This window comes from Micromonospora sp. NPDC049529 (genome assembly GCF_055586685.1).
The window spans coordinates 1-42316 of the sequence record NZ_JBVJHT010000035.1 but is presented as its reverse complement, the minus strand read 5'-3'; the positions used below and the strand labels follow the sequence as shown (position 1 = coordinate 42316).

38 protein-coding genes and 2 riboswitches are annotated in these 42316 nt (G+C 71.3%); of the genes, 14 read left to right on the top strand and 24 right to left on the bottom strand.

The features are described from left to right. Positions 1-151 precede the first annotated feature (151 nt). From ACZ6QQ_RS36200 to ACZ6QQ_RS36185, 4 genes are all read right to left on the bottom strand, one after another. Positions 152-940, bottom strand: coding sequence for an SDR family NAD(P)-dependent oxidoreductase (locus ACZ6QQ_RS36200; RefSeq protein ID WP_465882512.1), 789 nt, complete (start codon positions 938-940; stop codon positions 152-154). Between the two features lie 63 nt (positions 941-1003). After that, on the bottom strand, positions 1004-2008 hold the full coding sequence (locus tag ACZ6QQ_RS36195) for an alpha/beta fold hydrolase (protein ID WP_465882510.1): 1005 nt from the start codon (positions 2006-2008) through the stop codon (positions 1004-1006). After that, entirely contained in the window at positions 2005-2796 is a 792-nt protein-coding gene (locus tag ACZ6QQ_RS36190; protein ID WP_465882509.1) for an alpha/beta hydrolase, read from the bottom strand. The genes ACZ6QQ_RS36195 and ACZ6QQ_RS36190 overlap by 4 nt, the downstream gene beginning before the upstream one ends. A 4-nt stretch (positions 2797-2800) precedes the next feature. After that, positions 2801-2932 (bottom strand): hypothetical protein, encoded by a 132-nt coding sequence (locus ACZ6QQ_RS36185; RefSeq protein WP_465882506.1) that lies wholly within the window; start codon positions 2930-2932, stop codon positions 2801-2803. Positions 2933-3143: 211 nt separating this feature from the next. Between ACZ6QQ_RS36185 and ACZ6QQ_RS36180 the strand changes: the two genes are divergently transcribed. Together ACZ6QQ_RS36180 and ACZ6QQ_RS36175 are read left to right on the top strand one after the other, a co-directional pair. Further along, the gene (locus ACZ6QQ_RS36180; protein WP_465882505.1) at positions 3144-6023 is read left to right on the top strand and encodes an AfsR/SARP family transcriptional regulator; all 2880 of its coding nucleotides are present in this window, start codon (positions 3144-3146) and stop codon (positions 6021-6023) included. 181 nt (positions 6024-6204) lie between these two features. Next, complete coding sequence (locus ACZ6QQ_RS36175; RefSeq protein WP_465882503.1) at positions 6205-6441, top strand: preprotein translocase YidC; 237 nt, start codon at positions 6205-6207, stop codon at positions 6439-6441. 39 nt (positions 6442-6480) lie between these two features. Here ACZ6QQ_RS36175 and ACZ6QQ_RS36170 read toward each other — a convergent pair whose 3' ends face one another. From ACZ6QQ_RS36170 to ACZ6QQ_RS36135, 8 genes are all read right to left on the bottom strand, one after another. Further along, positions 6481-6795, bottom strand: coding sequence for a hypothetical protein (locus ACZ6QQ_RS36170; protein ID WP_465882502.1), 315 nt, complete (start codon positions 6793-6795; stop codon positions 6481-6483). A gap of 3 nt (positions 6796-6798) precedes the next feature. Further along, positions 6799-7227, bottom strand: a complete 429-nt coding sequence (locus ACZ6QQ_RS36165) for a hypothetical protein (RefSeq protein WP_465882501.1) — start codon at positions 7225-7227, stop codon at positions 6799-6801. Next, entirely contained in the window at positions 7224-8009 is a 786-nt protein-coding gene (locus ACZ6QQ_RS36160) for a hypothetical protein (protein WP_465882500.1), read from the bottom strand. Before ACZ6QQ_RS36160 ends, ACZ6QQ_RS36165 begins: the two co-directional genes overlap by 4 nt. A gap of 251 nt (positions 8010-8260) precedes the next feature. Then, positions 8261-9280 (bottom strand): zinc-binding alcohol dehydrogenase family protein, encoded by a 1020-nt coding sequence (locus tag ACZ6QQ_RS36155; RefSeq protein ID WP_465882499.1) that lies wholly within the window; start codon positions 9278-9280, stop codon positions 8261-8263. 114 nt (positions 9281-9394) lie between these two features. After that, positions 9395-10636 (bottom strand): ABC transporter substrate-binding protein, encoded by a 1242-nt coding sequence (locus tag ACZ6QQ_RS36150; RefSeq protein WP_465882497.1) that lies wholly within the window; start codon positions 10634-10636, stop codon positions 9395-9397. 88 nt (positions 10637-10724) lie between these two features. After that, the gene (locus ACZ6QQ_RS36145) at positions 10725-11801 is read right to left on the bottom strand and encodes an ABC transporter ATP-binding protein (RefSeq protein ID WP_465882495.1); all 1077 of its coding nucleotides are present in this window, start codon (positions 11799-11801) and stop codon (positions 10725-10727) included. Further along, the gene (locus ACZ6QQ_RS36140) at positions 11798-12916 is read right to left on the bottom strand and encodes a FecCD family ABC transporter permease (protein WP_465882494.1); all 1119 of its coding nucleotides are present in this window, start codon (positions 12914-12916) and stop codon (positions 11798-11800) included. The genes ACZ6QQ_RS36145 and ACZ6QQ_RS36140 overlap by 4 nt, the downstream gene beginning before the upstream one ends. 236 nt (positions 12917-13152) lie before the next feature. Further along, positions 13153-14244, bottom strand: coding sequence for a pyridoxal-phosphate dependent enzyme (locus tag ACZ6QQ_RS36135; protein WP_465882493.1), 1092 nt, complete (start codon positions 14242-14244; stop codon positions 13153-13155). A 255-nt stretch (positions 14245-14499) separates the two neighbouring features. On the opposite strand from ACZ6QQ_RS36135, the gene ACZ6QQ_RS36130 reads away from it, so the two are divergent. From ACZ6QQ_RS36130 to ACZ6QQ_RS36120, 3 genes are read left to right on the top strand one after another with little or no spacing between them, the layout of a single operon-like run. Continuing rightward, positions 14500-15261, top strand: a complete 762-nt coding sequence (locus tag ACZ6QQ_RS36130) for a class I SAM-dependent methyltransferase (protein ID WP_465882491.1) — start codon at positions 14500-14502, stop codon at positions 15259-15261. Then, positions 15258-16481, top strand: a complete 1224-nt coding sequence (locus tag ACZ6QQ_RS36125) for an ATP-grasp domain-containing protein (RefSeq protein ID WP_465882490.1) — start codon at positions 15258-15260, stop codon at positions 16479-16481. The genes ACZ6QQ_RS36130 and ACZ6QQ_RS36125 overlap by 4 nt, the downstream gene beginning before the upstream one ends. A gap of 21 nt (positions 16482-16502) precedes the next feature. Beyond that, positions 16503-17261, top strand: a complete 759-nt coding sequence (locus ACZ6QQ_RS36120) for a class I SAM-dependent DNA methyltransferase (RefSeq protein WP_465882489.1) — start codon at positions 16503-16505, stop codon at positions 17259-17261. Here ACZ6QQ_RS36120 and ACZ6QQ_RS36115 read toward each other — a convergent pair. Beyond that, on the bottom strand, positions 17224-18495 hold the full coding sequence (locus ACZ6QQ_RS36115) for an MFS transporter (protein WP_465882487.1): 1272 nt from the start codon (positions 18493-18495) through the stop codon (positions 17224-17226). The genes ACZ6QQ_RS36120 and ACZ6QQ_RS36115 overlap by 38 nt on opposite strands. 225 nt (positions 18496-18720) lie before the next feature. Here ACZ6QQ_RS36115 and ACZ6QQ_RS36110 point away from each other — a divergent pair, with 225 nt between their 5' ends. Beyond that, positions 18721-19857, top strand: coding sequence for a hypothetical protein (locus ACZ6QQ_RS36110; protein ID WP_465882486.1), 1137 nt, complete (start codon positions 18721-18723; stop codon positions 19855-19857). Positions 19858-19931: 74 nt separating this feature from the next. Here the strand turns inward: ACZ6QQ_RS36110 and ACZ6QQ_RS36105 are convergent, their stop codons facing one another. The 3 genes from ACZ6QQ_RS36105 to modA are packed head-to-tail and all read right to left on the bottom strand — an operon-like array spanning position 19932 to position 22654. After that, positions 19932-21014: an ABC transporter ATP-binding protein gene (locus tag ACZ6QQ_RS36105; protein ID WP_465882484.1), complete on the bottom strand. Its 1083-nt coding sequence runs from the start codon at positions 21012-21014 to the stop codon at positions 19932-19934. Then, complete coding sequence (locus ACZ6QQ_RS36100) at positions 21011-21832, bottom strand: ABC transporter permease (RefSeq protein ID WP_465882482.1); 822 nt, start codon at positions 21830-21832, stop codon at positions 21011-21013. Before ACZ6QQ_RS36100 ends, ACZ6QQ_RS36105 begins: the two co-directional genes overlap by 4 nt. 27 nt (positions 21833-21859) lie before the next feature. Continuing rightward, a complete protein-coding gene (gene modA / locus ACZ6QQ_RS36095) occupies positions 21860-22654 on the bottom strand; it encodes a molybdate ABC transporter substrate-binding protein (RefSeq protein WP_465882481.1) in 795 nt (264 codons plus the stop codon). A 181-nt stretch (positions 22655-22835) separates the two neighbouring features. Here modA and ACZ6QQ_RS36090 point away from each other — a divergent pair, with 181 nt between their 5' ends. Next, the gene (locus ACZ6QQ_RS36090) at positions 22836-23903 is read left to right on the top strand and encodes a class I SAM-dependent methyltransferase (RefSeq protein ID WP_465882479.1); all 1068 of its coding nucleotides are present in this window, start codon (positions 22836-22838) and stop codon (positions 23901-23903) included. Positions 23904-24009: 106 nt separating this feature from the next. Beyond that, a complete protein-coding gene (locus tag ACZ6QQ_RS36085) occupies positions 24010-25218 on the top strand; it encodes an acyl-CoA dehydrogenase family protein (protein WP_465882478.1) in 1209 nt (402 codons plus the stop codon). Positions 25219-25542: 324 nt separating this feature from the next. On the opposite strand, the gene ACZ6QQ_RS36080 is transcribed toward ACZ6QQ_RS36085, so the two are convergent. The 7 genes from ACZ6QQ_RS36080 to ACZ6QQ_RS36050 form a co-directional block, all read right to left on the bottom strand. Further along, on the bottom strand, positions 25543-26982 hold the full coding sequence (locus ACZ6QQ_RS36080) for a glycine hydroxymethyltransferase (protein ID WP_465882477.1): 1440 nt from the start codon (positions 26980-26982) through the stop codon (positions 25543-25545). A gap of 71 nt (positions 26983-27053) precedes the next feature. Next, the gene (locus ACZ6QQ_RS36075; RefSeq protein ID WP_465882517.1) at positions 27054-27200 is read right to left on the bottom strand and encodes a hypothetical protein; all 147 of its coding nucleotides are present in this window, start codon (positions 27198-27200) and stop codon (positions 27054-27056) included. Positions 27201-27219: 19 nt separating this feature from the next. Continuing rightward, positions 27220-27435: riboswitch (cobalamin riboswitch) on the bottom strand. Between the two features lie 98 nt (positions 27436-27533). Then, a complete protein-coding gene (locus tag ACZ6QQ_RS36070; protein ID WP_465882475.1) occupies positions 27534-28547 on the bottom strand; it encodes a ribonucleotide-diphosphate reductase subunit beta in 1014 nt (337 codons plus the stop codon). Positions 28548-28585: 38 nt separating this feature from the next. Continuing rightward, on the bottom strand, positions 28586-30907 hold the full coding sequence (locus ACZ6QQ_RS36065) for a ribonucleoside-diphosphate reductase subunit alpha (protein WP_465882515.1): 2322 nt from the start codon (positions 30905-30907) through the stop codon (positions 28586-28588). Between the two features lie 203 nt (positions 30908-31110). After that, positions 31111-31346, bottom strand: a riboswitch (cobalamin riboswitch). 104 nt (positions 31347-31450) lie between these two features. Beyond that, a complete protein-coding gene (locus ACZ6QQ_RS36060) occupies positions 31451-33202 on the bottom strand; it encodes an L-lactate permease (protein ID WP_465882473.1) in 1752 nt (583 codons plus the stop codon). Positions 33203-33324: 122 nt separating this feature from the next. Continuing rightward, positions 33325-34458, bottom strand: coding sequence for a sensor histidine kinase (locus ACZ6QQ_RS36055; protein ID WP_465882472.1), 1134 nt, complete (start codon positions 34456-34458; stop codon positions 33325-33327). 65 nt (positions 34459-34523) lie between these two features. Next, the gene (locus ACZ6QQ_RS36050) at positions 34524-35183 is read right to left on the bottom strand and encodes a response regulator transcription factor (protein WP_465882471.1); all 660 of its coding nucleotides are present in this window, start codon (positions 35181-35183) and stop codon (positions 34524-34526) included. 169 nt (positions 35184-35352) lie between these two features. Here ACZ6QQ_RS36050 and ACZ6QQ_RS36045 point away from each other — a divergent pair, with 169 nt between their 5' ends. The 4 genes from ACZ6QQ_RS36045 to ACZ6QQ_RS36030 are packed head-to-tail and all read left to right on the top strand — an operon-like array spanning position 35353 to position 38892. After that, the gene (locus ACZ6QQ_RS36045) at positions 35353-35877 is read left to right on the top strand and encodes a hypothetical protein (protein WP_465882469.1); all 525 of its coding nucleotides are present in this window, start codon (positions 35353-35355) and stop codon (positions 35875-35877) included. Continuing rightward, positions 35874-36995, top strand: a complete 1122-nt coding sequence (locus tag ACZ6QQ_RS36040) for a peptidoglycan-binding protein (RefSeq protein ID WP_465882468.1) — start codon at positions 35874-35876, stop codon at positions 36993-36995. The genes ACZ6QQ_RS36045 and ACZ6QQ_RS36040 overlap by 4 nt, the downstream gene beginning before the upstream one ends. A 5-nt stretch (positions 36996-37000) precedes the next feature. Further along, positions 37001-37684 carry an ABC transporter ATP-binding protein gene (locus tag ACZ6QQ_RS36035; RefSeq protein ID WP_465882514.1) on the top strand — a complete coding sequence of 228 codons (684 nt, stop codon included), beginning with the start codon at positions 37001-37003 and terminating at the stop codon, positions 37682-37684. After that, positions 37681-38892 (top strand): ABC transporter permease, encoded by a 1212-nt coding sequence (locus ACZ6QQ_RS36030; protein WP_465882466.1) that lies wholly within the window; start codon positions 37681-37683, stop codon positions 38890-38892. Before ACZ6QQ_RS36035 ends, ACZ6QQ_RS36030 begins: the two co-directional genes overlap by 4 nt. A gap of 142 nt (positions 38893-39034) precedes the next feature. Here the strand turns inward: ACZ6QQ_RS36030 and ACZ6QQ_RS36025 are convergent, their stop codons facing one another. Next, positions 39035-39478 carry a hypothetical protein gene (locus tag ACZ6QQ_RS36025; RefSeq protein WP_465882465.1) on the bottom strand — a complete coding sequence of 148 codons (444 nt, stop codon included), beginning with the start codon at positions 39476-39478 and terminating at the stop codon, positions 39035-39037. Positions 39479-40411: 933 nt separating this feature from the next. Between ACZ6QQ_RS36025 and ACZ6QQ_RS36020 the strand changes: the two genes are divergently transcribed. Beyond that, positions 40412-40996, top strand: coding sequence for a MerR family transcriptional regulator (locus ACZ6QQ_RS36020; protein ID WP_465882464.1), 585 nt, complete (start codon positions 40412-40414; stop codon positions 40994-40996). 143 nt (positions 40997-41139) lie between these two features. Continuing rightward, a complete protein-coding gene (locus ACZ6QQ_RS36015; RefSeq protein ID WP_465882463.1) occupies positions 41140-42222 on the top strand; it encodes a glycoside hydrolase family 19 protein in 1083 nt (360 codons plus the stop codon). Positions 42223-42316 lie beyond the last annotated feature (94 nt).

Below are 42316 nucleotides of genomic sequence, written 5' to 3'. Positions count from 1 at the left end.
CCCCCCCCCCCCCCCCCCCCCCCCCCCCCCCCCCCCCCCCCCCCCCCCCCCCCCCCCCCCCCCCCCCCCCCCCCCCCCCCCCCCCCCGCGTCCGGTTCCCCCCGTCGCGGTCCCCCGTCGACCGCTCCTTCCGAAGGGTCGATCCACCGCGTCAGAGCGTGGTGATGAGGCCGCCGTCGATGATGATGTCGGCACCGGTGACATTCGTGGCCCGCCCGCCGGCCAGGAGCAGCACCAGGTCCGCCACCTCCTCCGGCCGGGTGAACCGTCCGGTTGCCGTGCCGCTGACCGCGCCCTTGGCGACCTGCGCGGGTGGGAGGTCGTTCGCGCCGCCGACCGTCTCGGCGACCCCGCCCGCACCCAGCCACAGGTCGGTCTCGACCGGGCCGGGGCTGATCGTGTTGACCCGCACCCCGCGCGGGCCGACCTCCTTCGACAGCGACTTGGAGAAGTTCGCCAGAGCCGCCTTGGCCGCGCTGTAGTCGATGACCAGCGGATCCGGTAGCGATGAGTTGACCGAGTTGATCGTCACGATTGACCCGCCACCGCGCAGCAGCGCGGGCAGCGCCGCACGGGTGGTGCGGACCGCGGCGAGGAAGTTGATGGTGAACGTGTCCAGCCAGTCGTCGTCGGTCACCGACAGGAAGCCGCCGACTCGTGGACGTACGGCTCCGACGTTGTTGACGAGGATGTCCAGCCGGCCGCCGACCAGGGCGGTGCCGGCCTCGACCAGCGCGGCCGGCCCGTCCGGGGTGCCCAGGTCGACGTTGACCGGGTGTACGCGTCCCGTGTCGGCGAGCGCGGCGAGTTCCGGCGTGGTCGTACGGGCCGCCGCGACGACGATCGCGCCCTCGGCGACGAGCGCCCGGACGATCGCCAGCCCGATACCCCTGCTGGCGCCGGTGACCAGCGCGGTCCGGCCGGAGAGCTGAAGATCCATGGGTGATCCGTTCGTGGAGGCGGGGTGCCGCGGCCGACGCATGACGGCGCGGCACCCGCGTGTCTATCGGAGGAAGGCGAGCAGACGTGCGGTCATCTCTTCCGGGTGTTCCTCGTAGATCCAGTGACCGGAGTTCGCGATGACCACGCCGGTGACGTTCGTCGCGTACTGCTGCACCTGCGTTTCGACGACGTCCTTGAGGCTGTTGCTCGCGCCGATGGCGAGCACGGGCATCGGCAACGGCGTCTTCTTGTTCACCGCGTTGTCGGCGATGTCGGTCGGGAAGGCGCGGAACCACTCGAAGGATGCCCGGAGGTGGGCGTCGTCCTTCAGGTACTTGGCGAAGACCTTGACGTCGGTCTCGTCGACACCGTCCTTGACCACCTCGATGTGGTCGGTGAAGCCCTGCACCCACTGCTCTTCCCGGCCGTCGACGACCTGCTCGGGCAGGCCGTTGCGCAGGAGGAAGAAGCCGAACTGCCACGGTCCCGGACCGTCGGCCGTCAGTGCCGGGAAGGAGTAGATCCCCTCGTCGGGGATCGGTGCCTCGCTCAGCACCAGCTTCCTCACCTCGGTCGGATGCGCCGCGGCGTACGCGTACGCGACCATGGTGCCGATGTCGTGGCCGACGAGCCGGATGTCCCGGTTCAGGCCGATCTTGCTCAGCAGGCCGTACACGTCCGCGGCCATCGTCTTCTTGTCGTAGCCCCCGGCCGGGGCGTCGCTCTTGCCGGCACCGCGCAGGTCCGGCGCCACGACCGTGTAGCGCTTAGCGAGCTCCGGCATGATCTCGTGCCACTCGTACCAGGTCTCCGGGTACCCGTGCAGGAGCACCAGGGTCGGGCCGTGGCCACCGCGTACGTAGTTGATGCCGATCTCGCCGACGCGCGTGCGCTGCTCGGTGAAGCCCTGGGGCAGCCGGCTGTCGGCGGTCGCGGAATGCCCCGGACCGCTGTTGTCCCGGCCCCCGGCGGCGGCGAAGGTGGTGGGGGCGACCAGTGCCCCGGCGACGAGTACCGCGGCCGCACCGGCCAGCCCCCATGCCCGCGCGGTGGAGATGCCCCTCACAGGTCCTGTCCCTTCAGCCACGACAGCGACGTGTCCGCGACCTCACGCCATCCGGAGTCGATCGTCAGGGAGTGTGCTTTGTCCGGAAAATCGATGATGTCGGTTACCGCGTGCGAGTGGCGGTACTGCTTGAGGGTGGCGCGCACCACCGCCTCCGGCACGGTGTGGTCCTTGCCACCGGCGATCAGCAGCAGCGGCCCGCGCGACTCGTTGCCGGTGTTCACCTTGGCGGGCGAGTGCGGGTTGAAGTTCGCCGCGGCCGCCTCGAACAGCGGCTTGCCGGGGGCGGGAATCGACCAGCGGTCGTACAGCGCCAGCGACTCCTGCTCGGAGACGGCGTTGCCGAAGGCGTACCGGAACTGTTCGGCGGTCAGCGAGACGGCCCTGTTCTTGTTGGCCGGGTTGCCGAGCACCGGGAAGCCGGAGCGCAGCGCCGACAGCGGAAGCGGCAGCACGCCCTTGATCTGGGCGGCGTCGATGGCGATCGCGGCGACGCCGAGGTCGAGACCGAGCAGCTTCTGCGCGATCATGCCGCCGAACGAGTGCCCGACGAGGATCGGCTTGGTCGGCAGCCCCTCGATGACGGCCGCGTAGTGGGCGACCACATCGTCGATCCCGTGCCCGGCGAGGGCGTCGGGGTTCGCGCGGGTGGCCTCGACGGTCTCCCCGTCACCCGGCCAGCCGGGAGCGAGGCCCGGGTAGCCGTTCGCCGCGAAATGGTCGATCCATGGCTGCCAGGAGGTGGCGTGCAGCCAGAGCCCGTGGATGAAGACGATCGGTCTCGACATGTTCCTACCCGTTCAGTGCTCGTGTGGGGGTGGTGACGGCCCGGCTGTCGGCGACGTCGACGAGGTCGAGCCGCTCCAGGTGCGGCAGGTCCGCGTCCGCGACCGCCCGGGCCGCGCCGGACCCGCAGGCCGCCACCGGCGAACCGTCAGGTTCGAAGACAACGTACGGCGCCGCTTGTTGACAAACGGTGGACGAAAACTTGTCGGCGGCCCACCCGTCGGCGACGCCACCAGCGGTGCCCGGCGCCGGTTCGGGAGGCATAAATGACATACGCTGCCCTCGGACCCGTGATCCCCGATTGCGGGGAGGCGCGGGAGGGAGGGCAGCTCAGCTGTCTGAGGAACGATTGTGGTTCACCCTGCTCGGCCCCGTACGGGTGCTCCGGCACGATCGGGAGATCGACCTGGGCGGCCCGCAGCAGCGGACCATGCTGGCACTGCTTCTCGCGCGGGCGGGCCAACCGGTCAGCCTGGCCGAGATCGTGGACGTGGTGTGGGGTGAGCAACCGCCGGGTAGCGCGGTCAACACGGTGCACCGAAACGTGGGTTTTCTCCGCCGCGCCCTCGAACCACGGTTGACCACGCGTTCCCCCGGCCGGTGGCTGATCCGTTCGGCCGGTGGCTACCGACTCGACGTCGACGCCGACACGCTGGACCTGCTGAGGTTCCGGCAACTCGTCCACCAGGCCCGGACGACCGCCGGCCACGGTCAGGTGGCCGGGGCGGTCCAACTGTTCACCCGGGCCCTCGAAATGTGGCAGGGCACCGGCCCCGGCGGAATCGACCCACGGGTGCGCAACCACCCCGTGTTCACCGCACTCGACCGGGAGTACCTGGACACGGCCCGGGAGGCGGCGGACCTCGCCGGCACCACCGTCGCCTCCGATCGACTCCTGGCGGCGGTACGGCAGGCAGCCGACCAGGCTCCGTTCGACGAACCACTCCAGGCCCGGCTCCTGCGCGCACTGGCCACGGCGGGACATCAGGCCGAGGCCCTCGACATCTACCGGAGGCTGCGCGACCGGCTGGCCGAGGAACTCGGCCTGGATCCCGGTCCCGAACTGGTGGCGGCCCACGAGGCCGCGCTCCGGCAGACCACCCGCGCCGGGACGCCGGGGAGACCGCCCGACCAGACCCGGCCGGCCGAGGACCCGCCGACCGGGGACGGGGAACCGACCACCCCGATCGCGACCGTCCTGCCCCCGGCCCAACTTCCGGCGGATCTGCCCACCTTCACCGGCCGCCGGACCGAACTCGCCTGGGCGCTGGCGCTACCGACCGAGGCGACATCGACCGGCACAGGGGTGATCAGCGCGATCGGGGGCATGGCCGGCGTCGGCAAGACCACCTTCGCGGTGCACCTGGCCCACCAGGTCGCCGCCCAGTATCCCGACGGTCAGCTCTATCTCAACCTGCGTGGATTCGACCCGACCGGCCAGGTGACGCAGCCCGGCGAGGCGTTGCAGCACCTGGTCACCGCCCTGGGCGTACCCCGTCGGGACATTCCCGTCGGGCTCGACGCGCAGGCCGCCCTCTACCGCAGCCGGATCGCCGGCCGACGCATGCTCGTCCTGCTGGACAACGCCCGCGACGCCGACCAGGTCCGCCCCCTGCTACCGGGCGCCCCCGGCTGCCTGGTGATCGTCACCAGCCGCAACGACCTCGCCGGCCTGGTCGCCACCAACGGGGCACACCCCCTGCCCCTGGGTCTGTTGTCGGAGGCGGAGGCCCACGACTTCGTGGCCCGTCGCATCGGCGCGCACCGCCTCGTCGCGGAGCCCGACGCCGCCGACGAGATCATCGCGCTCTGCGCGGGTCTACCACTGGCGCTGGCGATCGTGACCGCCCGCGTCGCCACCCGTCCCGGCTTCACACTGGCCGCGGTCGCGGCCCAACTGCGCGCCACCCACGGCACCCTCGACGCGTTCAGCGGGCCGGAAGCGGCGATCAACGCCCGTACCGTCTTCTCCTGGTCGTACCGGGCTCTGTCCCCGGACGCGGCCCGGCTCTTCCGGCTGCTGAGCGTGCACCCCGGCCCGGACGTCACCGCCCCCGCCGCGGCGAGCCTGGCCGGCCTGTCGGTGCGGCAGGTCCGCCCGCTGCTGGCCGACCTCGGTCACGCCCACCTGCTCACCGAGCAGATCCCCGGCCGCTACACCTGCCACGATCTCCTTCGCGCGTACGCCGCCGAACTCGTCGAGGACGATCCCGGCACCCGCCGGGACGCCCTGCACCGCCTCTTCGACCACTATCTGCACACCGCCCACACCGGCGACGGCCTGCTGATGCCCCATCGGGATCCGATCACCCTGCCGGCCCCGCAGGACGGGGTGACCCCCGAACCGCTGGTGGACCTGTCCCACGCCTTCGCCTGGTTCACCGCGGAGGAACCGGTCATCCTCGCGGCCGTCGCCCAGGCGGGCGAACACGGATTCGACCGGCACGCCTGGCAACTGGCCTGGTCGATCAACTCGTACCTGCAACGCCGCGCGTCCCCGGAAACCATGCTCGCGCTCCAGACAACCGCGACCCGGGCCGCGCTGCGCGACGGCGACGTCGCAGCGTACGCGCGCAATCTCAACGGCCTGGCGATCGCCTCCGCCCAGTGCGGCCAGCTCGACCAGGCGCACCGGCATCTCGTCGAGGCGCTGAGGCTCTTCGTCGAGCTGGGCGACGTGCGCGGGCAGAGCCGCACCTGCCAGAACCTGACCCACACGGTCATCCGCCAGGGCCGGCCGCAGGAGGCGCTGCACCACGCGCAACAGGCGCTCGTGCTCAGCGAGACGACCGGCGACCGGAAGGGTGCGGCCCGCGCCCTCGCCGCACTGGGCTGGGCGCACACCCGGCTCGGCGAGCATCGACAGGCGCTGCGCTACTGCCGGCAGGCGCTGCCCGTACTGCGGGAGGTCGGGGACGTGGTCGGCGCCGCCGGCGCGGCCCACACCCTCGGCCACGCCCACCACCACCTCGGCGAGTACGCCGAGGCGGTGACGCACTACCAGCAGGCCATCCATGAGTCACGACTGATGGGCGACCGCAACTACGAGGCAATGGTGCTGCACCACCTGGGCGACACCCAGCAGGCCGCGGGCGATCACGACGCCGCCCGTACCACCTGGGAGCTGGCCCTGGCCACCATCCGGGATCCGGCTCATCCCACCGCGAGATCCGTCCGGGCGAGGCTCGACGGTGTGACCTCCGCCGGAACCGCCACCCCCACGGCGTGATCCACCGGAATTCGGACACCGGGCACAGAATGGGCGCTGCCGGAATTCGGACACCGGGCACGGAATGGGCGCCGCGCGATTCGTGGTGGATACCGGTACCGACCGGGGTCGGCCGGCGCGTTTCGGCGGTACCGGCGCGGGTAGGCGGGCGGGTCGGGACCCAACGGGCAGGGGGCGGATCGTGGGATATCGGGTACGCGAGGGTGAGTCTCCGGTCGACCCGGAGCACGCCGAGGACGAGGCCGGCCGGGCGCCACTGCCCCAGGTGTCGGCCGACACCGAGGTGCCGGCGCCGGAGGGCACCGACATCCGGCCGGACATCGTCACCGAGGACGACTCGTCCGGCGTGGCCGGCGGCTCCTCGGGCAGCAGCGGCGGCGGCTCCAGCATGCCGGGGCACCCGGACGCGACCCGCTGAACCGCGTCGGCCCGCCGCGCCCGGCCGGGCCGCACCGCGTCACGGCACCAACACCATCCACAACAGCGTCGCGCCCACGAGGGCGACGACGAGGCCGAGCGTCGCCAGCACCGACCCTCTGCGTACGTTGTCGGCCTGGTACGCGCCCAGCACGGCCAGGCAGAGACTCAGTCCGAAGACGAGCCCGATCACTCCGATGATCAACAGCGTGACGGAGCCGAGAATCGCGTCCCACTGACTCTCGAAGGTGTCCTTGAAATGACCGGGTCGGCGTTGGGCCAGCACCGCGCCGATCGCCGTCACCAGCAGCGCCGGGATGGCGACGAAGGCGGAAATCCGTATCCAACCTCTCACGATCTACCTCTGCCCTCTCACCTGGATGGGGAACGCGGAGAGTCGCTGCCGGACGGAACGGATCAACTCCTCCTCCCACTCCTCGCGCCGGGCGAAGTGGGCGTACACCTCACGGAGCCGGTTCACGTCGGCGACCATGCGCCGCTCGTCCGCCGCGAGCCGCAGGTCGGCCGGGCGCAGGACGAACAGCCACAACGCGAAGACACCCGCCGCCGCCACCGCCGCGCCGACGAGCCAGCCGGTGGAGGCCGGCCCCGAGTCGCGTACGCCCGTCAGGACCCCGAACGGCACCAGCAGCGCGACGAGGGCCAGCCCGGCCCAGAGCCCGCGCAGCCACCTCAACCTGGTCCGCAGGTGTTCGACGGCGTTCAGCCGCCGCTCGGAGAGGTCGAGCAGGCCGAAGAACGCCGCCCCGCTGTCCAGAGCGGTCACCTCCGGCCGTCCTGGCCGGAGGTGATGAACCCGTTCAGGCTGCCGCTGAAGTTGGCCCGAAGGACGCCGAGCTGCGCGTCGTCCAACTGCGACGTCCTGGACGGCAGGCCGGGCAGGAACTGGTGACGGATCACCCGGGAGCCCATCGGCAGGACGGCCAGCCGCAACGACGTCTCGATCTCCAGGTCGCGCAGGAGCTCGCCGAAGGGCGACCGGCGATCCTGCGGTCCCGGGATGTAGTAGTCACGGGCCTCGTCGAGCCGGTCCCAGTACAGGTCCACCTTGGACACGGCGACGATCAGCCAGCGCAGTCGTTTCGCCACCCGGCTGTCGATGATGTCGTCGGTCAACGCCCGGAAGTCCATCAGCTCCTTGTTGAGGTGCCAGCCACGGACCGCGTCCTCGTCCACCACGCGCCCACCCTCACCGAGGCGTTCCGCGACTTCGCGCTGGTCGCTGCGCTGCCAGATCTTGTTGTGCCCCCAGCAGGTGAAGTAGACGAGCCCGTGCGGTGACGCGTCGCCACGCATCGTGTCGTCCATGGCCCGTTCCCGCTCCTGGGAGTCCTGGCCGGGAATCACCGTGACCGCGGCCCGATTCCGCCAGCTGCCGGACATCAGCCGGATCATGTGCTTCTCGATGTCCCGGCTTCGGGTGCTGTCCGGGTCTCCACTGCGCAGACTCTGGGCCAGCGCCTGGTAGAAGACGGTCTTGCCGGCGCCGGGGATGCCGGTGATGGTGATCGGGTTGATCGCGAGACCGGGCCTGCCGGTCCCGACCACGGTGGCACCCTGGACCGGGCTCCCGTTCGCCCCGTTGCCGCTCTCGACGGCGTGTCGGACACTTTCCCAATGGGACCTTATGCCGTCCCAGACATCCGACATCTGCCCTCCGCGCGCCGCCCGACCGACCGAATGCTATCGATCCACGTCCCGGAGGGAAGAGCTGAGCGGACGGAAGCCGGCCGACGCAAAGACCGGTGACAATGGGCCTGCGGCTGGTGAACAGCGACCGTACGGGTCGAGCACCTCGACTACCGCACGGCTGTCGGCCAGCCGGCGACCACCACCTTGCCGATGGTCGCGGAGCTTTCCACCAGTTCGTGCGCGTGACGCAGGCTCGCCGCGTCGATCGGACCGAGCCGGGTCGTCAGCGTCGTCCGGATCCGGCCCTGGTCGACCAGGCGCGCGGTCTGCTCCAGCAGGTCGTGCTGGGTCGGGTCGGTCGGCAGGAACAGCGGCCGGCTGAACATGAACTCCCAGTGCCAGCTGATGCTCTTGGCCTTGAGTGGCAGCAGCTCCAGGCCCTCCGGCTCGTCGATGGCGACGATGTGGCCCCGGGGACGGACGATCTCGGCGTACCGCTCGATGTTGCCGGCCGTGAACGGGCTGATCAGGTAGTCGACCCCGGCCGGGGCGACCGCGCGGACCGAGGCGACCAGGTCCCGGTGGTCGACCACGTGGTGGGCACCGAGATCCTCCGCCCACCGGCGGGACTCGGGCCGGGAGGCGGTGGCGACGACGGTGAGGTCGGTGAGGACCCGCGCCAGCTGGATCACCATCGAGCCGACACCGCCGGCCGCCCCGAGCACCAGCAGCGTGCCGGTGCTCCCCTCGGTCAGGGCGAACGAGTCGAACAGGGTCTCCCAGGCGGTGATGGTGGTCAGCGGCAGAGCCGCCGCCTCGGCGAAGGAAAGCGTTTCCGGCTTGTGCCCGACCACGTGCTCGTCCACCGCCTGGAACCGGGCATTGCTGCCGGAACGGCCGATCGACCCGGCGTAGTAGACCTCGTCACCGACCGTGAACCGGGTGACCCCGGACCCCACCGCGACCACCACACCGGCCGCGTCGAAGCCGAGCACCTTCAATCCGTCGCCCGGGTCGACGTTCGTCCGGACCTTGGCGTCGGCCGGGTTCACCGACACCGCCTCGACCCGCACCAGCAGGTCGTTCGGTCCCGGTACGGGCACCGGAAGCTCGGCGTCGACGAGGCTCTCCGGGTCGCTGATCGGGAGGTTCCGGCGGTACCCCACCGCAGGCATCAGATCGGTCATACCCTGCACGTTATGCCCCGGTTGGTGGTCACTGCATGGAGCCCTCCGTTCTGCGTCGTAGGGCACACCCGTCCCCGTCGACCGAGCCGCTGCCCGGTGCCCGCGCCGGCCCGGTCAGGAGGAGCGGGCGAAGCAGGTGCCCCGTACGCCGGGGAACAGCTCGGGGGCGAGGCCGAGCGCGAAGTCCCGGATGAGCACGTCCACGTCCAGGTACGTCTTGGCGCGGCACTCCTCGAAGTTCCGGTCGACCCCGGCCACGAAGCTGCCCGTCCTGAACGGCTGGAACTGCTGCATCCGCTGGTCCGCCCCGAGCGTGTCCAGGGTCATCTTCATCGGGTCGTAGACGGCGAAGAAGTCCGCGGCGGCGCCGGTGCCGACGCCCTCCTCGAAGTCGTACGGTCGACCGTTGGGCGCGCCGTTGTCGCGGGCGAAGACGTTGCTCACGCCGAGCTGGGCGAAGAGGCGCCCGACCAGGGTCTCGTCGCCGTGTGCGTAGACGAACTCGCAGGCCCGTTCGGGGGTGATGCAGAGGTATCCGACCCTGCGGTTGTCGACCTTGCCGGAGACGGTCGTCACGACCTCACCGAACCGGGACCTGATGGTGTCGAACTCGGCGTTGGCCGCCGCCTCCGCGTTGTAGAAGGCCGCCACCATCTTGATCCATTCGGCCGAGGCCAGGGCGTGGCGTTCCATCCGGTTGGAGACGCTCACCGCGGGCAGGCCGGCGGCGCGGGCGTTGGTGATGTCGTCGAATCCCTGCCCGAACCCGGACATCAGGATGATCTGGTTCTTCAGGCCGAGGACCACCTCGCGGTTCAGATCGGTGTACTCGCCGATCGACATCGGCTCGCCCGCGTCCTTGATCACTCCGGCGTACCACTCGTCCTTCTTGCCGTTGCCCAGGAGTTGACCGCTGAGCGCGGTGATGGTGTCGTTGCGGCCCAGCCGGTCCACCATGGCCAGCGCGTTGAACGAGGTGACCGCCACGTTGGTGACCGGGACCTGCACGAACAGCGCGTCGGCCAGGTCGCCGCTGGCCGCCGGCTTCGGCGTACCGCACTGGTGGAGCACGTACGTCAGCCCGTCACCGCCGCTGCTCTCGGTGTCGGTCAACGTGATGGTCTTGTACGAGCCGTGGTACGTGATGTCCCACAGATCGGACTCGTCCACGGTGCTCTTGTCCGGGAAGTAGTCCCGCCCCTCGACATAGTCGGTGACGCAGCCGTCGGCGCCCGCCCGGTCCCCGGCGGCGCCGGGGCCGGAGGCGTCGCACCCGGTGAGGGTGAGCGTCAGGGCCAGCAGGGCGGCGGCCGAACGGTTGAGGTTCTTCACGGTGGTGCTCTCCTGTTCGTCCATGGGCTGGCTGGTGCGGGTCGCCGACCTACTGGCGGCCACGCGTACGCCGGACGCCGCCTCCGCATTCGCGGCCCGGCGGGTGGCGGTGTCAGTCGACGGGCTGCCGCTGTCGTGTCCGGGTGCTGCGGGGAGCCGGTCTGGGGCAGCGGCGCAGGTGGGTGACGAGGGCGTCGAAGCCCACACCGGTGGTGTCCGGTAGCTGCGCCCCGTCGACCCGCCAACGGCACGGCGTACCGGGTTCGACCCGCAGGACGGGCCCGGAGGTGTCGGCGGTGGGGGTCCAGCCGGCCCGTCGTACGGCGTGCTCGGCCCACTGGCGCAGCCGCCCGTCGGCGACCACGTGCACCATCGCCTCCGGTACGCCGTTGTCGGCGACGACGACGGTGGCCGCGGCGTCGTCGAAGGACATGTTCTCCCCGGCGAAGGTACGGGCGATGGCACCGTCGTAGGCGAGGTCCTCCGGTGCGCTGGCCTCGATGGTCGCGTCGGCGTTGACCAGCCACACCTGGTCGGCGCGGCGCAGCGCGAAACCGAGGTCGTGGGTGGACAGGATGATCGCCGCGCCCGTGGTCGCGGTGAGCCTGGTCAGCATCGCCGCGAGTTCGATCCGACGGGCGACGTCGAGGAAGGCCGTGGGTTCGTCCAGCACCAGCACGGCCGGCTCCTGGGCCAGCGCCCGCGCCACCATGACCCGCTGCCGTTCACCGTCGGACAGGTCGCGCAGCGAGCGGTGGCGCAGGTCCTCGACACCGGCGTCGGCCAGTGCCCGGTCGACCGCCGCGCGGTCGCGTGCCGCGTCCCGACCGGACCAGGACCGGAACGGCATCCGGCCCAGCCGCACCACCGCCTCGACGCTCATCAGTCCCACGTCGACGGGCTCGGTCAGCACGACGGCGAGCCGTTGGGCGCGGCGGCGGGCCGAGAGGGTCGCGAGGTCGTGCCCGTCCAGCAGGATCCGGCCGGCCAGCGGGGCCTGGGCGCCGACGAGCGTACGCAACAGGGTCGACTTTCCCGCGCCGTTGGGGCCGATCAACGTGATCAGCTCGCCGGGGCGGGCGGTCAGGTGGACGTCGCGCAGCACGGTGACGGCGGGGTGTCGACGCCGCCGTCGGTAGCCCGCGTCCACCCCGAGCGCCTGCAGGGCCGGTGGGGGCGTGTCGGTCATCCGCGCCTCACCCGCCCGGACAGGAGCACCCAGAGGATGACCGGCGCACCGACGAACGCGGTCACCGAGTTGAGCGGCAGTGAGGTGCTGGTCAGCCCGTTCCCGCCGGCCAGGTACTCGGCGACGAGCACGATGACCGCCCCGATGAGGGCGCTGGCCGGGAGGACCAGCCGGTGGTCGGCGGTGCGCAGGAGCCCGCGCGCCAGGTGGGGTGCGGCGAGACCGACGAAACCGATCGCACCACAGTAGGCGGTGGTCACCCCGGAGAGCACGGCCACGCTGGTCAGGCAGAGGAGGTGGACCCGACGGACGTTGACCCCCAGACTGCCGGCGTACCGCTCGCCGAGCAGGAGGGCGTTCAGGGGCTGGGCGAGAAAGATCGACAGCCCGAGGACGGCGGCGCAGGCGACGGCGATGACCCGCAGTTCGTGCCAGGTCACGTTCCGGACCGATCCCCGGGTGAAGGTGGCCAGCGCCTGCAACCGGTCCGGGTCGGTGTAGTAGACGAGCACGTCGACCAGGGCCCCGGCCAGGTAGCCGAGCATCACCCCGACGACCAGGACCACCACCGGATCACCGACCCGACGGGCGATACCCAGGGCGATGAGCAAGACCACGGCGGCACCGGCGACGGCGGCGCCGGTCACCCCGAGCTGGCTGACCACACCGAGACCGGCCAGCCAACCCACGCCGCCGGTGCCCAGGATGACGATGGCGGCACCCAGGATCGCGCCGGAGCTGACCCCGAGCACGAACGGGTCGGCCAGTGGGTTGCGGAAGAGGGTCTGCATCTGGGCCCCACCGACCGCGAGAGCCGAGCCGGCCAGCAGCCCGGCGGCGACCTTGGGCAGGCGGGCGTCCAGGACGATGGTGCGGTTGATCTCGGAGTCGGTGCCCTGACCGGCGAGGATCCGCAGCACCTCGCCGATCGGTATGGCCATCGAACCCTGCGCCACCAGTACCACGACGACGCTCAGCAGCAGGAGAACGAGCAGCAGGAACAGCGCCGTCACGTACCCGGTCCGCCGACGTGACCCGGGCCCGCGCGGCGGTGCCGCCGGGACCGTGGCGTCGACCTCGGCGATGTCCCCGACACTCGTGCCGTTACCCGACACCGTGCACCCTGTCTCGCTCCCTCCACTGAACGCGGTACCCAACCATCGCGGTGAAAGCCGGTGCGAACCGACCATCGCAGTGAGAGTCGTTCCCGGTTGCCGGGTAGTTCCGGGCGATCACGCTAAATCGTCGATGCCGCAGCGCCCCGGCCGCCGGGTCGGGTCCGTCGCCGGCCTGCCCGGAACCGGGACGGGTCCGTTGTCGAGCATCCGGGCACCGGCGACCCGACCACGCCTCAGCCACCCGTGCCGTCGACCGGCCCGATGACCGGCGGCGCCGACCGGTGGCTCGGCGGCGCAGGCTGGGCGCGCCGGGCCCACGCCATGGTCGACCACGGCGGTGCGAGGTCGTCGAGCGAGACGATCTCGGTCGGTTCGAGGGCGGCGGGATCCGGGGCGTCGCGGTGGCGGGCGAAGACCCGCTCCACGTACCGGTGGCCGGTGTCGGCGCCGATGACCACGTGGATCCGCTCGGGATGTCGCCGCGCCTCCCAGTTCGCCGCGAGATAGGCCGCGCCGGTGGAGAGCCCGGCGAAGATCGCGTGCCCGCGCAACAGGTCGACCGTTCCGGCCATGGCGTGCCGGAAGGAGAGCCAGTGCACCTGGTCGTAGAGGTCGTGGCGGACGTTGTCGAAGGGAATGGCGCTGCCGATGCCGGCGATGATGGCCTCCGGGTCCGGGAACCGCTCGCTGCCGAAGGTCACGCTGCCGTACGGCTGGACGCCGACCAGCCGGGCCGACGGGTCGTGGACGCGCAGTGGCCCGATCAGACCGGCGCTGGACGCACCGGTACCGACGCTGGCGACCACGGTGAGCCGTGCGCTGGGCAACGCCACGCGTACCAGGTCGGCCAGTTCGGCGTACCCCAGGTAGTGCACCGGGTCGTGGTACTGCCGCATCCAGTGCATGCCGGGATTGGTCCGCAGCAGCTCCCGTACGCGTGCGACCCGGCGATGCTGGTCCAGCCGCAGGTCATCCTCGGGCGGCATCTGGTCCACCGTCGCGCCGAGGATCTCCAGTTGGGACCGGATGGTCGGGGTGACCGTGGTCGACGCGACGATGTGACAGCGCAACCCGTAGCGGTGACAGACCTGCGCCAGCGCCAGCGCGTAGATCCCGCTCGAACTGTCGACCACGGTGTCACCCGGCCGCACCGCGCCCGCGTCCAGCAGGGCCCGTACCGCGCCGAGCGCGGCGTAGATCTTCAACGTCTCGAAGCGGGCGAGGACCACGTTGTCGGAGAGTCGGATCAGAGTCGGTGCCTTGACCGCGTCGGTGATGTGGGCGTGCAGCGCGGCGGCGGCGATCGACGTGACCGGTGGTGGCATGGCGGACCTCCCTCAATGTCGTGTCGTCGGGGGAGACGTCACTCCGGTCGCTACCGACCGGCCATAGATGAGTCGTGCGCGGCCACGGGTTAGTTCCGACCCGAACGACGCTCGTCAATCCGATCGGACCCCGGCGGGACGACGACCGGCGGGAACTTTTCCGGCGGGACCGACGACCTGTTGTGCGTGTCGCGGCGTACGGATCACGGTTTCGGCCGACGTCACGGCAACGACCGACGACAATGGAGGTCCCGGGTGGAATGGTTCGCAGACGACGCCTTCTGGGTCGACTTCGCCGGTGCCCTGTTCGCACCCGGACGCCGGGCGGAAGCGGCGCACCGGGTCGACACCTCGCCGCTGCTCGACCTGCCCGACGGCGTCCGGGTGCTCGACCTCGGCTGCGGTCCCGGGACGTACGCGGTGCCGCTGGCCCGCCGGGGTGCCCTGGTCACCGGGGTCGATCTCAGCGAGCCGATGCTCGATCGGGCCCGTCGGGCCGGCGAGACCGCGGCCGTCGACATCCGCCTGGTCCGCGCCGACATGCGCGAGTTCGTCGAACCGACCTCGTACGACCTGGTGATCAGCATGTACACGTCGTTCGGGTACTTCGCCGACCCGGCGGAGAACCTGCGCGTGCTGCGCAACGCCCGCCGGAGCCTGGTGCCCGGTGGGCGTCTCCTGCTCGACCTGTTCGGCAAGGAGATCTTCGCCCGCTGGGCCGGCACCCCGAAGGTCATCGACGTCGACGACGGCACGCTGTTCATGCGCGACACCATCCTCGACGACTGGACCCGGTTCCGCAGCGACTGGACCCTGGTACGGGGGGACACGGTCCGCCGTGGACACTTCGAACAGTTCGTCTACAGCGCCGCCGAGATCCGGTCCATGCTGGCCGCCGCCGGGTTCGACGAGATCCGGTGCTTCGGCGGGTTCGACGGCACGCCGTACGACAACCACGCCGACCGGCTGCTGGTCCTGGGCACCCGCCCGCTCGACGTACGGGGGGCCGGGTCGTGACCATCGTGCTGCTCGAAGCACTCACCTTCGGACTGGCCCGGTTGCGCGACGCGGCCGGCGAGGCCGGGCACCGGCTCTGTCTGCTCACCGGCGACCGGTCGTTCTACGCGCACGAGCTGGACCGGCTCGGCCCGGACGACCTCGACGTGATCGAGGTGGACACGTTCGACACCGAGGCCTGTGCCCGGGTCCTCGCCGGCATTGCCGACCTGGCCGGACTCGTCAACTCGACCGACACCTGGGCCCGGCCGGGCGCGGAACTCGCCGACCGGTTCGGCCTGCCGTCCCTCGGCCGCGACACGATCCGTACCCTGCGCGACAAGGCCGTGGTCCGCGACCTCCTGCACCGGGCCGGGCTGAGCCGGGCCGGCGCGATCGGCGTCGCACCGCGGGCCGACGCGGTCGAGCGAGCCGTGTCGGCGCTCGGCTACCCGTGCATCGTGAAGGACTCCGCCGGGACCTCGTCCCGCTCGGTCTGGCTGATCCGCGACGACGACGAACTCCGGCGGGCCGCGCGCGAGGTGGAAGGGGCCGCGCTGCTCGGCGGCCATCTGGTGGCCGAGCCGTACTTTCCCGGACCGGTGTACAGCGCCGAGACGGTCAGCTGGCAGGGCGACACGAAGCTGCTCGGCGTCGCCGTGCACGTGCACACCCCGGAACCGGTACGCCGGGAGGAGGCCGTCGCGTTCCCGGTCGCCTTCCCCGACGCCGACCTCGCCTCGTTCGAGAAGTGGATCGGCCGGGTCCTCGCGACGGTGGGGTTCCGGGCGGGAGTGGCCCACACCGAGTTCGCCCTCACCCCCGACGGGCCCGAGGTGGTGGAGGTCAACGGCCGCATCGCCGGTGCCGTGATCGGCGAGATGATGTGCCGGGCGCTGGACGTCAACGTGTACGCGGCCATCGTCGACACCGCCCTGGGTCGGCGGCCACGGCTGCTGGACGAGCCGGTCGTGCCCCGGCGCGGCTACGGCATGATCTTCCTCCACCCGGCGGCTCCGGGCACACTCGTCGGCTGGCGGGGCGTGCAGCGGCTCGGCCTGTTCCCGGGCAATCCCGAGCTCTTCCCCACCGCCCGGCCCGGTGACCGGATCGTCCACCTCGCCGACCAGCGCGGATGCACCGCGCTGGTGCTCGCCGAGGGCGCCACCGCCGAACTCGGCCTGTACCACGCGCTGGCCGCCGCCGGAACGATCACCCACGACATGCGTCCACTCAGCTGACAGCCCGGGAGGATTACCGCGATGGAGAACTACGGACCGGAGACGTACGGCGACCGCAACGCCGACGTCTACGACGAGTGGCACGCCGATCTCGACCCCGACGACGCGGTCCGGTGCCTGGCCGACCTGATCCGGGAGGGACCGGCCGGACCGGTGCTGGAGTTGGCGGTGGGCACCGGTCGGGTGACCATTCCCCTGGCCGAGCGCGGCATCGACCTGCGGGGGATCGACGCGTCGGCGGCGATGGTGGCGCGGATGCGGGCCAAGCCCGGCGGGGATCGGATTCCGGTCACCATCGGCGACATGGTGGACGTCGATCCCGGCACCGACGACCGGTTCGCGATGGTCTTCGTCGTGTTCACCACGTTCTTCTTCCTGATGACCCAGGACGACCAGGTGCGCTGCTTCGCCAACGTCGCCCGGCGCCTGCTGCCCGGTGGTCGGTTCGTGCTTGAGTGCCTGGTCCCGGACCTGGCCCGCTACCAGCGCAACCAGAGCGTGGACGCGCACCGGGTCGACCATGACCACGTCCGGCTCGTCACCGTCCGGCACGACCCCGTGCAGCAGCGCTTCGACGGCCAGCACGTGCTGATCACCAATGACGGGATCCGGCTCGCCCCGGTCTCCATGCGCTACGCCTGGCCGACCGAACTCGACCTGATGGCCCGTCTCGCCGGGCTGGAACGCCGCCACCGGTGGGGCGGCTGGCACCGGGAGCCGTACCGGGGCGCCGGCACCCATGTCACCGTCTACGAGAAGCCGACGACGTCAACCTCCTGACCACATCGCGCACCGCCGTGCCGGTCCCCGCGACCCCGGAGCCGGCCGTCACCCGCCGGTCCGCCCCGCCCACCCGGCGGCCGGCCAGCAGTACCAGCGGGGGGAGCAGGACACACTGCGCGGCTACCGCCAACCAGAAGCCCGGCAGCAGGTCCACCCGCTCGAACAGCCCGTACAGGCTGCCGCCGACCACGCCGCTGAGGAACGAGCCGACACCGACGGCCAGTCGCTGCTGGCCGAAGGTCACGGTGGCGGAGCGGGTCGACCCCGCCAACGCCTCCAGGTCGTTCTTGAGGAACAGGACCGCGTTGCCGATGCTCAGGGCCAGCACACCGGCCGCGACCGTGACCGGTCGACCACCGGCGAAGGCGACCATGCCCGACGCCATGCAGGCGAAGCCGATCGCCATCGCCACCGGGTACCGGATCCGTTCGACCCAGGGCGCCACCAGCGGCTGCACGGCGACCAGGCCGAGCGAGTAGACCATCATGGCCACCCCGTAGACCGAGGCGGGCAGGCGACCCTCGGCGTACACCGACAGGTACTGGTAGAACTGCATGTGCAGGTAGAGGGTGAGCGCGGTGATCGCGAACGGCATCCCGGCCAGGCCGTGCAGCACCCGCCGGAACGGCTCGACGGCCGGCTCGTCCCCGGTCGGCCGCTCCGGCCGCAGGAGAAGGTGGCCGACCGCCAGGACGACGTACAACACCGTGTTCGCGGCGAACAACCGGCCCGGATCATGGACGAAGAACGCCCCGACCACCGGCCCGAGGGCGATGCCGAGGTTGCTGGCGGCGTTGCCCGCCGACACCAGCGCCGGGCGCCGCTGCGGCGGCGCCGCGTGGACCAGATACCCCCGGTACGCGGGCGAGTAGAGCGCGCCGGCGCCGCAGCTGAGGAAGAGGCCCAGTACGGTCAGCGCCGGACTGCCGCCCCCGGCCAGGTACGCCACCGCGCCGAGGACGTACAGGAACGTGGCCAGCAGCAGTGCCCGCTTCAGCCCGACCCGCTCGGCGAACGCGGCGGTGAACGGCGCGCTGGCGAACTGCACCAGCGTGGCCGCCCCGAGGACGATTCCGACCTGCGCCATCCCGACGCCCATCCGCTCGCGCAACAGGACGGCCAGGTACGGGTACACCGCGAAGGTGCCGACGTTGACCAGGAACCCGCCCACGAGCAGGGCGAGCCGGGCGCCGGTGACCCGCTGCCGTCGCGGTTGTTCGTACCAGCCCACGGGTGACCTCCGACCCCACCTTCGCCCGGACGGCGAGGATCCCGCCCCCGTGTCCCGCCACCGGGCCGGCCCGCCGTACGGGATCAACGCAGGACTGGTCGTCCGACGGGCGGGGAAAGTTCCCGGCGCCGATCACGGAACCCAACCGGCCGGCCGCATATTTCTTGTGCCGCGCCTCGGCCGGGGCAGCGGGTATGATGGCCCGTCGGCTGCGAGAATCAGCGCATGGGTGACAGCGATCAGAGCGCCAGTCGTGCCGCCGCGGACGCGAACTTCCTGGAATGGAACTTCTCCATAATGGCGGAGAGTTCGCCGTGGTCGGTGGAGCAGGGAATGACCCAGTTGCTCGCCCACCAGAGCGCGGAGGGCATTTCGTTGTCCCTGGCCACCGCGGTCCAGTCGGACGCCATGGTGATCCACGAGCTGGGCCAGCGCAGGACGCCGACGGCGTTGGCGGCGTTGCGCGGCTTCGAGGCGATGAGCACGATCGACACCCAGCGCGAACTCGCCCGGCTGAACGCCGACCGGCTCGCCGCAGAGGGCGTGCCGGAGCCGCCGTGGGCGCCCACCATCGGCCGGGTACGGGTGGACGGCTGCTGGTGGGCGCACGACCCGTTCGACGAGACCGCGATCGTGGTCTGCGCGTTCTCCTACGACGGGGAGGACGAGCACGCCATCCTGGCGATGATCGACCGTACTCTCGGTGACGGACTGTTCCGGGAGCTGACCCTCAGCACCCACCTGGACTCGTTGATGGAGGTGCTGCGGCACGCCGAGAAGGGCGAGGACGGCCTGGTCAGCGAGCCACTCGACCCCGCGCTCGCGCGGCGGCTGTTCGAGGAGGCGATCGCCACCTCGGACGAGTTGACCGAGAACCGGGAGTACCAACCCAAGCCGGTGCCGGCGGCGTACCGGAAGATGCGCGCGCTGACCCTGGCGCGGGCCCGCGCGTTGAGCGACGTCGCCGCGCCACCGGATCCCTTTCCCGGCACCGTGGAGATCGGACTCCTGAAGCGGACGTTCCTGGCATCCGAGGCCGCCTCCGGGCTGCCCGCGAACGACGTCACGAGTCAGGCCGTCGACCTGCTCGTCACGTACTTCGTCGAACAGGCCGGCTGCGACCCGTTCCACATCGGTCCGCGTCGGGTGATGGCCGTTCTCGGCCTGCCGGCGCACGCCACCGACCCGATCGACAACCCGGACATCGCGCGGGTCTTCCCGGACGTCGCCGAGGCGTGGATCTCCTGGACCGCGCGGGAGCGGGGTCTTTCCGACGACGCCGTCCAGCGCCTCGAACAGGCCGCGAAACAGGCGGGTGCGCACCTGCGCGTCGCCGGCCCCGAGGACCACGAGAGCGCCTGACCCCGTGGCCTACGAGAACAGCCGCACACCGGGTTGAACGAGAAGTTCACCCGCATGGCCCCCGACGGGGTCGGTTACGGGGCGCTCGCGGGGTAGACGCGGGTCTCGGTGGCCTTGACCGCGGCCCAGACCGCCTGGCCGGGGGCGAGGTGGAACTGGGCGGCGGCCAGCGGAGTGACGTCGGCGGCGGCCGCGATCGGACCGTCGAGCTGGATGCGCAGGTTGTCGCCGTGCCGCTGGATGCCGGTGACGGTGGCCGGCCAGGTGTTGCGAGGGCTGCCGTCGGGCCGGTGGGGGTGCAGGGCCACCGCGGCGGGCGGGAAGGCGACGAAGACGTCCCCGTGCTGCCGGTCGGCGGTCGTCAGCGGGAACGCGTCGCCGACCAGGACGGTCAGGCCGTCGGCGTGGCCCCGGTAGAGGTTGAGTCCGACGAGGCGGGCGACGTAGTCCGTACGCGGCCGGGCGGTGATGGTGGCGGCGTTGCCCTCCTGCACCACCCGGCCGTCCTCGACGATGACGAGCCGGTCGGCGAGCACCAGGGCGTCGAGCGGGTCGTGGGTGACCAGCAGCGTCGCGCCGGTGTGCTCGCCGAGGTGACGTTGCAGCTCGGCGCGGGTGTCCAACCGGGTACGGGCGTCGAGCGCGGCGAGGGGTTCGTCGAGCAGCAGCAGCGCGGGACGGACCGCGAGGGCGCGGGCGAGCGCGACCCGTTGGGCCTGCCCGCCGGAGAGCTGCCGTGGTTTGCGTCGGGCGTGCTCGCCCAGTCCCATCCGTTCCAGCCAGCCGGTGGCCTGTTCCCGGGCGGTCCGCCGGTCGACGCCGTGCCGGCGCGGTCCGAACGCGACGTTGTCCACCGCGCTGAGGTGTGGGAAGAGCAGATAGTCCTGGAACACGACGCCGATCGGCCGGCGCTCGGTGGGCAGCCAGGTGCGGTGCTCGGGCCGGTCGAGGTCGGTGCCGCCGAGGGTGATGTGTCCGGCGGTGAGCGGGGCGAGGCCGGCGAGCGTACGCAGGGCGGTGGTCTTGCCGGCGCCGTTGGGTCCGAGTAGCGCGACGACCTCGCCCGCGGCGACCCGCAGCCCCAGGTCGAGGCGGAAGGTGCCCCGGTCGACGACGAGGTGGGCGTCGAGCAGGGAACTGGCAGTGGTGGTGGTCATGGGCTGGTGATCCAGCGGTCGCGGAGGCTCGCCAGGATGGCGACGGAGACGGTGAGCAGGATCAGGCTGAGCACGATGGCCGATTCCAGGTCGGTCTCCAGGGCGAGGTAGACGGCGAGCGGCATGGTCTGGGTGCGGCCGGGGAAGTTGCCGGCGAAGGTGATGGTGGCGCCGAACTCGCCGAGGGCGCGGGCCCAGCACAGGACCGCACCGGCGGCGATGCCGGGGGCGACGAGCGGGAGGGTGACGTGGGTGAACGTGGTCCACCGGCCGGCGCCGAGGGTGGTGGCGGCTTCCTCGTAGCGGGTGTCCGCGCCGCGTAGCGCGCCCTCCACGGCGATGATCAGGAACGGCATGGCGACGAACGCCTCGGCGAGGACGACGCCGGTGGTGGTGAACGGCAGTGTGATGCCGAAGGTGGAGTCGAGCCAGCCGCCGAGCAGGCCCCGCCGCCCGAAGACGAGCAGCAGCGCCACGCCGCCGACCACGGGCGGCAGGACGAGCGGCACGGTGACGAGTGCGCGTACGACCCGGCGGCCGGGGAACTCGATCCTCGCCAGCAACCAGGCCAGGGGTACGCCGAACGCGAGGCAGAGCAGCGTGGCGAGGGTGGCGGTCTGCAACGACAGCCGCAGCGCGGTCAGTACGCCCGGTTCGGCCAGCCGCTGCGGCAGGGTGCTCCACGGCGTCCGGACCAGCAGTCCGGCCAGCGGCAGGACCAGGAAGAGCAGGCCGATGGCGGCGGGGACGAGCAACGCGACCGGGACGCGTTGCCGTCGACGACGTGGCGCAGCGACCACCGCCGGCCGTTGCGCCACGTCGGTTCCGTCGGAGGGGGACACGTCCTACGGGGCCTGGAAGCCGGCCTGGGTCAGCACGGACCTACCGGCGTCCGACAGCACGTACGCGATGAACGCCTGCGCACCGGCCCTGTTCGGGGCGCTCTTCAGCGCGCTGATCGGGTAGTCGTTGATCGCGCCGGCCGACTCGGGGAACTCGATGCCGTCCACGTCGGCGGTGGATGCCTTCGCGTCGGTCAGGTAGACCAGGGCCGCGTCGACCTCGCCGAGCTTCACCTTGGACAGCGCGCCCTTGACGTCCTGCTCCAGCGTCACCGGGGTCAGGGTGACGCCTGCGGCGGTGAGGGCCTTCTTCGCCGCCGCGCCGCAGGGCACCTGCTCGGCGCAGAGGGCGACCTTCGCGTCCGGCTTGGTGAGGTCGGCCAGCCCGGTCACGCCGTTCGGGTTGCCCTTCGGCACGGCGATGACGAGCTGGTTCCTCACGAAGGTGGTCGGGGTGCCGGCACCGTTGCCGGCGTCGGTGACGGTCTTCATGTTCGCCGGGGCGGCGGAGGCGAACACGTCCGCCGGTGCCCCCTGGTTGATCTGGGTGGCCAGGGCGGAGCTGCCGGCGAAGCTGAACATCACCTTCGCGCCGGGGTTGGCCGCCTCGAAGTCCTTGCCGATGGCGGTGAACGACTCGGTCAGCGACGCCGCCGCGAAGACCGTGATCGTGCCGGTGACGCCCTGGCTGCCGCTGCTCGCTTGCGGGCTGGCGGTGTCGGCGTCGCAGCCGGCGAGACCCAACGCCGCCAGTGCGGTGAGCGCGGCCAGGGCGGTGCGGAACCGTCGTGCTCTCATGAGCTGGTCCTCCCTCTGCTACCGGCGGTCAGCGTGGGCTCGCCACCGTGACCCGTACGGATCCGAAACAGCGTCACGTTAACCACTTTAGTGGGCCGCACCTGCGAGCCTTATTGGGCTGATTGGGCCGTATCCTCGGCCTGCTGTTCCCAATCTCCCGCCGCATCTGCATCATGGGGTCATGGCTGGTGAACCGCTGGCGCCACCGGCGTGGCAGACCCTGACCGACGAACAGCGCCGACGGTGGGCCGAGGTCCTCGGCCACGTCGCCGACGCCCTCCCGGCGGGCACCGTGTCGGTCGTGGTCGACGGCGGCGCCCCGCACACGGCCGTTGTCGCCGACCGTCTCGCCGACCGACTCCGGGCCGGCGGACGTCACTGCACCCGGCTGACCGATGGCACACCCTTCACCGACGAGGGCGGTCGGTGGGCGGGAGGCAGCCCGGACACCGTCGTCCTCGGTCACGGCTCCGGCTGGCGTGCGCGACCGCCGACCGGGAGGTGGACCGTGGTCGTCTGGCTCCGTACCCCGCCGGTCGGCCCGGCCGTCAACGGTCGAGGCGGCCCCGAGTGCGACATCGTCATCGATCTGCACGACCCGACCTGGCCGGTGATCCGCAAACTCACCGACCGGCTCGTGTCGCAGGACCGCTGGTACCTGAGCGAGTCGCGGGCGTTCTTCGCCACCCGTGCCGCCACCTGGGACACGAGGTTCGGCGACGACCTGCCGGCGTACGCGGCCGCCGTCGCGGAGGCGGACTTCCCCGGCGGCGGTGTCGTCGTCGACATCGGCTGCGGTACGGGTCGCGCCCTGCCGGCGCTGCGCGCTGCCGTCGGCCCCCTGGGTGTCGTCGTCGGTCTCGACCTCACGCCGCAGATGCTCGACGCCGCCGGGCCACCCGCCCGTCGGGCCGCCGCCGACCTGATCCTGGGCGACGCCCGGAACCTTCCTTTCGCCGACGCCTCCGTCGACGCGGTGTTCGCCGCGGGGCTGCTCACCCACCTGCCCGATCCCGAGGCCGGCCTGCGGGAACTCGCCCGGATCACCCGGCCCGGCGGGCGGCTCGCCCTCTTCCATCCGTCCGGTCGGGCGGCGCTCGCGGCCCGGCACGGCCGCCCGCTGCGGCCCGACGAGCCGCTCGCCGAAACGCCGCTGCGCCGCTCGACCTCCCACACCGGCTGGCACCTCACCCGCTACGACGACCCACCGCACCGCTTCTTCGTCACCGCCGACCGGGTAGCGGTGTGACGGTGGCGGCGGCAGCGGCGGCCTCCGATCGGGCCGCTCGGCGCGTCATGATCGAATTTTGCGGCCGGTCCTGCCGGTGCCGAAATCGCGGTGCTACCGTGCGCTGGTGATCGATGCTGTTGCGTACCTCCGCACTCACGACGAGGCGGTGGCGGCCGCGCACCGCGTGGCGCAGGCCCTGGCAGCCGATGTGATCGAGCGCGACCGCGCCGGTGCCTCGGTCGTACCCCGCGACGTGCTCGCCGTTCTCGACAGCTCCGGTCTGCTCGGCATCACCGTCCCGACCGACCACGGTGGACCGGGTCTCGGGCCACGGACGCTGGCCGAGGTGACCCGGATCCTGGCGAGCGTCGACCCGGCGATCGCGCAGGTGCCGCAGGGGCATTTCCTGGTCGTGGACATCCTCGCCGTCTGGGGCGGACCGGCGGTACGCAAGCGGCTCTTCGCCGACGTGCTGGCCGGCCGACGGATCGGCAACGCGCTCGCCGAACGCGGTGGCCGGCACGCGCAGGACCTCGGCACCCGACTGACCCCCGACGACGGAGGCCGGCTGCGGCTGCACGGGCGCAAGTACTACTGCACCGGCGCGCTGACGGCGGCCTGGGTCGCGGTGAGCGCGCTCACCGACGAGGGTCGGCTGACCCTGTCCCTGGTGCCCCGCGACGCGACCGGACTCAGCGTCGACCAGGACTGGAACACGATGGGGCAGCGGGCCACGATCAGCGGCACCACCACCCTCGACGGCGTCGCGGTCGACCCGGACCTGGTGCTGGACTACGCCGCCGCCTACGCCGTCCCACAGCAGCTCGGCGCCCGGGCCCAGCTCGTGCACGCCGCGATCGAGACCGGCATCGCCGGTGGCGCGCTCCGGGACACCCGCTCCTACCTGCGGGAGCGTGCGCGTCCCAGCACCGAGGCGGTCCGGGCGGGCGCGGACTCGGTGGCCGGCGACCCGCACGTCCTGCACCGCTACGGTCGGCTGGCCACCCGGGTACGGGCCGCGGAGGCGCTCCTGGTCGACGCGGCGACGGTCCTGGAGAACGTGGGGCTGGTGCCGGTCGACGCCACCGCCGCCGTCACCGGATCGTTGGCCGTCGCGGGCGCCAAGGCGTTCGCCAGCGAGGTGGCCGTGGAGGCGGGCAGCGAACTCTTCGCGCTCTGCGGCACCAGTGCCACCGACGAACGGTGGGACCTGCACCGGCACTGGCGCAACGCCCGTACGCACAGTGTGCACGACCCGGTGGACTGGAAGTACCACCACCTCGGCGCGTACGAGATCGGCGACATCCCGCCACCGAACCACGGTCAGTTGTAGCCCTTTTCCGTGGTGACCGGGGGACGGAGCGGAAGACGTCGGACGCCGACGCATGAGTCCTGTCGGGTGCCCGCAATGACTGTACGGCTGTGACGTGTGTCAATGGAATGACCGCACAACTCGAATACCACACGTGCCCCCGTATGTCGGGAACGATGCAATTCCCGGATGTGGAGAATCGCGGGGTGGCCCGATCAAAGGAGTGCGGAAGGTGGAATTGCACCTCCCGCCGACGTACCGACCGCCGACGTACCGATCACCCGGCGGCGTCCACTCGGCCCCGGGGAACGACCCCGGGGCCGAGCGGCGAGAGCGGTACGCGACTCAGCCGAGGTCGACCCGACCGTAGAGGGGGAAGTCGGCGAGCAGTTCGGTGGCCTGCGCGGACACCCGCTCGGCGACGGCGGCGTCGAGGGTGTACCTCGCCTTCGACGGGGTGCCGTCGGCACCGGCGGCCGGGGTGGTCTGGCGCAGTACGGTGTGCATGAGGTCGGCGATCGTGTCCATCTGCGCCGGGCCGAGTCCCCGGGTGGTGAGGGCGGGGGTGCCGATCCGGATGCCGGAGGTGTACCAGGCGCCGTTCGGGTCCTGCGGGATCGAGTTGCGGTTCGTGACCACACCCGAGTCGAGCAGCGCCTGCTCGGCCTGGCGGCCGGTGAGACCGTACCGGTCGACGTCGATGATCACGAGGTGGTTGTCGGTGCCGCCGCTGACCAGCGTCGCCCCCCGTCGCAGCAGACCGTCGGCGAGCGCCCGCGCGTTGTCGACGATGCGTTGGGCGTAGTCGGCGAACTCGGGCCGGCGGGCCTCGGCGAGCGCGACGGCCTTGGCGCCCATGACGTGCGCGAGCGGGCCACCGAGGACCATCGGGCAGCCGCGATCGACCTGGTCGGCGAGTTCCGGCTGGCAGAGCACCATGCCGCCGCGCGGCCCGCGCAACGACTTGTGCGTGGTGGTGGTGACGATGTGGGCGTGCGGGATCGGGTCGAAGTCGCCGGTGAAGACCTTGCCGGCGACCAGGCCGGCGAAGTGGGCCATGTCCACCATGAACGTCGCCCCGACCTCGTCGGCGATCTCCCGCATGATCCGGAAGTTCACCTTCCGGGGGTACGCCGAGTAGCCCCCGACGATGACCAGCGGACGGAACTCCCGCGCCGTCTCCCGCAGCCCGTCGTAGTCGATCAGACCGGTCGCCGGGTCGACGCCGTAACTGCGCTGGTCGAACATCTTGCCCGAGATGTTGGGCCGGAAGCCGTGGGTGAGGTGCCCACCCGCGTCCAGCGACATGCCGAGCATCCGCTGGTTGCCGAACGCCTGCCGCAGCCGTGCCCAGTCGGCGTCGGAGAGGTCGTTGACGTTGCGGACACCGGCGTCCTTCAGCGCGGGTGCCTCGACCCGGTCGGCCAGGATCGCCCAGTACGCGACGAGGTTGGCGTCGATGCCGGAGTGCGGCTGGACGTACGCGTGCGGGGCCCCGAAGAGCGCCTTGGCGTGCTCGGCGGCGATCGACTCGACGGTGTCGACGTTCTGGCAGCCGGCGTAGAACCGGCGCCCGACGGTGCCCTCGGCGTACTTGTCGCTGAACCAGTTGCCCATCGCGAGCAGCACCGCCGGGGAGGCGTAGTTCTCGCTGGCGATGAGTTTGAGGGATTCGCGCTGGTCGGTCAGTTCCGCGGCGATCGCGTCGGCGATCCGGGGTTCGACGGCACGGACGACGTCGAGCGCGGCGCGGAAGGCGACGGACTCGGGGTTCAACGACGACATGGGGCCTCCAGGAGACGGGAAAACGGGTGGGGAGCGGGTGGGGCGACGGTCTCCGCCGCCCCACCCGGTGCTCAGGCGAGCGTGCGCCGTACCTCGGCGGCAGCGGCGACGAGGTGGGCCAGGGCCTGTTCGACCTTGGCGTACCCTCGGGTCTTCAGCCCGCAGTCGGGGTTGACCCAGACCCGGTCGGCCGGGACCGCGGCGACCGCACGGCGCAGCGCGTCGGCGGCGCACGCGGACGCGTACGCGGTGCGGGCAGGTCTTCGGACTCGCGGGCGCGACCGGTCGACCCGGTCTCCTACTGGCCGTCGCTTCCCAGACGCGTGCGCGTCCAGTGCGTATGACGGCGGTCGTTCCCACTCACCGCTGCGGGGCAGTCCCGGTTTCGCACCGGGTTCCCTCTTACGACGCCCCACCGCGACAGCGGGGCGAACCAGCACTGCCGCCCATCGTACGGCTTTCCCGGCGGTCCCCGGTCATCCGGCTGTCGGTGTCGGGCGTCGCCGTGCCGTGGTGGATGGGGCCGGTGGCCCACCCACCACCCGGACGCCTCAGAAGTCGTCGTCGAAACGGACGGTCCCGGTCACCCCGACCTGGTACGCCGACACCCGGCGCTCGAAGAAGTTCGACAGCTCCTGGACGTCCTGCAACTCCATGAACGCGAACGGGTTCTTCGAGCCGTACACCGGTTCGATGTCGAGTTGGGCCAGGCGCCGGTCGGCGACGTGCTGGAGGTACTCGCGCATGTCCGGTAGCGACAATCCGGAGACGCCCTGGTCGAGCAGGTCCTCGGCGAACTGGACCTCGCACTCGACCGCCTCGGCGAGCATGTCGCGTACCTGCTGGCGCATCTCGTCGTCGAACAGGTCGGGTTCCTCCCGGCGGACGGTGTCGACGACGTCGAAGGCGAACGCCATGTGCATCGACTCGTCGCGGAACACCCAGTTGGTGCCGGAGGCGAGCCCGTGCAGCAGGCCCCGGGAGCGGAGGAAGTAGACGTAGGCGAAGGCGCCGTAGAAGAACAGCCCCTCGATGCAGGCGGCGAAGCAGATCAGGTTGAGCAGGAACGCCCGGCGGTCCTCGCGGGTACGTAGCTCGCGCAGGTCGAACACGGAGTCGATCCAGCGGAAGCAGAACTCGGCCTTGCGGCGGATCGATGCGATGTTCTCGATCGCGTCGAACGCGGCGAACCGTTCGTTCTCGTCCGGTACGTAGGTGTCGAGCAGGTTCAGGTAGAACTGGACGTGCACGGCCTCCTCGAACAGCTGCCGGGACAGGTAGAGCCGGCCCTCCGGGGAGTTGACGTGCTGGTAGAGGTTGAGCACCAGGTTGTTGGCGACGATGGTGTCGCCGGTGGCGAAGAACGCGACCAGCCGGCCGACCAGGTGTCGCTCGGCCGGGGTCAGCCGATCCAGGTCGGCCAGGTCGGAGTGCAGGTCCACCTCCTCGACGGTCCAGGTGTTCCTGATCGCGTCGCGGAACCGGTCGAAGAAGTGCGGGTAGCGCATCGGCCGCAGGGTCAGGTCCATGCCGGGGTCGAGCAACATGCCGTTCTTGCTGGTCATCGGGCTGCCTAACTGTTCACTGGTGACGGGGGTCGGGGTTACTGGCACGCGTCGCACGACTCGGGGTTCTCCAGGGAGCAGGCGAGTGCCTCGTCGTCGGCGACCGGCACCGGCCGGTTGGTCGCGACGGTGGCCTGCTGGATCCGGGTGGCGGGGCGGGAGCGCAGGTAGTAGGTGGTCTTCAGCCCCGACTTCCAGGCGTACAGGTACATCGAGGAGAGCTTGCCGATGTTCGGTGCGCTCATGAACAGGTTCAGCGACTGGCTCTGGTCGACGTAGGGGGAGCGGGCGGCGGCGAGGTCGATCAGGGAGCGCTGCGGCAGTTCCCACGCGGTCCGGAACAGCTCCCGTACGTCGGCCGGCAGCGCCGCGATGCCCTGGACCGAGCCCTCGGCGCGGCGGATCTCGGTCCGGACCTGCTCGGTCCACCGGCCCAGGGCCTTGAGCTCCCGGACCAGAGCGGTGTTGATCTGGAGGAACTCGCCGGAGAGGGTCTCCCGCTTGAACAGGTTCGACACCTGCGGCTCGATGCACTCGTAGCAGCCGGCGATGGAGGCGATGGTGGCCGTCGGGGCGATCGCGACCAGCAGCGAGTTGCGCAGCCCGTACGCCGCGACCCGGTCCCGTACGGCGGCCCAGCGCTCGGTCTGGGTCGGGGTCACGCCCCACAGGTCGGGTTGGAGTTGCCCCCGGGCGGCCCGCGTCTGCTCGTACGCCGGGTGCGGGCCGAACCGTTGCGCGAGCCCGGCGGAGGTTTCCAGGGCGGTCAGGTAGATCTCCTCGGAGATCCTGGTCGACAACTCCCGCGCCCGGGGCGAGTCGAACGGCAGCCGGAGCGCGAAGAAGACGTCCTGTAGCCCCATCAGCCCGAGCCCGACCGGGCGCCAGCGTGGGTTGCTCGCCGCCGCCTCGGCGCTCGGGTAGTAGTTGATGTCGATCACCCGGTCGAGGAAGACCACGGCGGTGCGAACCGTCTCGCGCAACCGGTCCCAGTCGACGTCGTCACCGGCCAGGTGCGCGGCCAGGTTGACCGAACCGAGGTTGCAGACCGCCGTCTCGCCGTCGCCGGAGACCTCGACGATCTCGGTGCAGAGGTTCGACAGGTGCACCACGTTGCCCGGTTCAGCGGTCTGGTTGCACAGCCGGTTCGACGGGTCCTTGAACGTCATCCACCCGTTGCCGGTCTGGGCCAGGGTGCGCATCATCCGCCCGTACAGGTCGCGTGCCCTGACCTGGCGGACGAACCGGCCGGCGGCCTCGGCGGACCGGTACGCGGCGTCGAACTCGTCCCCCCACAGGTCGGGCAGTTCGGGCACCTCGGCCGGGTCGAACAGCGACCAGACCTCGTCGGCCTCGACCCGCCGCATGAACTCGTCCGGGATCCAGTTCGCCAGGTTCAGGTTGTGCGTACGCCGGGCGTCCTCACCGGTGTTGTCCCGCAGTTCGAGGAACTCCTCGATGTCCGGGTGCCACGGTTCCAGGTAGACGCACGCCGCCCCCTTGCGCCGGCCGCCCTGGTTGACCGCCGCCACGCTCGCGTCCAGGGTCCGCAGCCACGGCACGATCCCGTTCGACAGGCCGTTCGTGCCCCGGATCAGCGCGCCCCGGGACCGGACCCGCGACCAGGCGATGCCGATCCCACCGGCGAACTTCGACAGCTTCGCCACCTGGGCGTACCGGTCGTAGATCGAGTCGAGTTCGTCGCGGGGCGAGTCGACCAGGAAACAGGACGACATCTGGGTGTGCGCGGTGCCGGAGTTGAACAGCGTCGGGGAACTCGGCAGGTAGGCAAGCGTTGACATCAGCCGGTAGAACCCGATCGCCTCGCCGGGGGTCTGCGACAGGCCGCAGGCGACCCGGAGCAGCCAGTACTGCGGTGTCTCCAGCACCAGCCGGTCGGTCGGGTGGCGCAGCAGGTAACGGTCGTGCACCGTACGCAGCCCGAAGTACTCGAACCGCAGGTCGGCGGTGGGGTCGATGGCGTCGTCGAGCTTGCGGGCGTTGACCGCGACGAACCGCGCCGTCTCGTCACCGATCAGCCCGAGTTCGTGGCCGAGCCGGATCGCCTGGCTGAACGAGGCGATGCCCCGTTCGCGTACCTCCTTGTCGACGTAGCCGGCGAGCAGCCGGGCGGCGAGCCGGGAGTACTGGGGCTCCTCGCCGATCATCTCGGCGGCGGTCTGGATCGACAACCGGTCCAGTTCGGCGGTGGTCGCCCCGTCGTAGAGACCGCTGATCGTCCGGGTCGCCACCCGCGTCGGGTCGATGTCGTCCAGGTCGTCCGCCCAGCGCTGCACCGCCCGGACGATCTTGTTCACGTCGACCGGCTCCAGTGCGCCGTCGCGCTCGCGCACCCGCATCGGGGTACGCCGCTGCCCCGCGCTCGGTGAACCGCCGTCCGTCGTCGTACCATCCGCCACCACCTGTGTGACCGTCACCTGTCGCTCCTCGTACTCGTCGCCGACGAGGTCCGGAAGTGCGCGCAGGCAGGCGGAGACGCACCCGAGGGTGCGTCGCAGCCGTCAGCCGTCCCGCGCGGCCTCGGACCGCCGCGCACCGTTGGCCGGGCGCGGCACGACTGGCAGGTCTTCGGACTCGTGGGCGCGGCCACGGAACCCGTGACCCCCTACCGGCCGTCGCTTCCCGGGGGCGTGCCCGGCGTCGGCCGGGCGTCTCCCAGTGCTGTGTGACGGCTGTCGTTCCCACTCACCGCTGCGGGGCAGTCCCGGATTCGCACCGGGTTCCCTCTTGCCTCGGCCGGGTTGGATGCCCGGCCGAACCAGTTGCGTCACGGACTATATATGGGGGGAGCGTGGTTGCTGAACACCAGATGTCGTGTTGGTGTGTCGCCGAGGACACGTGGCGGCGGAGCACTCCCGGCGGTTGGCCCACCGCCACCGCCGTCAGGGCACCATCCAGGACAGGACCGGGGTCGCCTGGAGACCGACCAGCAGCGCCATCGCGGCGATCAGCAGGAGGCTCCAGCCGAAGGTCCGGCGGAACAGGTCGCCCTCCCGGCCGTGCAGCCCGACCGCGCTCGCGGCGATGGTGAGGTTCTGTAGGGAGATCATCTTGCCGACCACGCCACCGGAGGCGTTGGCGGCGGCCACCAGCACCGGGTCGAGGCCGGTCTGCTGCGCCGCGCTCACCTGGAGAGCGCCGAACAGCGAGTTGGAGGACGTGTCGGATCCGGTGAGCGCGACACCGAGCCAGCCGAGTACGGGGGAGAGGAGGGCGAAGAACCCGCCCGCCGCGGCCAGCCAGGTTCCCAGCGTGGTCGTCTGCCCGCTGGCGTTCATGACGAAGGCCAGCGCCAGCAGCCCGCAGACAGTGAGGATCGCCCAGCGCAGGTCGACCAGGGTGTCCCGGTAGGCCCGCACCGCCGTACGCGGCGCGACGCGCAGCAGCGCCATGGTGATCAGACCGGCCAGCACCAGCAGGGTTCCGGTCGAGGACAACCAGTTGAGGCGGAAGAGCGGAATCGTCGACGGCGCCCCGGAGCCGGTCTCCAGGTGCAGACCCGGCCAGTGGAAGGTCACGGTCACCAGGTTCAGCAGCCCGGAGACCGCGGGTACCTGGGAGAGCGCGAAGATCACGACGATCGTGACGTACGGCGAGTAGGCGCGCCAGACGTCGGCCGGCGAATCGGCCCCGTCCACGCCGGGGCGTGCGGCGAGCACGGCCGTCGACGCCGACGGGCGGGCGTCGGCCCCCGGCCGTAATCCGCCGGCACCGACCGGGGTGTCCGGCGACGTCCGCGAACCGACCGGGGTGTCCGGCGACGGCCGCGAGCCACCGTCCGGTTCCCGCTCGGTGCGGTCGGGGTGTTCGGCGGGTTCGCGTCGCGGCGGCCAGCGGCGTACCGCGACCGCCACGGCCACCGCGCTGACCAGGGCGGCGACGATGTCGGCCAGGGCCATCGACAGGTAGTTCGAGGTCAGGAACTGCGCCAGGCCGAAGGTGAGCCCGCAGGTCACCGCGAGGTGCCAGGTCTCGCGCAGCCCGCGGCGTCCGTCGACCAGCCAGATCAGGAGCAGCGGTACGAACACCGCGATCACCGGCACCTGGCGGCCCGCCATCGCCCCCAACTCCGTGGCCGGCAGGTCGGTGACCCGGGCGAGGGTGGTGATCGGCAGCCCCAGCGGCCCGAACGCGGCCGGTACGGTGTTGGCGACCAACGCGACGATCGCCGCGATCATCGGCCGGAAGCCGAGCGCGAGCAGCATCACGGTGGTGATGGCGACCGGGGTTCCCTGACCGGCCAGGCCCTCCAGCAGGGAGCCGAAGCAGAACGCGATGATCAGCGCCTGGACCCGCCGGTCGTCGCTCACCCGGGCGAAGGAGCGCCGCAGCACGTCGAAGGAGCCGACCGCCACCGTCATCTGGTAGATCCAGATGGCCGTGACGAACGTCCAGGCCAGCGGGAAGATGGCGAAGGCCGCCCCCTGGCCGGCGACCAGCACCGCCTGACCGGCGGGCATCGCGTACGCCAGGCAGGCCACCGTGAGCGCGACGACGAGCGCGCCCCACGCGGCGATCCAGGCCCTGACCCGGACCACTCCGAGCAGGACGAAGAGGGTCAGGATCGGCAGACCCGCCACGGCCGCGCTCCACGCCACCGAGTGGGCCACCGGATCAAGAATCGGACGGTACATCTGCCCCGCCTTCGAGCCGCTGCCCATCCCGGCCGGATGAGACACAGTAGGACGGTGCACCACCCCGGCGCCGAATACTTCTTCAAAAATGCTCATCGGCCGCCGGGGTGGCGGGTCGGTTCCTACCTGTCCCGGTCGGGTGCGGATCCGGTGGCCCGGCGGGGGCCGTCGTCCGGTCGGGCGGCGGGCGCCGACGCGGACCGGGGGAGCTGGACCACGACGTCGAGGCCACCGCCGTCGCGGGCGTCGGCGTGGACCGAGCCCCGGTGCGCCCAGGCGATCGAGGCGACGATCGACAGCCCGAGACCGACCCCGTGCCCGGAGCCGTCCCGACCGCGCCGCAGCTGCCGGAACGGTTCGAACAGCTCCGAGGTGGAGGTGACCGGTACCGAGGGGCCGGTGTTGCCGACCCGCAGTGCCGTCCCGCCGCCGACCCGCAGCCAGACCTGGCCGCCCGGGTGGTTGTACTTGATGGCGTTGTCGACCAGGTTGGTCACCAGCCGTTCCAGCAGCACCCGTTCCCCGTCGACCAGCTGCGGCGCCAACTCGCTGTGGATGCGCAGCCCGGCGCGGGCGGCCGGGCCGCGTTGCGCGTTGATCACCGAGGCCGCCACCTGGTCGAGCCGGACCGGCTCGCGGGCGTCCAGCCCACGGTCGCTGCGGGCGAGCACGAGCAGCCCCTCGATCATGGACTCGATGCGTACGTTCATCGCGAGCAGCCGCCCGCACAGGTCGCGTACGGACGGGTCGGTGCCGTCGCGCCCCATGGCGACCTCGACCAGCGTGCGTTGCGCGGCCAGCGGCGTACGCAGTTCGTGCGAGGCGTTCGCCACGAACCGGCGCTGACTGTCGAACGAGGCCGAGAGCCGGTCCAGCATCTTGTCGAAGGTGTCGGCGAGGTCGGTCAGCTCGTCGCGGGGGCCCTGCATCCGGATCCGTTGGTCGAGGTTGTCGGCGCCGAGCCGCCGCGCGGTCTCCGCGATCGCGCGTACCGGCCGGAGCATCCGACTGGCCACGATCCAGCCCACCAGCAGCGCCAGCAGGAGGGTGATGGCCAGCGTGACGCTCGACTGGGCGAGCAGCGTGTTCAGTACGTCGATCCGGTAGTCGGCGACGGTTTCGGCCTCGATCGGGCGGACGATCGAGGTGGGTCCGGTGTGGCCGGCGGCGGTGCCCTCGGCCACGGCCGGCGGGAGGGCGGCGCGGACCAGCAGGTAGTTGATCGCGAGCAGGACGGTCGCGCTGAGCAGGAACATCCCGCCGCAGAGCAGGGCCAGGTGTCCCTTGAAGGTGAGCCGGCGCGAGAGCAGCAGCGGCAGGGTCAGGCGCCCAGCCGGTAACCGACTCCGGCCAGGGTCTCGATCACCGACGGGCTGCCGAGTTTCTTGCGTAGCGTCATCATCGTCACCCGGACCGCGTTGGTGAATGGATCGATGTGCTCGTCCCATGCCTTCTCCAATAGTTCCTCGGCGCTGACCGCGGCTCCCTCGGCCCGCATCAGGACTTCCAGTACGGCGAACTCCTTCCGGGAGAGTGCGATGAACCGGCCGTCCCGGAACACCTGGTGCCGGGGTACGTCGAGTTCGATACCGGCCCGGCGCAACACCGGGGGAAGTGCGGGGCGGGCACGCCGGCCCAGGGCCTGGACCCGGGCAATGAGTTCGGCGAGGGCGAATGGCTTGGTCAGGTAGTCGTCCGCGCCGATATTGAGTCCGTACACCCGGTCGTCCAGCTCGACCGAGGCGGTCAGCATGATCACCCTGGCCTCGCCGCCGGAGGCGACGATCGCCTGGCAGACGTCGTCCCCGTGGACGACGGGCAGGTCGCGGTCGAGGACGACCACGTCGTACCGGTTGATGCTGATCAATTCCAGGGCGGCCGCGCCGTCCCCGCAGGTGTCGACCGCCATCGCCTGTTGGCGCAGCCCTTCGGCGGTCGCCTCGGCGAGTACGTCCTCGTCCTCCACGATCAGTACGCGCATCCGACTCCTATCTCCGCTTGCGGCCCCCATTGTGCATGAAACAGTCGTAAGTAGGAGATAAGCAGTAGCGCTTACGCCACCAATATCAGTCGGCGCGTAAACCTGTCGGTGACAATCGACATCCTCCTGACTGGGAGAAATCATGCGACGACAATGGATGGTGCCCGCCATGTTGACGGCGGTCCTGGTAGCCGGCGGTTGCACCGGTGGGGAACCCGCTCGCGAGGTGGCCTCGCTATCCGGCTCGGCAACGCCAACATTAGCCCCGGCCGCCGATCGGGACGAGTTCAACCTGTGCATGAAGGACAACGGAATCGATCTCGAAGCGGAAGCGGAATCACATGCCCTGAACGGCAACTCGGGTTCGCAGTCCGACGAGGTCGACGAGACCGAGGCGCCGGACCAGCAGCAGCGGCGAGCGGCCGCGTTGCAGCAGTGCCGTCGGCACCTGCCCGACGGGGGCAACCCGCAGCCGCTTAGCCCCGAGGCGCTGGAGCAGGAGCGGATTCTCGCGAAGTGCATGCGCACCGCCGGTCTGGACTACCCCGACCCCGACCCGCACAGCGGCGGCGGCAACGCGGCGCGGGCGATCCCGTCGGGCGTCAACATCAACGATCCGACCGTCCTGGCCAAGCTGCGCGAGTGTCAGCGCGAGGCCGGGTACGGCCGGAGCACGTCGGGTACCGGGTCGTGAGCGGAACACCGGCCGCGGACCCCGCCGAACCGCCCGACCCGGCCGGGCCGTCGTACCCCACCGGGCCGGCGCGGGTCCGCCGACGGCGGCAGCGCTGGCTGCTCGGCGGTGTCGTCACCGTGGTCGTCCTCGGTACCGGGGGCGTGGTCGCGTTCAGCCGGCTGCCCCGGGTGCCGGTCGACCCGGTACGCGCCGACACGCCCCGGGCGACCGCCACCGTCGCCATGACGGACCTGGTCGAACGCATCGCGGCGAGCGGTACCGTCGGCTACGGCGCACCCCACCCGGTGGCCGGCCGCAAGGCCGGCACCCTCACCTGGCTGCCCCGGCCGGGCACGGTGGTCGACCGGGGCGGTCGCCTCTACGCGGTGGACGCCACCCCGGTCGTGATGATCATCGGTGACACCCCGATGTACCGGACCCTCGCCCCCGGTGTCACCGCCGGACCGGACGTGCTCGTCCTGAAGCGGAACCTGCACGCTCTCGGCTACGAGGTGGGCAAGCTGGACAGCACGTTCCGGGCCAGCACCACCCGTGCGATCAAGCGCTGGCAGCGGGCGCTGAAGCTGCCGGAGACCGGCCGGATCGACGCCGGCGACGTCGTGGTCCTGCCGGCCGCCGTACGGGTCGACGAGGTCACCGCGCAGCTCGGCGGCTCCGCCCAGGGGCCGGTGCTCACCGTCACCGGGATCGGGCGGCTGGTCACGGTCGAGCTGGACGAGTCCCAGCGCGGGTTCGCCCGCCCCGGCGCGAAGGCCGCCGTCGACCTGCCCGGCGGGCGGTCCGCCACGGTCACCGTCGACTCGGTCGGCAGCGCCAACGGCGACGACGGCAAGCAGCCGAAGTTGGAGGTGACGGCCAGCTTCGACGACGCGGCGGTGGCGGCCGGCACGGACGCCGGTCCGGTGACCGTACGGTTCACCGGTGCCCGTCGCGACGACGTGCTCGCCGTACCGGTCCAGGCCCTGCTCGCGCTCCGCGAGGGCGGCTACGGGATCGAGGCGGCCGACGGTGACCAGCGCTACGTCGCGGTGGAACTCGGTCTGTTCGCCGACGGTCTGGTCGAGGTCTCCGGTGCCGGGCTGACCGAGGGCATGCGGGTGGTGAGTGCCGGATGACACCGGTGATCGAACTCGTGGACGTCTCGAAGACGTACCCGGGCGGTGTCCGCGCGTTGCGGCGCGCGAACCTGAGCGTGCACCCGGGCGAGATGCTCGCCGTCGTCGGTCCGTCCGGCTCCGGGAAGTCGACCATGCTGCACCTGATGGGCACCCTCGACCGGGCGACCACCGGCACGGTACGGATCAACGGCCACGAGACCGACCGGCTGGGCGACCGCCGGCTGTCGGCGGTACGGGCGTCCTGGATCGGGTTCGTGTTCCAGGCGTTCCACCTGACCGACGGGATGACCGCGCGGGAGAACCTGATGGCGGCACAGGTGTACCGGGGGGTGCCGGCCCGGCGACGACGGGCGCGGGCGGACGAGGCGCTGGACCGGGTCGGGCTGTCGCACCGGGCCGACCACCTGCCGACCGAACTCTCCGGTGGGGAACGCCAGCGGGTCGCCATCGCGCGGGCGGTGGTGAACCGTCCCAGCATCGTGCTGGCCGACGAGCCGACCGGGAACCTGGACTCCGCGGTCGGCGGCGAGGTGCTCGGGCTGCTGCGGGAACTCAACGCCGAGGGGACCACGATCGTGGTGATCACGCACGACATGGCGATCGCCGGGCGGCTGCCCCGTCGGGTGGAGATGCTCGACGGCGAGATCCGCGCCGACCGGGTGGTGCACGGTGAGGAGTCCGGATGAGCGTCGAGCTTCCACCGGGCACCCGGCTGCCCCTGGCCGACCTGCTCCGGCTCGGCACGGTGGGGATCCGGGCCCGTCCGGCCCGGACCGTGCTCGCGGCGCTGGGCATCGCCATCGGCATCGCCGCCCTGATCGCGGTGATCGGCATCCCGGCGTCCAACCAGGCCGCGGTACGGGCCGGGCTGGCGGCGCTCGGGCCGAACCTGCTCACCGTCACGCCCGGACAGAACCTGGTCACCAGGGCGCCGGCCACCCTGCCGGCCGAGTCGGTCCCGATGATCCGGCACATCGGCCCGGTGCGCGGTGTCAGCGCGGTCGGCTACACCTCGGCCACCGTACGGCGATCCGACCGGATACCGGAGCGGGAGACCAACGGGTTGGCGGTCGCCGCCGCCCGGCTGGACCTGCTGTCGGTGTTGGAGACGTCGATGCGCGCCGGTGTCTTCCTGGACGCCGCGACCGAGGCGTACCCGGTTGTCGTGCTCGGTGCCCGGGCCGGTGAACTGCTCGGCATCGAGCCCCGCGCCGGCCAACCCGCGCCACCGGTCTGGATCGGCAACCGCTGGTTCACCACGATCGGGGTGCTCACGTCCCTGCCGCTGGCCCCCGAGATCGACAACTCGGTACTCGTCGGCTGGCCGGCGGCGCAACGGTATCTCGGCTTCGACGGCCTGCCGGAGAAGATCTTCGTACGGACGGACGACGCGGCGGTCGACGACGTGCGGGCAGTGCTGGGCCGTACCGCCAATCCGCAGCGTCCCGACGAGGTGCTCGTCTCCCGGCCGTCCGACGCGCTGGCCGCGCAGCGGCTGGTCGAACGGGCGTACTCCTCGCTGTTTCTCGGACTCGGCGCGGTCGCGTTGCTGGTCGGTGGGATCGGGGTGGCCAACACGATGATCATTTCGGTGCTGGAACGCCGTCGGGAGATCGGCCTGCGCCGGGCCCTCGGAGCCAGTCGCCGGCACGTCGCCGGGCAGTTCCTGGCGGAGTCGGTGCTGCTCACCGGGATCGGTGGCGGGCTTGGCCTGCTGATCGGCACGGCGGTGACGGCCGCGTACGCGGTGCGCGAGGGCTGGCCCGCCGTGCTGCCGCCGCAGGCGCTGCTCGGTGGCATCGGGATCGCGGTCGTCACCGGCGTGCTCGCCGGGGTCTACCCGGCGGTGCGGGCCGCCTGGCTGGCCCCGACCGAGGCGCTGGCCACGAGCTGAACACCGGGGCGGTACGCCGTCCGGCCCGCCCCGCCTGGTTCTGCCGGGGCGGGCCGTCCCGCCGGTACGCGCACAGGCGCGGCTCCCCGACGATCCGGAGAGCCGCACCCTGCTGTCGACGGTTACCGAACCGCCGGCTCGTTCAGTCGGAGGCGAGGAACCGGAACTGGGTCGCCGTGTAGCTGCCGCAGTTCACCCACAGGTACCAGCTGCCGACTCCGACCCAGCCGACGTCCACCCAGCCCCAGCCCGCGCAGAAGACGCCGAAGTTGACGTATCCCGAGGTGACGGTGACGTACGCCTCGACGAAGTTCGGCGGGGTGTAGTAGACGGTGTAGCTGAAGGCCCAGTTCGGCTTGACGACCGCGTCGGTGCCGAGCACCTTGGCGCCGGCCGGGGCGACGGACGGCGCGAGGACGCCGGCCTGGCTGCCGGTGGCCGGGGCGACCTTCTGCGTGCTCTCCGCCGCCTGCGCGGGGCTGGCGACGGCCGTGGCGGCGAAGATCATCGCTACGGCCAGCGTCCCCTGCAGCAGGAGAGTGCGGAGTCCTCTGGTCTTTTGTCCGGAACTTGCGGAAACGTTCATCCTTGGACCTCCCTGGAGTCCTGGATTACGTGGACACCGATAAGGATCGACAGTTCGTGTGGTCGGTCACATAAACGGAAGCGTTTCCTTCCAGATGACATTGATATTGCTGAATATTCGTCCTTTTTCGGGCTCCTCTGATCATCTTCCCGGGGATACGACGATCGGTCAGTGGCGCTTTTGTCAATCCGATTACTGTCGGATCGGCGTCGTGCTGTCGACGTTCGCCGTCGTACGACAAGCTGATTCACGAGCTGGGCCGGGAAGTCCGACCTGTTGGCGTCACCGCTGATCCGGGTGGGCTCCCAATCTGGTCGGCGGGCGGGGCGGCAAGAACGGTCAACTCGGTACAAATTGGTGTCGACCCGTTTCGGCTGCACGCGGATCGTCGGGAACGGACACCGTGGTTGCCGTCATGAATGTGCCGACCAGCCGCCATTAAAGTGTGAACACCATGGTAAAACTCGCTAACTGCCTGCTGTGCCCAAAAGCGACGCGGGGTCGGCCGGACCCGTGGTCGTGGGCGCGGGATGCCTGGTCGGGGCCGGGTTGGCGCAGGGCCTGGGTGGTCCGTGCCGTCGGGCGTGCCCGGGCGGGGTCCAGCGGGTCCGCGCCGACAGCCAAAGCATTGATGAACACCTTATGTTCTGCTTATCGCGACACTGCCACAATCGTGATTCAGGGAGGATGGATAAATGTCATCGAAATGCCTCACCCCAACTGCTCCGGTCGGATGCGGTCGGCGGGTGGGATCAGGTGACCTCCCATGCGTCGAAGTACGGCAGAGGCGTTCGCCCTCTCGGAGGGTCCTTCCGCTTTTCTCCCCCGGCCCGGCCGGCGAGGAGGTCGTGCGACTGTGACAACTGTCGGCGGTGTTTCCGTTCGGGGCTCCGGAATCACCGCCACGACGATCGAAGGTAGTGGCCAGAGTTGATGACTATTGATCGTTTCGCGGCCGAGGTCCGTCTCACTCCACGCACCATCCGCTCGTACCACACCAGGGGGCTGTTGCAGCCACCGGCGCGGATCGGCCGCACCCCGTACTACGACCGGTCGCACCTGGTGCGGATGCGCAGCGTGGCCCAGTTGCAGAGTCAGGGACTTCCGCTGGAGGCCATCCGGGCCCTGCTCGACCCCGACCTGGTACTCGGACAGTTCATCCTGCCGGCGACGACGATCGGCAGCGTGCTGCGGACCAATCCGGACCTGATGCACGCGCTCACCAACAGCGGTGTACTGATCCGGCGGCCGGACGGTGCGTTCGTGGTGCTCGGCGTCCGGGCGGTGCTCGCGGCCAGGGCGGCGAGCCGGCCCGACACGCCGCTCACCGACGCGTTGCGGGTCCTCGCCGACGCGGTGACGGCGGTGCAGCCGCTCGCCGAGGGGGCGCTGTCGCGGGTCCGGGCCGAACTGCTGCGCCGGGTTCCCGGTGGCACCGAGCAACGGCAGGAGCTGCTGGAGCTGACCGTGGAGGCGCTGCGCATCGGACTGCGCCTCCAGGAGCAGCCGACAGGCTGAGCCACGCCCTCGGGCCGAGTCGCGCGGTCGGGTGCGGGCCCGTCGGCCATAATAGTAAAGATTGTATACAGATGATGTTACAGTCACTTCCGTCGATACATGCTCGGGTCGTCGGCCCGTCGTGTCCGGGAAGGAGTGAGTACATGTCGAGACTGCGTGCCCTGGTCATGCTCGCGGTGGTAGCCGCCGCCGGCGCACTGGTGGTGGTCATCCCGTCGACTGCGGCGTCGGCCGCGGCCTGCGCGGCACCGTGGCAGTCCTCGGCCGTCTACACGGGAGGCGCCCAGGTCTCCCACGGCGGCCGCAACTACCAGGCGAAATGGTGGACCCAGTACGAGGCGCCGCCGGGCACCACCGGCGTCTGGCAGGACCTCGGCGCCTGCGGAGGCGGCGGCACGCCACCGCCCGGAGGAAGCTGCAACCACCCGAACTGGACCGCCGGCACCTGGTACGCCGCCGGGGCCATCGTGCGCTACACCAACGGCCAGTACTACATTGCCGAGCACGAGAACCCGGGCTACGACCCCGTCATCAGCACCTGGTACTGGGAGCCCTACACCTGCGGTGGACAACCGCCCACCAGCGGCCCGCCCCCGACCAACCCCGGCGGCTTCGTGGTCAGCGAGGCGCAGTTCAACCAGATGTTCCCGAGCCGCAACTCGTTCTACACGTACTCCGGACTCGTCGCCGCCCTCAGCGCCTACCCGGCGTTCGTAGGCACCGGCAGCGCCACCGTCCAGCGGCAGGAGGCGGCGGCCTTCCTGGCGAACGCGTACCACGAGACCGGCGGGCTGGTCCACATCGTGGAGCAGAACACCGACAACTACCCGCACTACTGCGACTGGGGCCAGTCCTACGGCTGCCCCGCCGGGCAGGCCGCCTACTACGGGCGCGGACCGATCCAGCTGAGCTGGAACTTCAACTACAACGCCGCCGGGAACGCCCTGGGGCTGCCGCTGCTGACCAACCCCTGGCTGGTGCAGAACGACGCGTCGGTGGCCTGGAAGACCGCCATCTGGTACTGGATGACCCAGAACGGGCCGGGCACCATGACCGCCCACAACGCGATGGTCAACGGCGCCGGATTCGGCGAGACCATCCGCAGCATCAACGGCTCGATCGAGTGCAACGGCGGGAACCCCGCCCAGGTGCAGAGCCGCGTCACCAGGTACCAGCAGTTCGTCGGCGTCCTCGGCGTACCCGCCGGGAACAACCTGTACTGCTGATCGGCGGGGGGGGGGGGGGGGGGGGGGGGGGGGGGGGGGGGGGGGGGGGGGGGGGGGGGGGGGGGGGGGGGGGGGGGGGGGGGGGGGGGGGGGA

Bases quoted from the DNA above. Each gene is read 5' to 3' on its own strand.
- ACZ6QQ_RS36090 (WP_465882479.1), top strand. From the start codon at position 22,836: ATGGCTGGTGAACCGCTGGCGCCACCGGCGTGGCAGACCCTGACCGAC.
- ACZ6QQ_RS36105 (WP_465882484.1), bottom strand. From the start codon at position 21,014: ATGACCACCACCACTGCCAGTTCCCTGCTCGACGCCCACCTCGTCGTC.
- ACZ6QQ_RS36200 (WP_465882512.1), bottom strand. From the start codon at position 940: ATGGATCTTCAGCTCTCCGGCCGGACCGCGCTGGTCACCGGCGCCAGC.
- ACZ6QQ_RS36135 (WP_465882493.1), bottom strand. From the start codon at position 14,244: ATGCCACCACCGGTCACGTCGATCGCCGCCGCCGCGCTGCACGCCCAC.
- ACZ6QQ_RS36190 (WP_465882509.1), bottom strand. From the start codon at position 2,796: ATGTCGAGACCGATCGTCTTCATCCACGGGCTCTGGCTGCACGCCACC.
- ACZ6QQ_RS36120 (WP_465882489.1), top strand. From the start codon at position 16,503: ATGGAGAACTACGGACCGGAGACGTACGGCGACCGCAACGCCGACGTC.
- ACZ6QQ_RS36055 (WP_465882472.1), bottom strand. From the start codon at position 34,458: ATGTTCCTGCTCAGCGCGACCGTCCTGCTCGCGATCAACTACCTGCTG.
- ACZ6QQ_RS36070 (WP_465882475.1), bottom strand. From the start codon at position 28,547: ATGACCAGCAAGAACGGCATGTTGCTCGACCCCGGCATGGACCTGACC.
- ACZ6QQ_RS36145 (WP_465882495.1), bottom strand. From the start codon at position 11,801: ATGACCGACACGCCCCCACCGGCCCTGCAGGCGCTCGGGGTGGACGCG.
- ACZ6QQ_RS36065 (WP_465882515.1), bottom strand. From the start codon at position 30,907: ATGCGGGTGCGCGAGCGCGACGGCGCACTGGAGCCGGTCGACGTGAAC.
- ACZ6QQ_RS36155 (WP_465882499.1), bottom strand. From the start codon at position 9,280: ATGACCGATCTGATGCCTGCGGTGGGGTACCGCCGGAACCTCCCGATC.
- ACZ6QQ_RS36030 (WP_465882466.1), top strand. From the start codon at position 37,681: ATGAGCGTCGAGCTTCCACCGGGCACCCGGCTGCCCCTGGCCGACCTG.
- ACZ6QQ_RS36020 (WP_465882464.1), top strand. From the start codon at position 40,412: ATGACTATTGATCGTTTCGCGGCCGAGGTCCGTCTCACTCCACGCACC.
- ACZ6QQ_RS36150 (WP_465882497.1), bottom strand. From the start codon at position 10,636: ATGGACGAACAGGAGAGCACCACCGTGAAGAACCTCAACCGTTCGGCC.
- ACZ6QQ_RS36060 (WP_465882473.1), bottom strand. From the start codon at position 33,202: ATGTACCGTCCGATTCTTGATCCGGTGGCCCACTCGGTGGCGTGGAGC.
- modA (WP_465882481.1), bottom strand. From the start codon at position 22,654: ATGAGAGCACGACGGTTCCGCACCGCCCTGGCCGCGCTCACCGCACTG.
- ACZ6QQ_RS36015 (WP_465882463.1), top strand. From the start codon at position 41,140: ATGTCGAGACTGCGTGCCCTGGTCATGCTCGCGGTGGTAGCCGCCGCC.
- ACZ6QQ_RS36025 (WP_465882465.1), bottom strand. From the start codon at position 39,478: ATGAACGTTTCCGCAAGTTCCGGACAAAAGACCAGAGGACTCCGCACT.
- ACZ6QQ_RS36110 (WP_465882486.1), top strand. From the start codon at position 18,721: ATGGGTGACAGCGATCAGAGCGCCAGTCGTGCCGCCGCGGACGCGAAC.
- ACZ6QQ_RS36045 (WP_465882469.1), top strand. From the start codon at position 35,353: ATGTTGACGGCGGTCCTGGTAGCCGGCGGTTGCACCGGTGGGGAACCC.
- ACZ6QQ_RS36050 (WP_465882471.1), bottom strand. From the start codon at position 35,183: ATGCGCGTACTGATCGTGGAGGACGAGGACGTACTCGCCGAGGCGACC.
- ACZ6QQ_RS36080 (WP_465882477.1), bottom strand. From the start codon at position 26,982: ATGTCGTCGTTGAACCCCGAGTCCGTCGCCTTCCGCGCCGCGCTCGAC.